48 protein-coding genes and 1 pseudogene (1 of these 49 running past the window's edge) are annotated in these 57,671 nt (G+C 61.2%); 22 read left to right on the top strand and 27 right to left on the bottom strand.

Annotated features, from left to right (window positions below):
- The 6 genes from DOM57_RS12795 to DOM57_RS12770 all read right to left on the bottom strand — a co-directional run.
- Positions 1-836, bottom strand: partial view of a sarcosine oxidase subunit alpha family protein gene (locus DOM57_RS12795; RefSeq protein WP_110649589.1) — the beginning only. It extends 2,245 nt beyond the left edge of the window; the window shows 836 of its 3,081 coding nt (coding positions 1-836); it begins with the start codon at positions 834-836; the stop codon falls past the left edge of the window.
- Positions 833-1,168 (bottom strand): sarcosine oxidase subunit delta, encoded by a 336-nt coding sequence (locus DOM57_RS12790; RefSeq protein ID WP_110649588.1) that lies wholly within the window; start codon positions 1,166-1,168, stop codon positions 833-835. Before DOM57_RS12790 ends, DOM57_RS12795 begins: the two co-directional genes overlap by 4 nt.
- A 153-nt stretch (positions 1,169-1,321) precedes the next feature.
- Entirely contained in the window at positions 1,322-2,572 is a 1,251-nt protein-coding gene (locus tag DOM57_RS12785; protein ID WP_110649587.1) for a sarcosine oxidase subunit beta family protein, read from the bottom strand.
- Between the two features lie 336 nt (positions 2,573-2,908).
- Positions 2,909-3,475, bottom strand: coding sequence for a DNA-3-methyladenine glycosylase I (locus DOM57_RS12780; RefSeq protein WP_110649586.1), 567 nt, complete (start codon positions 3,473-3,475; stop codon positions 2,909-2,911).
- A gap of 143 nt (positions 3,476-3,618) precedes the next feature.
- Positions 3,619-4,836, bottom strand: coding sequence for a formaldehyde dehydrogenase, glutathione-independent (gene fdhA / locus DOM57_RS12775; protein ID WP_110649585.1), 1,218 nt, complete (start codon positions 4,834-4,836; stop codon positions 3,619-3,621).
- 193 nt (positions 4,837-5,029) lie between these two features.
- Entirely contained in the window at positions 5,030-6,130 is a 1,101-nt protein-coding gene (locus DOM57_RS12770) for an FAD-binding oxidoreductase (RefSeq protein ID WP_110649584.1), read from the bottom strand.
- A gap of 362 nt (positions 6,131-6,492) precedes the next feature.
- Between DOM57_RS12770 and DOM57_RS12765 the strand changes: the two genes are divergently transcribed.
- The 3 genes from DOM57_RS12765 to DOM57_RS12755 all read left to right on the top strand — a co-directional run bounded on the left by DOM57_RS12765 (position 6,493) and on the right by DOM57_RS12755 (position 8,820).
- Complete coding sequence (locus DOM57_RS12765) at positions 6,493-7,782, top strand: aromatic ring-hydroxylating oxygenase subunit alpha (protein WP_110649583.1); 1,290 nt, start codon at positions 6,493-6,495, stop codon at positions 7,780-7,782.
- Between the two features lie 145 nt (positions 7,783-7,927).
- Positions 7,928-8,287 carry an XRE family transcriptional regulator gene (locus tag DOM57_RS12760; protein ID WP_110649582.1) on the top strand — a complete coding sequence of 120 codons (360 nt, stop codon included), beginning with the start codon at positions 7,928-7,930 and terminating at the stop codon, positions 8,285-8,287.
- A complete protein-coding gene (locus tag DOM57_RS12755) occupies positions 8,284-8,820 on the top strand; it encodes an RES family NAD+ phosphorylase (protein ID WP_204352963.1) in 537 nt (178 codons plus the stop codon). Before DOM57_RS12760 ends, DOM57_RS12755 begins: the two co-directional genes overlap by 4 nt.
- Positions 8,821-8,881: 61 nt before the next feature.
- On the opposite strand, the gene DOM57_RS12750 is transcribed toward DOM57_RS12755, so the two are convergent.
- Together DOM57_RS12750 and DOM57_RS12745 are read right to left on the bottom strand one after the other, a co-directional pair.
- Positions 8,882-11,068, bottom strand: a complete 2,187-nt coding sequence (locus DOM57_RS12750) for a TonB-dependent receptor (protein WP_110649581.1) — start codon at positions 11,066-11,068, stop codon at positions 8,882-8,884.
- A 242-nt stretch (positions 11,069-11,310) separates the two neighbouring features.
- Positions 11,311-13,419 (bottom strand): TonB-dependent siderophore receptor, encoded by a 2,109-nt coding sequence (locus tag DOM57_RS12745; RefSeq protein WP_110649580.1) that lies wholly within the window; start codon positions 13,417-13,419, stop codon positions 11,311-11,313.
- 257 nt (positions 13,420-13,676) lie between these two features.
- On the opposite strand from DOM57_RS12745, the gene DOM57_RS12740 reads away from it, so the two are divergent.
- Positions 13,677-14,594 (top strand): ABC transporter substrate-binding protein, encoded by a 918-nt coding sequence (locus DOM57_RS12740; protein ID WP_162619526.1) that lies wholly within the window; start codon positions 13,677-13,679, stop codon positions 14,592-14,594.
- On the top strand, positions 14,591-16,588 hold the full coding sequence (gene fhuB, locus DOM57_RS12735) for a Fe(3+)-hydroxamate ABC transporter permease FhuB (RefSeq protein ID WP_110649578.1): 1,998 nt from the start codon (positions 14,591-14,593) through the stop codon (positions 16,586-16,588). Before DOM57_RS12740 ends, fhuB begins: the two co-directional genes overlap by 4 nt.
- Before the next feature lie 189 nt (positions 16,589-16,777).
- On the opposite strand, the gene DOM57_RS12730 is transcribed toward fhuB, so the two are convergent.
- From DOM57_RS12730 to DOM57_RS12700, 7 genes are all read right to left on the bottom strand, one after another.
- On the bottom strand, positions 16,778-17,029 hold the full coding sequence (locus DOM57_RS12730) for a hypothetical protein (RefSeq protein ID WP_110649577.1): 252 nt from the start codon (positions 17,027-17,029) through the stop codon (positions 16,778-16,780).
- A gap of 135 nt (positions 17,030-17,164) precedes the next feature.
- Positions 17,165-18,025 (bottom strand): electron transfer flavoprotein subunit beta, encoded by an 861-nt coding sequence (locus tag DOM57_RS12725; protein ID WP_110649576.1) that lies wholly within the window; start codon positions 18,023-18,025, stop codon positions 17,165-17,167.
- Complete coding sequence (locus DOM57_RS12720) at positions 18,012-19,346, bottom strand: electron transfer flavoprotein subunit alpha/FixB family protein (RefSeq protein ID WP_110649575.1); 1,335 nt, start codon at positions 19,344-19,346, stop codon at positions 18,012-18,014. Before DOM57_RS12720 ends, DOM57_RS12725 begins: the two co-directional genes overlap by 14 nt.
- Entirely contained in the window at positions 19,343-21,337 is a 1,995-nt protein-coding gene (locus DOM57_RS12715; RefSeq protein WP_110649574.1) for a (Fe-S)-binding protein, read from the bottom strand. Before DOM57_RS12715 ends, DOM57_RS12720 begins: the two co-directional genes overlap by 4 nt.
- 191 nt (positions 21,338-21,528) lie before the next feature.
- A complete protein-coding gene (gene dgcA / locus DOM57_RS12710; RefSeq protein WP_110649573.1) occupies positions 21,529-23,586 on the bottom strand; it encodes a dimethylglycine demethylation protein DgcA in 2,058 nt (685 codons plus the stop codon).
- Positions 23,587-23,673: 87 nt separating this feature from the next.
- On the bottom strand, positions 23,674-24,207 hold the full coding sequence (locus DOM57_RS12705) for a DUF5943 domain-containing protein (protein WP_110649572.1): 534 nt from the start codon (positions 24,205-24,207) through the stop codon (positions 23,674-23,676).
- 161 nt (positions 24,208-24,368) lie between these two features.
- Positions 24,369-25,346 carry a dipeptidase gene (locus tag DOM57_RS12700; RefSeq protein WP_110649601.1) on the bottom strand — a complete coding sequence of 326 codons (978 nt, stop codon included), beginning with the start codon at positions 25,344-25,346 and terminating at the stop codon, positions 24,369-24,371.
- 341 nt (positions 25,347-25,687) lie between these two features.
- Here DOM57_RS12700 and DOM57_RS12695 point away from each other — a divergent pair, with 341 nt between their 5' ends.
- Genes DOM57_RS12695 through DOM57_RS12685 form a run of 3 tightly spaced genes read left to right on the top strand, consistent with a single transcriptional unit; the run spans position 25,688 to position 27,325 of the window.
- Positions 25,688-26,224 (top strand): helix-turn-helix domain-containing protein, encoded by a 537-nt coding sequence (locus tag DOM57_RS12695; RefSeq protein WP_110649571.1) that lies wholly within the window; start codon positions 25,688-25,690, stop codon positions 26,222-26,224.
- The gene (locus DOM57_RS12690) at positions 26,214-26,981 is read left to right on the top strand and encodes an AzlC family ABC transporter permease (protein WP_110649570.1); all 768 of its coding nucleotides are present in this window, start codon (positions 26,214-26,216) and stop codon (positions 26,979-26,981) included. The genes DOM57_RS12695 and DOM57_RS12690 overlap by 11 nt, the downstream gene beginning before the upstream one ends.
- Positions 26,978-27,325 (top strand): AzlD domain-containing protein, encoded by a 348-nt coding sequence (locus tag DOM57_RS12685; protein WP_110649569.1) that lies wholly within the window; start codon positions 26,978-26,980, stop codon positions 27,323-27,325. The genes DOM57_RS12690 and DOM57_RS12685 overlap by 4 nt, the downstream gene beginning before the upstream one ends.
- A 74-nt stretch (positions 27,326-27,399) precedes the next feature.
- Here DOM57_RS12685 and gbdR read toward each other — a convergent pair whose 3' ends face one another.
- Positions 27,400-28,521 carry a choline metabolism transcriptional regulator GbdR gene (gbdR, locus tag DOM57_RS12680; RefSeq protein WP_110649568.1) on the bottom strand — a complete coding sequence of 374 codons (1,122 nt, stop codon included), beginning with the start codon at positions 28,519-28,521 and terminating at the stop codon, positions 27,400-27,402.
- A gap of 421 nt (positions 28,522-28,942) precedes the next feature.
- On the opposite strand from gbdR, the gene efeU reads away from it, so the two are divergent.
- From efeU to DOM57_RS12645, 7 genes are all read left to right on the top strand, one after another.
- A complete protein-coding gene (efeU, locus tag DOM57_RS12675) occupies positions 28,943-29,782 on the top strand; it encodes an iron uptake transporter permease EfeU (protein ID WP_110649567.1) in 840 nt (279 codons plus the stop codon).
- 14 nt (positions 29,783-29,796) lie between these two features.
- Positions 29,797-31,032, top strand: a complete 1,236-nt coding sequence (locus DOM57_RS12670; protein ID WP_110649566.1) for a cupredoxin domain-containing protein — start codon at positions 29,797-29,799, stop codon at positions 31,030-31,032.
- A gap of 36 nt (positions 31,033-31,068) precedes the next feature.
- Positions 31,069-32,448 carry an iron uptake transporter deferrochelatase/peroxidase subunit gene (gene efeB / locus DOM57_RS12665; RefSeq protein WP_110649565.1) on the top strand — a complete coding sequence of 460 codons (1,380 nt, stop codon included), beginning with the start codon at positions 31,069-31,071 and terminating at the stop codon, positions 32,446-32,448.
- Positions 32,449-32,695: 247 nt separating this feature from the next.
- The gene (efeO, locus tag DOM57_RS12660; protein WP_110649564.1) at positions 32,696-33,529 is read left to right on the top strand and encodes an iron uptake system protein EfeO; all 834 of its coding nucleotides are present in this window, start codon (positions 32,696-32,698) and stop codon (positions 33,527-33,529) included.
- A gap of 159 nt (positions 33,530-33,688) precedes the next feature.
- Positions 33,689-34,699 carry a DNA topoisomerase IB gene (locus DOM57_RS12655; protein ID WP_110649563.1) on the top strand — a complete coding sequence of 337 codons (1,011 nt, stop codon included), beginning with the start codon at positions 33,689-33,691 and terminating at the stop codon, positions 34,697-34,699.
- 131 nt (positions 34,700-34,830) lie between these two features.
- Positions 34,831-35,904, top strand: a complete 1,074-nt coding sequence (locus DOM57_RS12650) for a lactonase family protein (RefSeq protein WP_110649562.1) — start codon at positions 34,831-34,833, stop codon at positions 35,902-35,904.
- Positions 35,905-36,252: 348 nt separating this feature from the next.
- Positions 36,253-38,490, top strand: a complete 2,238-nt coding sequence (locus DOM57_RS12645; RefSeq protein WP_110649561.1) for an NADP-dependent isocitrate dehydrogenase — start codon at positions 36,253-36,255, stop codon at positions 38,488-38,490.
- Positions 38,491-38,598: 108 nt separating this feature from the next.
- Here the strand turns inward: DOM57_RS12645 and DOM57_RS12640 are convergent, their stop codons facing one another.
- Positions 38,599-40,071, bottom strand: a complete 1,473-nt coding sequence (locus tag DOM57_RS12640) for a carbon starvation CstA family protein (RefSeq protein ID WP_110649560.1) — start codon at positions 40,069-40,071, stop codon at positions 38,599-38,601.
- 155 nt (positions 40,072-40,226) lie between these two features.
- Between DOM57_RS12640 and DOM57_RS12635 the strand changes: the two genes are divergently transcribed.
- From DOM57_RS12635 to DOM57_RS12625, 3 genes are all read left to right on the top strand, one after another.
- Complete coding sequence (locus tag DOM57_RS12635) at positions 40,227-41,051, top strand: murein L,D-transpeptidase catalytic domain family protein (protein ID WP_239496213.1); 825 nt, start codon at positions 40,227-40,229, stop codon at positions 41,049-41,051.
- A 90-nt stretch (positions 41,052-41,141) separates the two neighbouring features.
- Complete coding sequence (locus DOM57_RS12630) at positions 41,142-42,233, top strand: L,D-transpeptidase (RefSeq protein WP_110649559.1); 1,092 nt, start codon at positions 41,142-41,144, stop codon at positions 42,231-42,233.
- Positions 42,234-42,432: 199 nt separating this feature from the next.
- On the top strand, positions 42,433-42,936 hold the full coding sequence (locus DOM57_RS12625; RefSeq protein ID WP_110649558.1) for a universal stress protein: 504 nt from the start codon (positions 42,433-42,435) through the stop codon (positions 42,934-42,936).
- 101 nt (positions 42,937-43,037) lie between these two features.
- On the opposite strand, the gene DOM57_RS12620 is transcribed toward DOM57_RS12625, so the two are convergent.
- On the bottom strand, positions 43,038-44,072 hold the full coding sequence (locus DOM57_RS12620; RefSeq protein ID WP_162619525.1) for a hypothetical protein: 1,035 nt from the start codon (positions 44,070-44,072) through the stop codon (positions 43,038-43,040).
- 369 nt (positions 44,073-44,441) lie between these two features.
- Between DOM57_RS12620 and DOM57_RS12615 the strand changes: the two genes are divergently transcribed.
- On the top strand, positions 44,442-44,711 hold the full coding sequence (locus DOM57_RS12615; RefSeq protein ID WP_110649556.1) for a DksA/TraR family C4-type zinc finger protein: 270 nt from the start codon (positions 44,442-44,444) through the stop codon (positions 44,709-44,711).
- Between the two features lie 338 nt (positions 44,712-45,049).
- Here DOM57_RS12615 and DOM57_RS12610 read toward each other — a convergent pair whose 3' ends face one another.
- The gene (locus DOM57_RS12610) at positions 45,050-46,039 is read right to left on the bottom strand and encodes an acyltransferase family protein (RefSeq protein ID WP_110649555.1); all 990 of its coding nucleotides are present in this window, start codon (positions 46,037-46,039) and stop codon (positions 45,050-45,052) included.
- A 378-nt stretch (positions 46,040-46,417) separates the two neighbouring features.
- Between DOM57_RS12610 and DOM57_RS12605 the strand changes: the two genes are divergently transcribed.
- The 3 genes from DOM57_RS12605 (at position 46,418) to lhpI (ending at position 50,163) form a co-directional block, all read left to right on the top strand.
- A complete protein-coding gene (locus DOM57_RS12605) occupies positions 46,418-46,645 on the top strand; it encodes a hypothetical protein (protein ID WP_110649554.1) in 228 nt (75 codons plus the stop codon).
- A gap of 517 nt (positions 46,646-47,162) precedes the next feature.
- A complete protein-coding gene (locus tag DOM57_RS12600; protein ID WP_110649553.1) occupies positions 47,163-48,428 on the top strand; it encodes an NAD(P)/FAD-dependent oxidoreductase in 1,266 nt (421 codons plus the stop codon).
- Positions 48,429-48,471: 43 nt separating this feature from the next.
- Positions 48,472-50,163 carry a cis-3-hydroxy-L-proline dehydratase gene (gene lhpI / locus DOM57_RS12595; protein WP_110649552.1) on the top strand — a complete coding sequence of 564 codons (1,692 nt, stop codon included), beginning with the start codon at positions 48,472-48,474 and terminating at the stop codon, positions 50,161-50,163.
- Between the two features lie 99 nt (positions 50,164-50,262).
- Here lhpI and DOM57_RS12590 read toward each other — a convergent pair whose 3' ends face one another.
- The 8 genes and pseudogenes from DOM57_RS12590 to tnpC form a co-directional block, all read right to left on the bottom strand.
- A complete protein-coding gene (locus DOM57_RS12590) occupies positions 50,263-51,300 on the bottom strand; it encodes an Ldh family oxidoreductase (protein ID WP_110649551.1) in 1,038 nt (345 codons plus the stop codon).
- A gap of 52 nt (positions 51,301-51,352) precedes the next feature.
- On the bottom strand, positions 51,353-51,619 hold the full coding sequence (locus tag DOM57_RS12585; protein ID WP_204352962.1) for a cupin domain-containing protein: 267 nt from the start codon (positions 51,617-51,619) through the stop codon (positions 51,353-51,355).
- 306 nt (positions 51,620-51,925) lie between these two features.
- Positions 51,926-52,594, bottom strand: coding sequence for a GntR family transcriptional regulator (locus tag DOM57_RS12580; protein WP_110649549.1), 669 nt, complete (start codon positions 52,592-52,594; stop codon positions 51,926-51,928).
- 63 nt (positions 52,595-52,657) lie between these two features.
- Entirely contained in the window at positions 52,658-53,857 is a 1,200-nt protein-coding gene (locus DOM57_RS12575; protein ID WP_110649548.1) for an alpha-hydroxy acid oxidase, read from the bottom strand.
- 14 nt (positions 53,858-53,871) lie between these two features.
- Entirely contained in the window at positions 53,872-55,152 is a 1,281-nt protein-coding gene (locus DOM57_RS12570; protein ID WP_110649547.1) for a TRAP transporter large permease, read from the bottom strand.
- On the bottom strand, positions 55,149-55,667 hold the full coding sequence (locus DOM57_RS12565) for a TRAP transporter small permease (protein WP_110649546.1): 519 nt from the start codon (positions 55,665-55,667) through the stop codon (positions 55,149-55,151). Before DOM57_RS12565 ends, DOM57_RS12570 begins: the two co-directional genes overlap by 4 nt.
- Positions 55,668-55,741: 74 nt before the next feature.
- On the bottom strand, positions 55,742-56,746 hold the full coding sequence (locus DOM57_RS12560) for a TRAP transporter substrate-binding protein (RefSeq protein WP_239496212.1): 1,005 nt from the start codon (positions 56,744-56,746) through the stop codon (positions 55,742-55,744).
- 352 nt (positions 56,747-57,098) lie between these two features.
- A pseudogene (gene tnpC / locus DOM57_RS12555) lies at positions 57,099-57,671 on the bottom strand (IS66 family transposase); the annotation flags it as partial.

Below are 57,671 nucleotides of genomic sequence, written 5' to 3'. Positions count from 1 at the left end.
ACCATCGGCGCCGTATCGCCCAGGTGCTCGGTGCGCCGTTCATGCAGGGTGACGAAATTGTGATCGTGGTAACCGTTGGCCGTGGTCCGCGGCAGCAGCGTGACGTTGGCCATCGCCGCCAGCCGCTCGATGGTCTGTCTGGCCCATTCGGGCGCGGGCAGGCCATCGATGGTCTCGTCACGGTCGCGCAGCGAACCGCCGAAGGTCTCCTGCTCGTCGCACAGGATCACCCGCACGCCGCCGGCCGCCGCCGTCAACGCCGCCATCAGGCCCGCCGGCCCGGCGCCGACCACCAGTACCTCGCAATGGCGGTTCATGTGATCGTAGATGTCCGGGTCGCTCTCGCCCGGTGCGCGCCCGAGCCCGGCCGCCTTGCGAATGTACTTTTCGTAGGTCATCCACAGCGAGGCCGGCGCCTTGAAGGTCTTGTAGTAGAAGCCCACCGGCATGAACGGACCGCCGAACTTGCCGACCAGACTCATCATGTCGCGCTGGGCATCCGGCCAGCCATTGGTGCCGCGCGCGCTCAGCCCCTCGTAGAGCGCCTGCTGGGTCGCCCGCACGTTGGGCACCTGGGCCGCCTCGCTCGCCCCCAGCTGGACGATGGCGTTGGGCTCCTCGGCGCCGGCGGCCACCACGCCGCGCGGACGCGAATACTTGAAGCTGCGGTTGACCACGTCGACCCCGTTGGCCAGCAGCGCCGAGGCCAGCGTATCGCCGGCATAGCCCTGGTAGGACTTGCCGTTGAAGGTGAAGCGCAACGGCTTGTCACGATCGATCTCGCCGCCGAGCCCTGCTTTCGGAGCCAGGCGAAAGGTTTGGGACGACGCACTCATGCCAGTGCTCCTGTCAGGGTGGCGGTAGCGGAAGGCACGGCTTCGGGGCCATTGGCGGTCACTGTCGGTCGTTCACCCATGCGGTAGGTCTCGAGAATCGCGTAGCTGCGCGTATCGCGGGTAATGTTGAAGAACTTGCGACACCCCACGGCATGTACCCACAGCTCGTGATGCACGCCACGCGGATTGTCGCGGAAGAACAGATAGTCGCCCCAGGCATCGTCGGAAGTCGCTTCCGGGTCCGCCGGCCGCGCGATATGCGCCTGTCCCCTGGGGTGAAACTCCTCCTCCTCGCGATACTCGGCGCAGTAAGGGCAATAGATATGAAACATGTGGTTGTTCTCCCTCGTGGCCATGCTTGCGGCTAGTCCGGTTGTTCCATAGCCGGGCCGATGGTGTTCCATGGCAGAGATAGGTTCTTAACTCGGTCGTGCCGGCTTCCGGCATCGCTCGTAGCTCGTAGCTCGTAGCTCGTAGCTCGTAGCTCAGTGAGCCACGCCAGCGGCGCCGTGTTCATCGATCAACGCCCCCGTCCTGAAGCGATCGATCGAGAACGGTGCGGCCAGCGGATGCGCCTGGCCGTGCGCCAAGGTCCAGGCGAAGACGTTGCCCGAGCCTGGCGTCGCCTTGAAGCCGCCGGTACCCCAGCCACAGTTGAAATAGAGCCCGCGTACCGGTGTCCTGGAAATGATCGGGCAGGCGTCCGGCGTGGTATCGACGATGCCGCCCCACTGACGATTCATGCGCACGCGGGAGAATATCGGGAACATCTCGACGATCGCCTGCAGGGTATGCTCGATGGTCGGGTAGCTGCCGCGCTGGCCGTAACCCAGGTAGCCGTCGATGCCGGCGCCGATGACCAGATCGCCCTTGTCGGACTGGCTGATGTAACCATGCACCTGGTTGGACATGGTGACGGTATTGAGAATGGGCTTGAGCGGCTCCGAGACCAGCGCCTGCAATGGGTGCGACTCGAGCGGCAACTTGAAACCGGCCATCCCGGCGAGCACGCCGGAGTTGCCGGCGGCCACGCAGCCTACCGTCTTGGCGCCGATGTCGCCGCGATTGGTGTGCACGCCGACGACCTTGCCATCGAGAATCTTGAAGCCGGTCACTTCGGTCTGCTGCAGCAGATCGACGCCCAGCGCATCGGCGCCGCGCGCAAAACCCCACGCCACGGCATCGTGACGGGCCACGCCGCCGCGCGGCTGCCAGGAAGCGCCGAGAATCGGATAACGCGCCCGCTCGGAAGTATCCAGCGCCGGTTCGATCTCCTTGATCTGCTGCGGCGTGACGACCTCGCCATCGATGCCATTGAGGCGGTTGGCGTTCACCCGTCGCTGAATGTCGCGCATGTCCTGCAGCGTATGGCCGAGATTGAGCACGCCACGCTGGGAGAACATCACGTTGTAGTTGAGATCCTGGGACAGCCCTTCCCACAACTTCATCGCGTGTTCGTAAAGCGCCGCCGCCTCGTCCCACAGATAGTTGGAACGTACGATGGTGGTGTTGCGCGCCGTATTGCCGCCCCCCAGCCAGCCTTTTTCGATCACCGCGACGTTGGTGATGTCATGCTCCTTGGCCAGATAATAGGCCGTCGCCAGACCATGGCCGCCGCCACCGACGATGATTACGTCATACTCTTTCTTGGGCGTCGGATTGCGCCAATGGCGCTGCCAGTTCTCATGATGGCTGAGCGCGTGTTTGACCAGACTGAAACCGGAATAACGTTGCATGTGCCCCTCTCTTGCGTCTCTCGCTGCAGCCAACCGCGAACGACGGCCACCAGCCGGCGAAACGGTGATTTTCCGCGATGGTATCGCCCACCCTGGGGAACATGATGTTCGGCGGCGTCACGCTCAGGCGCGTTTGCGACATGACTGTGTGATTTGCGACAACGGGAACGTCTCGTGCACGGAACATGGGACATCCCCGGAGCGCCTCAATTCGGGTTTCGTGCAGACAAGCGAAGAGGATGATAATCGAGGACGGCCCCCGCGAAGGCACTGCGGGGCACTCCTCATAGCTCGTAGCTCGTAGCTCGTAGCTCGTAGCTCGTAGCTCGTAGACGATTATCTCATCGCCGCTACCGGCAACCGCCGATGACAATCCTCGGCGTGGTCGTTGACCATGCCCACGGCCTGCATCCAGGCGTAGACGATCACCGGGCCGACGAACTTGAAGCCGCGCTGCTTGAGCGCCTTGGAGATTTCCACGGAGAGCGGCGTCTGGGTGGGAACGGGGCCGGCGTTCTGGATCGGCCTGCCGCCGACCATGCCCCACAGGAACTCGGAGAAATCCTCGCCGTTGTCGCGCATGGCAAGGTAGGCACGGGCGTTGCCGATGGCCGCCTCGATCTTGGCGCGGGAGCGGATGATACCGGCATTGCCCATCAGGCGTTCGACATCGCTTTCATCGAATTGGGCGACGCGCTCCGGATCGAAGCCCTCGAAGGCCTCGCGGAAGGCGTCGCGCTTCTTGAGGATGGTCAGCCATGAAAGCCCGGCCTGGAAGCCATCCAGGATCAGTTTCTCCCACAGTGCCCGGCTGTCGTACTCGGGAACGCCCCACTCCTCGTCGTGATATTCGGCGTTCAGCGGATGGCTTTGGGCCCAAAGGCAGCGGATCGGTTCGCTCATGGTCGGCTCGCGAGAACGGGAAAGCCCGATTGTGCCGACATTCGTTTGCGCTGCCAAACATGAAGAGGCTGGGAGTACCTGCAAGCACTCCCGGCCCACCATTGGCTTTTATCGCTGGTGGTTCTTCTTACAGCTTAAAGCTCCTAACTTACAGCTCTCGGCGAAGCCGAGCCCAGCGTCCCGTGCGGGTCGATAACGAATTTCTTCGCCGCGCCGCCATCGAAATCGGCGTAGCCCTGCGGGGCGTCGTCCAGCGAGATGGTCTGGACGTTAACCGCTTTGCCGATCTGCACCCTGTCATGCAGGATCGCCTGCATCAGTTGGCGCTGATAGCGCATCGCCGGAGTCTGCCCGGTGTGGAACGACATCGCCTTGGCCCAGCCGAGGCCGAATTTCATCGACAGATTGCCGTGCTTCGCCTCGTCGCTCGCCGCGCCCGGATCCTCGGTCACGTAGAGCCCGGGGATACCCACACGACCGCCGGCCTGGGTGATCTCCATGGCGGCGTTGAGTACGGTCGCCGGCTGCTCGTGGGTGTGGTTGTGGCCGTGGCAATTGGCCTCGAAGCCCACCGCATCCACCGCGCAATCGACTTCCGGCACGCCGAGTACCGATTCGATCAGCTCCGGCATGCTGGCGTCCTGCTTGAGATCGAGCCCCTCGCAGCCGAAGCTGCGCGCCTGTTCGAGGCGCTTGTCGTTCATGTCGCCGACGATCACGCAGGCCGCCCCCAATAGCTGAGCCGAAACGGCAGCCGCCAGCCCCACCGGCCCCGCGCCGGCGATGTAGACCGTCGACCCCGGCTGAACGCCGGCAGTGACGCAGCCGTGAAATCCCGTCGGAAAGATGTCGGAAAGCATCGTCAGGTCGAGGATTTTCTCCAGCGCCTGCGCTTTGTCCGGAAATACCAGCAATTGGAAATCGGCATATGGCACCATGACGTACTCGGCCTGCCCGCCAACCCAGCCGCCCATGTCGACGTAGCCGTAGGCGCCGCCGGGACGGCTCTCATTGACATGCAAGCAAATGTGGGTATCGCCACGACGGCAGTTGCGGCAACGCCCGCAGGCGACGTTGAACGGCACCGAAACGATATCGCCGACCTTGATGAACTCGACATCGCGGCCGCACTCGATCACTTCGCCGGTAATCTCGTGGCCCAGCACCAGCCCTTCCGGCGCGGTGGTCCGGCCACGCACCATGTGCTGGTCGCTGCCGCAGATGTTGGTAGTGAGGATCTTGAGGATGACCCCGTGCTGGCACTGGCGATTGCCGAGTGCCAGTTCGGGGAACGGAATGCTTTCGACGGCGACCTTGCCGGCGCCGCGAAAGACGACGCCGCGATTGGCGGGAGATGACATGGCGTGAGCTCCTGTAGCTGGACGAAATGCCCTCCCAGTGCCCGTTCGAGTCGCGGAATTCGTCCGGGAAGGCATGCCGCAGTCAGCGTAAGAGCGCAGGCCGCCTGGAGACTTTCTCGTTGCGCCATCGGGTGACGCGACGACGACAGCGCCGGCATCCAATAGTCGAAGCCACTGCTCCGGCGCAGCCGGGTCAAAAATCGATGACGACCTTGCCCTTCGGCTTCGAGCAGCACGATAGGATGTACCCTTCGGCTTCGTCCTCTTCGGTGATACCGCCGTTGTGCTCCATTTCCACTTCGCCTTCGAGCTTCAGCACCCGGCAGGTGCCGCAAATGCCCATCCCGCAGGCCTTGGGAATGTGCAATCCAAGGCGTGCCGCAGCGACGTGAATGGTGTCGTTCTCGCTGACCCGGATGCTCTTGCCGCTGCCGGTGAACTCGACCGGTATCAAATCCGCGGTATCGACCTCTTCGGCCTTGGCCTCGGCCTGCTCGGCCAGTTCCAGTACGTCTTCCTGCACGTCCAGCGGCGTGGCGCCAAAGGATTCCTGATGGTAACGAGACATGTCGAAGCCATCTTCCACCAACACCTGGCGCACCGCCTTCATGAACGGCGCCGGGCCACAGCAGAACACCTCGCGGTCGAGGTAGTCCGGCGCCATCAGGCTCAGCATCTGGCGTGTCAGGTAGCCCCGAAAACCGGCCCAGGCCTGGCTCAACTCGTCGCTGCGCTCGCACACGATATGCAGGCGAAACTCCGGCAGGCGCGAGAACATGTGCACCAGTTCACGGTGGTAGATGATGTCGTTGGGCGCCTGGGCACAGTGCACGAACTCCAGATCGACGGCCGCGTTGGTGTCGAAGAACCAGCGCGTCATCGACATCAGCGGCGTGATACCGACGCCGCCGGAGAGCATCAGCAACTTCTCCGCCGGATGGTCGATGGCGTTGAAATCCCCCACCGGCCCGTGCACGACCATCTCGTCGCCGACCTTGAGGTTGTCGTGCAGCCAGTTGGAAACCTGGCCACCGGGCAAGCGCTTGACGGTGATCGAGAAACTGTAGGGAATCGAGGGCGAACTCGAGATGGTGTAGGAGCGCATCACCGGCTGACCGGCGATTTCCAGTTCCAGCGTGACGAACTGCCCCGGCTTGAAGAAGAACATCACCGGTTGATCGGCCATGAAACAGAACGTCCGCACGTTCCAAGTTTCCTGGATCGTCTTGACGCAACGCACCTGATGGCGACCGTTGGTCCAGGTTTGCGTATTGACCGGATTGAAGAATTGCATCGTCGTCGCGCTCGATCAGGGGAAACATCGACTTGGCGTCGCCACTCGTCGCCTGCTTCCGGTGGATTACCCGTATCAGCGGATTCTGATCACGCCGGCCCCGGGCGACTTTCCCCTCAGCGACACGGGCATGCCAGCCACCCCCAGCAATGGCAAGGACAGCCTTGCATGCGTGCCATGAAACGCCGGTGCGGGTCGTCCTGATATCGACAAATGTCGCGGCTGGACAATTTCATATCCATCGCCTGGGCGACACTCCGCCGAAAGGATGAAATCGTTGCTGCCGCCACTCCTTCACCCGGTCGATCCCGCGGATGTGCTCGGGAAAGACCCACAACCCTGACATCGATGAGGATGCGACCATGTCACCACTTCCACGCGATAGCCTGGAGGATTCGCTAGCCGATACCCGCGTAGCCGTGGCCGAAATGCTGGATCGACGCGACCCGACCTTCTCCCTGCCGCAGCCGTTCTACAACGACCCGCGCCTGTTCACGCTCGACATGCAGGAAATCTTCGAGAAGCAGTGGCTGTTCGCCGGGATGAGCTGCGAGATTCCCGCCAAGGGCAACTTCTTCAAGGTCGAAATCGGCAGTAACTCGGTCATCGTGGTACGCGGCGCCGAGAATCGCATCCACGCCTTCCACAACGTCTGCCGCCATCGCGGCTCGCGACTCTGCCTCAAGGACAAGGGCAAGGTCGCCAAGCTGGTCTGTCCCTACCATCAATGGACCTACGAGCTCGACGGCCGCCTGCTGTTCGCCGGCAGCGACATGGGCGACGACTTCGACATGAGTGCCTACGGACTCAAGCCGGTCGCGGTCAAGAGCGCCGGTGGCTTCGTGTTCGTCAACCTGAGCGAGAATCCCGAGCCGATCGACGACTTCCTGGTGTCGCTCGAACACTATCTTTCGCCCTACGAGATGGACAACGTCAAGGTCGCGGTCGAGTCCAATATCGTCGAGCGCGCCAACTGGAAGCTGGTGATCGAGAACAATCGCGAATGCTACCACTGCAACGGCGCGCATCCGGAGCTGCTCAACTCGCTGATCGAGTTCGACGACACCGACGACCCGCGCTCCACCGACGAATACCGTGAACTGGTGGCACGCAAGCAGGCCGACTGGACCGCCTGCGAGGTGCCATGGCAGTTGGCCCGCTTCGGCAAGCGCAACCGCCTCACCCGCACGCCGCTGCTGGACGGCGTGGTCTCCATGACCATCGATGGCAAGCCCGGCTGCAACAAGCTGATGGGACGCCTGACCAGCCCGGACATGGGCTCGCTGCGCATCCTGCATCTGCCCAATTCCTGGAATCACTTCATGGGCGATCACGCCGTGGTCTTCCGCGTGCTTCCGCTGGGCCCGCAGGAAACGCTGGTCACCACCAAGTGGCTAATACACAAGGATGCCGTCGAGGGTGTCGACTACGACCCCGAGCGCCTGCGCTACGTGTGGGACGCCACCAACGACCAGGATCGCCGTCTGGCCGAGGAAAACCAGCTCGGCATCAACTCGCTGGCTTACCAGCCCGGGCCCTACTCCAAGACCTATGAGTTCGGCGTGATCGACTTCATCGACTGGTACAGTGAAACCCTGCGCGCCAATCTCGGTGTCGACTCGCCCGCAACCCTGCAAGTCGCCGCGCAATAACGCCAGGCGACCCGCAACGAAGCAAAGACTCCTGAACCGCCCCCTCGCAAGCAGGGGGCGAGCTTGCTGTCTCTATCTTTGACTTTGACGAATATCGAGACGACACCTATATTGACGCATATAAACGTCAAATAAGGTGACAGGCATGAATACCGAAATCCGTGAGATGGTGGATCACGAAGGCTATATCGCGACTGACACCCTGCTGGACGATCTGCACATCACAAAGCGCGAATTCGCAAACGCGATCGGCCTGAGCCACACCGCCATCATCCGCAAAGACCGTTTGCATTCCGTCTCGACGCAACAACGACTCCGCCAGGCGATGGAGATTCTCAAGCGCATCGAGCCTTGGGCAGGATCAATCAGTGGCGCCTGGTCCTGGTACCGCACCTATCCAATCGCCCCCCTCGGCGACCTCACCGCGGAAGAGCTCGTTAGCCGTGGCCGGGCCGATGACGTTCGGGCTTATCTCTCTCACATTGCCGAGGGAGGCTATGCGTGAGCCTGCTGGCGCTTGGGTTTCGTTACCACGGACTCGTTTATCGGGGCCACAACCCTCGCTGGCAGCATGAACCGGAATCCGGAACAGGAGCCGCCCTCAACGGAGGGCGCTGGAACCCGGTTGGCCTACCGGCCCTGTACACGAGCGAGCGGTTCGAAACCGCCTGGCTTGAAGCTCAGCAAGGCTTCCCGTTCAAGACACAGCCGTTGACGCTATGCACCTATGAGGTCGACTGTGGCCCGCTACTTGACCTATGTGACCCCGCAATCCGCGAGCGCGTTCGTCCCAATCCCGAGGAATGGATGCACGAGGCCTGGTTGGAAAAGAAAATTCACCGCCAACCCGTCATTGCGTGGGAGATCGCCGAGCAATTGATCCATGAGGGCTTTGCCGGTATTCGAGTGCCATCTCAAGCGAAGGGCGCCACTGATCGTGACATCAATATCGTGTTCTGGAAGTGGACTCGCGGAAGGCCCACCAAGGTTCGTGTGATAGACGACCAGGATCGGCTTTCCGGGCCAGACTCCGGATGAATCAAAAAAGGCGCTTCCCGGCCGGGAAGCGCCTCAATCGCTATCGCGAATCGAACGCGGGTCAGAACTCGACGGTGGCCGAGAGCTTGAAGGTACGCGGCTCGCCTTGGACTAGATACGAGTTAGGCCACACGGTCGAGGCCGATGCCCAGTAATCCTCGTCGGTGACGTTGTCGATACCCGCGCGCCAGATCCAGTCGGCGTCGCCCACCGGCATGGTGTAGCGCAGGCCGAGGTCCAAACGAGTCCAAGGATCCAATTCCAGATCATTGGCCTTATCCGCATACTGCGAACCGGTACGAATCACACGGCCGGTAGCGGTCAGACGATCGACATGGGGAATATCCCACTCGCCATACAGCACGTAGCGGTAACTAGCCACGCCAGGAATATCGTTACCTTCGATGGCACCATCCTTTGTCTTGGTCAACTCTGCATCCAGCCAAGTCGCGCTACCCAGCAGGCGCACACCCGACATAGGCGCGCCATAAAGGCTCAGTTCAAGGCCACGAGTACGTTGATCGTCCTGCACAACTGTGTTGGAAGACTCCTGGTCGCCTGGTTTTTTGATTTCGAACAGGCTAATGCCACCACCAAGGGTGTCATAGTCAAACTTGGCGCCGACTTCGTTCTGCTTGGCGTGAATGATGCCCAACGGCTGTGGCGGTTCTGGTAGAGCACTTGCACCCGCGGTTTGCAGGCCTTCGACATGGTTGGCATAGAGCGAAATATGCTGTGTCGGCTTGACCACGATGCCGTAGGCAGGTGTCACACGGTGCCCTCTTTCTTGAGAACCCGCATGGTCATCGATATCCAGTTCCTGGTAACGCGCTCCCAGGGTCAGCAATACACGCTCATCGAGAAAGCCCAGCGTATCGGACAAGGTCACGCCATCAACCCGGGTCGTTCTCAACGTATCCCCTGAAAAGGCAATGGATGACCAATCAGGAGCGGCAATGTCCCTGGGGTGGTAAATATTGGTTTCCCCATTCAGGTTGGCCATCTTCCACTCGCCATCGTATTTATCCTGGTAAATGCTGGAATAGCCCAGGTTGAGCTGATGGCTGACCGGGCCGGTGTCGAAATCGCCTCGTACGCCCGCCTGGCTGGCAAAGCTTTTCGATTTCCAAACGGCATCCATGGGCAACGATACCGAAGCATCACCATTGGCATCGTTGACAGTGGGAGACGCATAGACACCGGATTCCAGGGTCTTGTTGCCTCCAACGGCAGCATAGGCCGTCCAGGCATCGTTAATGTCGTACTCGCCGCGCAACATGGCGAAATTGGTTTCCAGGCGCGTACCTGCCCATGAAGGGGTATAGTTGGTGGTGGAATCCGGTGCATCCGGCACATCGGCCAACGCCCCCAGGCTCACCATGGAGCGCCCGCCATTGACTATCGACTTCTGATGGCCGATATCGAACAGCACACGCCCACGCTCGCCGCGATAATCCAACCCCACCACCACCGAGGTATTGCGACGTTCTTCATCGTCGATCGCCATGTCGCCGCGGCCTCGGCTGGCGCTGATACGCGCGCCGAACTGCTTCTGGTCGCCGAAGCGGCGCCCGGCATCGATGCCGACCTCACCATAGCTGTCCGAGGTGTAGCCGGTGGAAAGCTTGAGGATCGGCTCGTCGGTGGCGTGCTTGGGTTCGATGTTGATCGTTCCCCCCACGCCACCGGTCCCCCCGACAGGAATTCCGGAAGCAAAGGCGCTGGCCCCCTTGAGTACCTCGATCCGTTCGGCGACATCGCTCAGCACGATCTGGCGCGGCAGCACGCCATACAGTCCGCCGTAGGCGACATCGTCACCGTTGATATCGAGGCCGCGTATCTTGAACGATTCCGAGTAGTTGCCAAAACCTTTGCCCACCATCACCGAGGCATCGTTCTGCAACGTATCGCCCAACGTCTGGGACTGCTGGTTCTCGATCAGATCGCTGGTATAACTGATGACGTTGAACGGCACGTCCATTGCATCCTTCTCACCAAGGATGCCGATGCGCCCGCCGGCGGCCACCTGACCACCGGCGTAGGCGGGTGGCGGCGTATCGCCATAAGTGGGCACCGTGCCTACCACCGTCACGGTATCGAGCGACTGGTTGTCATCCGTCGCCGTCTGCGCCCAGGCCGGCAGGGCCCAAGACTGCAGAGCCAGCGACGGCGCACTCACCGCCGCCGCGAGCCACAGGATTCGACGCTGCCGGGTGCTATGCCTGGACGATTTGTTGATCTGCTTCATGTTCCCCTGGTGCCTTGTTGTCCCATTGCGAGCGGAGAAAGCGCTGATTCTATCGGCACCGAAGCATAAAGCAAACAATAATCATTATCAAAAAATAACGATTCATATTTAAGGCGCATTGCCGGGGTCAGAACATGGATTAGTTCACACCCTAGATCGGCGCCCCTTTCACGCTGTTGCATTGCGGTGGATTACGAAAAGCCCGGCGCTAGGCCGGGCTTGTATTCAGTACAGCAAGTGATTTACCAACGGTACTTCAAACTACCAATCACACTGCGTGAGGCACCGTAGTAACAATAGAAGTCACAGCCGCTGAGATACTCCTTGTCAGTAAGGTTCTTCGCATTAACCTGAACGGTCCAGTTCGAGTCGATATCGTACCGCACCATCGCGTCCACCAAGGTATAGGACGGCACCGTATAATTCGCCGATGCGTCGGCGCTGTTCGCGGATTCACCCATGTAACGCAAGCCGCCCCCCACGGACAGGCCATCAACGAACCGATGCATATCGTAATCAAGCCAGGCCGACGCCATATGATACGGGATCAGTGGTGCGCGTTGGTCCTTGAGGGTCGTGTCATTGATATCGACGCGGGTATCGGTGTAGGTGTAGGAGGCCGTGAAGCGCAAAGCATCGGTCAAATAGCCCACACCCTCCAGTTCAATCCCTCTCGATTGCCGCTCCCCGACCTGGCGCTGTACGCCGAGTTCGTTGGGAATTAGTGTGTTGTCTTCTTTTAGGTCGAACGCAGCCAGAGTGAAATAGCCATCGAAGCCGGGCGGTGCATACTTGAGCCCGACCTCATATTGCTTCCCTTCCAGAGGCTTGTAGCTATTACCACTGTTATCCAGACTGGCCAAAGGTGTGAAGGATTCGCTGTAACTGATATAGGGTGATAGGCCGTTGTCGGCCAGATACATAATGCCCCCGGTCAGAGAAACCTGGCTGTCGTTGTAGCCCTCCGATGAACTCCCCGTCATATCGCTGAACCTGTCGGTTCCATTCACGCTATCGTAACGGGCACCAGCCAGAAAAATCCAACGATCGAAAAGTCTTAACTGATTCTGGACGTAAGCACCGATCTGCTCGTTATCAACGTTGTGGTCAGTCGGGTCACCGGTGTCCGGTGGCGTGAAATTGTCGTGGTCGGGATCGAAGATATCCACCGAGTCGATGGCCTGATAGAACGTGGAACCGTCTCCCAGCGTTCTGAAGCTATCTGCATTCGTATAATCGAGTGAGAGCTTTTGATAGCCCGCGCCGACGAGGAACGTGTTCTCGGTGTTCTTCGTGAAGGTCTTGGCAATCAGGCGATTATCCACGGAGATGGCGTCGTACTCACCATCGCGATCGATGACACCACGATCCACCACCCGGCTACCCGGTGCTACGTAGGAATTGGGATAGACCTGTTTCAGATCCATATCGAGATTGCTGTAGCGGAAATACTGCTGGAACTCCCAGGTATCGTTGATACGGTGTTCTAGTTCATAGCCCAGAGAGGCCTGGCGTTGATCGAGATCATCGTAGTCGGGCTGGCCTAGGTTGGTTTTCGGGTCGATCTTTCCGAATGGCGTATCCTCGACTGTCCCATAGGCGGGAAAGAAGTTGATGGTCGGTGTACCGGTATCTTTCTGGATGCTTGCTAGGAAGGTGACCGTAGTATCGTTCGATAGGTCGACGGCGAGGCTCGGTGCAAAGTAGTATCGCTGCGAATCCGTGCCATCAAGTTCACCATTGCCCTCCCGATAGAGGCCAACGATGCGGTATCGCATATCATCGGTACCCGCTACCGGACCCGAGGAGTCGACGCCCACCTGACGATGCTCGTCCGTACCACCTTGAATTTCGAATAATCCCTGACTTTCATCCGTGGGCCGTTTGCTTACCGCGTTGATGATGCCGCCGGGAGGCGCCTCACCATAAAGAATGGAAGCGGGTCCCTTGAGATATTCGGTACGCTCCAAGCCAAAAGGTTCGGTCAACCACCAGAAATACCCCCCGGTGCGAAAAACCTTGAGGCCATCTTGAAAGGTGGACCCTTCAGCACTGAAGCCGCGCAGGAAAAACCAATCAGTGTTGGTATCGGATCCGTACGGTTGCGAAACGACGCCGGCTCGGTATTGGAGCGATTCATCATATTTGACAACCGCCCGCTCATCCAGATCCTGGCCTGTCACAACAGAAGCGGAACGTGGTGTCTCCATCAGCAGAGTTGCCACCTTGAGTGCAGTACTCGTGACAATAACAGTATCGGAGGCTGGCGCCGCGTCGTTCTGCGCCCACGCCCCGCCACTTAGACTCAGCAGAACACCGCCCAGAACGGCGGAACCTTGTCGGATCGTCATTGAATGAAGCCCCTTGAAATTATGTGGTTATTGGTTGTGATTGGATGTTTGGGCGAAGTTTAAAGGAAGCCCATCGAAATGGAAATGAGAATGTTTCTTAGTAGCTTACAAGCCACCAGGATTAACCGCCGCTTCGATTGATAACGATTGTCATTCGATCTACCATCACGGGCCGTTGCTCGCTTGGGGCCCGCTCGGGTGCCTGCGTTCAGGAACTGGCGGGCGTCTCCGCCATCATCCGTCAGGAATCAGCCGCCTTGCCGCGAGTTCGCTCCTCCAGTCCAGCCCTCGTTACCAGAATCACGCTGTTACTGGGCGTCTGGCTGCTGCTGGGCAGTACCAATGTGCCGGCTGCCTCCACGCCGCGAATCGCCGCCGCCAACTGGACCGTCGCCGAAACACTGGTGGCACTCGGTGTGACGCCTTATGCGGTTTCCGACATCCCTAACTACCGCAAATGGGTGATGGAACCGCCGATTCCCGACGAGACGATCGATATCGGGCTGCGCAATCAGCCCAACCTGGAACTGTTGGCGCAGGATCCTCCTGACCTGCTGCTGACCAGCGGTCTGTTCTCTCGCGATAATCGGCGTCTCGAGCGGATGATGCCGGTACGCATCCTGGACAATTTCTTTTCCGGCCAGCCCTTCTATCCGGCGACCCTCGAGATGACTCGGGAGATCGGCCGAATGACCGGCCACCAAGCGCAGGCCGAAGCGTTGATTGCCCAGACCGAGAAGGTGCTGGATAGTGCGGCCAAGCGGCTGCAAGGCATCACCGAACCGGTTTACGTCGTCCAGTTCAGCGATGCCCAGCACGTCAGGGTCTTTGGCAAGGGCAACATGGTCGGCACGCTGTTCTCGCGCACCGCGTTGAAGAACGCCTGGACGGGCCCGCTCAACGCCTGGGGCTACGCCGCCATCTCCATCGAGCGACTGGCCGAACGCCCGGATGCCCGGATCATCGTGATCAAGCCTTTCCCGCGAGAGGTCGATTCCGAGCTCGCCGACAACCGGATCTGGCAACATCTGCCGGCGGTACGCGAGGGACGCGTCAGCCAGACCGATCCCATCTGGCCCTATGGCGGACTGGTCTCGCTGCAGCGTCTGGCGAAATCCATGATCGAAGTGATAGCGCACGAGCGGGCTGGAGTGAATAGCGGAGCGGATCAATGACGCGACTGGCACGCTCGCCGCTGTGGCTCGTTGTCGGCATGGTGCTGGTGGCGCTGATTCTCGGTTACGCCACGCTACAGACGCACTTCGGCGACCTGGCCGGTCACTGGTGGCAGGCGATCGTCGCCCCGGACGAAAGCCGCATCCGCCAGATCGTGCTGCATTACACCTTCGCGCCACGCCTGATCGTCGCGCTGCTCAGCGGCGCCGCACTGGCGCTGGCCGGCTGCCTGATGCAGCAGGTGCTGCGCAACCCACTGGCCTCCCCGGCGACACTGGGCGTGACCAGCGGTGCGCAACTGGCACTGGTGATCGCCACGTTATGGGCGCCAGGCTGGATGCTGGCCGGGCGGGAGTGGATCGCGCTAACCGGCGGCATCGCCGCGACGCTGCTGGTCTTCGCGCTGTCCTGGAAGCGCCGGCTGGCGCCGATGGTGGTCGTGCTCTCCGGCATGGTGGTCAGCCTCTACGTCAGTGCGATCAACAGCGCCCTACTGCTTTTCCACCAGGAAAGTCTCTCCGGCCTGTTCATCTGGGGTTCCGGCTCACTGGCCCAGGATAATTGGAACGACAGCCGCTTCCTGCTGCTGCGCCTGGCGATCGTGATGGTGTTGGCGCTGGCGCTGCTGCGCCCGCTGTCGCTGCTCGATCTCGAGGAGGAAGGCGCCAAGAGCCTGGGTATTTCGCTGCGCAAGCTGCGCTTCGCCGGACTGGGGCTCGGCATTTTCATGACCGCCTGCGTGGTCAGCGCCGTCGGCCTGATCGGCTTCATCGGGCTGGCCGCGCCGGCCATCGCGCGCCTGGCCGGCGCCCGCACGCTGGGGCAGCGGCTGGGCTGGTCGATGATGATCGGCGCGCTGCTGCTGACGTTGACCGATCTGGTGGTTCAACAGATGACCCCGCTGACGGCCTCGCTGCTGCCGACCGGCGCGATGACGGCAGCGCTGGGCGCGCCATTGCTGCTATGGCTGTTGCCACGATTGAAACTCGGCGGTTCGCGTCCGACACCGAGCAGCGGTCTGACCCTGCCGCGCCGCGCCGAACCCCGGCGGCGTCTCTGGCTGCTGGGAGCGATCGCCATCGTCGCGGTACTGCTGGCGCTGGGCCTGGGGTTCGCCGTCGACGGCCGGCAAGCGCAGCTGGCATGGGCGGGCTGGCACGATCTGTCACTGGTCATCGACTGGCGCCTCCCCCGGGTGGGGACGGCCGCCGCCGCCGGCCTGATGCTGGCGGTCGCCGGTACCCTGCTGCAACGCATGACCGGCAATCCCATGGCCAGCCCGGAAGTGCTCGGCATCAGCGCCGGCGTGGCGATCGGCGTGATCACGCTAATGCTGTTGCCGCTGGGAGTGGCCCCGCTGAGCAGTTCGGTGACCGGATTTTGCGGCGCGGTGGTGGCGCTGCTGGTGCTGGTCATCTGTAATCGTCGCAGCGGTTTCGCTCCCGAGCGGCTGCTGCTGACCGGTATCGCGATCTCCTCGCTGCTGGAAGCACTACGCGCCATCGTACTCGCGAGCGACGATCCCCGTGCCGAGGAACTGCTCGCCTGGCTCTCCGGCTCGACCTACTACGCCAGCCTGGCTTCCATGGCCTGGGTCCTGGCGATCGCCGCCCTGCTCTTCGTTCTGGTGCTACCGCTGCAGCGTTGGCTGACGTTGCTACCGCTGGGAGCGCCCACTGCCAAGGCGCTGGGTGTCGACGTGGATCGCAGCCGGCTGATGCTGCTCGGCCTGGTGGCGTTGCTGACCGTCGCCGCCACCCTGGTGGTGGGCCCGCTCTCCTTCATCGGCCTGCTGGCACCGCACATGGCACGCCTGATGGGCTTTCATGGCGCCCGGCATCAATTGATCGGCGCCGGGCTGCTGGGAATCATCGTGATGGTCGCGGCGGACTGGCTGGGGCGGAACCTGTTTTTCCCCTACCAGTTGCCGGCCGGCCTGGTCGCCGCGCTGATCGGCGGGCTCTATTTCATGTGGGGACTGCGGCGGTTGTGAAGAAACACTACATAAATGTCTGCGCAGGCGAATCGCTGCGTTGCGCGGTGCGCGCAATCCTCACCTATACCCCATAGGCTCCGGTTGCTGTGCTCCGTGCGCCTTGCGCTTCATCCTGCTCGCCGATTTATTTAGCGTTTCCTGAACCACCGCTGGAAACGCTTCAGGTCTGCTAGGGAGCCCCTATAGTTAATCAGAGGTTTCCTGAAAAATAGGCAACAGGTAACGTTCGATGGCCTGTCTCACCGAAGGCAGCATGACATCGCTCTTCTGCATCAGCTCGCGCACGGCATCCTCCAACCCCGGAATGCCCTTGGCGCGATGGCAGCCGGCCGCCAGCCGCGCGCAGGTCTCGGGGCATGCCTCTTCGGGTATGTGTACCCCCAGCGATACCAGTCGCTGGCGGAAGTCTTCGCCATCGATGAGTTCGACGATCATCATTGCCCACCTCCAGTTCGATTCTCGTTGCGGTATTGCACCCGTATTGCTTCGCTCGCTCTATCTGCTATGTAGCGTACCGCCCTCTCGGCGTCGATACCCGGAAAATCCCCCTCGCGACGCCGAGAGGGCGGCCAGTCAGTCGGATGCCGGCTCGTCGTCATCGACCAGAATCTTCTCGGCGCGCAGATAGGCGATCAGCTTGTCGGCGGCCTGCTCGGGCGTGAGATCGCTCAATACCTGACCGTTGGCGGCCGACGACTTGGCCGCCGCCGCACGAAAGCGCTCCCGCGCATTGGTGGCCTTGACCACCTTGAGCCGCTTGGGCCGGGGACGTGCCGGCTGCCATTGCCATTCGGCCCGGGCCGCGTCACGCTCGGGCGTCACATCTTCGACGATCTCGATCTTCCCCCGTCGCGCCGGGCCAAAAGCGCTCTGGCGCGGCGCCGGCGCGCAGGCATCGACGGCGATCAGGCATGGCAGCCGGACGTCCAGGCGCCGGCGCTGTCCCTGGGGCAGCGCCTGCAACACGGTGACATGCGTCGCTGCGACCGCTTCGATGGCGGCGACGCCGGTCGTCAGCGACCAGCCGAGCCGTTCGGCCAGCAGATACGGCAACATGCCGGAACCTTCGCCGCATTCGGCGCGCTGCCCGGTGAGCACCATGCGTGCGCCCTGCGTTTCCAGCCAATGGGCCAGCGGCGGCACCGCATCGTCTTCGGCCGCCATCGGCAGCAGCGACAGCTCTCCCCGAGCGGCGGAATCGTCCAGCCCATGATACATACCCAGATAGTCGCGCAGCGCCGGCTCCTCGGCGTTGCCGGCATGCACCAGATGCAATCCGGCTCCCGCCAGCGTCAGCCCCATCTCCACCGCGCGGGCGTCTTCCCGCGCCCGACCGGGGCGGCCGGAAACCGGATGGCGGCCGCTGGATATCAGCGCATGGACCGTTCCGATGGCATCGACGGTTTCGGCGGTAGCGTTTTCAGGCTGCGACATGCTGGCGCTCCTCTTTCGACAAGGCCCCGGACCCGGCCTCTGGCACAGCTTCGGACGGCTCGGCAGCACGCGGCTGGCCCAGCCGCTCGCACACCGCCGCCAGCACGGCGTCGCCATCGGCGATGATCGCCAGATCGGCGCGTTTGACCATGTCGCAGCCGGGGTCGCTGTTGATCGCGACGACCCGCTGGCATTTGGTGATGCCCTGCAGATGCTGAACGGCGCCGGAAATCCCCACGGCGACATAACAACCGGCGGAAACGAAAGTCCCCGTGGCACCGACCTGTCGCGCACGCGGCATATGGCCGTCGTCCACCGCGACACGCGAAGCGCCCTCGCTGGCGCCAAGCACGCGGGCGGCATGGTGATACCCTTCCCAATCGCCGATGCCGCGCCCGGCGGAGAGAATGAACGGGGCTTGCGCAAGCGGAATCCGCTGCGGATCGACCGCCACCCGGCCGCGATCGACGATACCGGCCTCGCCGGGCTCGGCCATTGAAGATTGAAACGAGGATTGAAACCGGGCTTCGAGCGTCAGCGGCCGCGCTTCATGGCGCGTCTCGCTGAGCGGCTCGGCGCACTCCGCCAGCGCCAGCAGTATGCGCGGTAGCCGGCGTTGGATATCCTGGCGATCCGCGGCCCGCGACAGGCACTGGCCGTCGGCCACTTGCCATACGCCCGCCGCGACGCGTTCGTCTTCCCGTTCTCCACTCAATGCCAGCTTCGCCGCCAATCGCCGGCCGAGATCGCCGCCACCGGGGAAGGTGTCGGCGAACAGCCAATGGCGCGGCGAGAATGCCGTTTCCACCGCCAGCAGCGCCGCCAGCCGGGCCTCCGGCGCATAGCCGTCGGCCACCAACGCGGAGAGATCGAGCCAGCGGTCGGCGCCAGCCTCTTCGAGCCCTTCCAGCGCCGGCTGGAACGTCACGGCGACTACCGCCACCTGCCGATCCTCGGCGAGCTGATGCGCCAGGCCGAACAGATCGCGGTCATGATCGCTCAGTCGCCCTTCCAGGCACTCCGGCACGACCATGACGTACCCCGCTGGTTCGTCGATCGTCACTGGGCGACGTGATGGTACGGCCTCGTCCTGTCTTGCCGCCTCTCTTGCCACAGCGGGGCCGGCATCGACGGCGCCGCCGCTGCGGTCGATCCGCTTGATGCCGTTGGGGCCGATGGCGCCCAGGGCGTGCGGATCGATTCGCGTCACGCCCTCGGCGCTGGTCCAGCGCCAGGCCGGCCGGACCAGCTCATGATGGCGCGGATGCAACCGGTTGCGACGAATTCGCTCGGCGTGGGGGTCGATGCGCCTGATACTCATGCCGGCACCTCTTCCAGCGTCTCGTTGGGATTCGAAACAGGCATCGCTTCATGCGACTCGATCAATGCCTCGGCGACCAGTTCCGCCAGGTCGCGAACCTGGGGCCGTGGTTCGACGACGCCCTCCAGCATCGCGGTGCATTGTGGACAGGCCACCGCCACCGTGGCGGCGCCGGTGGCGCGCACGTCGTCCATGCGCATGTCGGGAATGCGCGCGCGACCTGGTAAATCGGCGGGCACGTCGGAGAGCGCCGCGCCACCGCCGCCGCCACAACAGCGCGAGCGAAAGCCGGAACGCGCCATCTCCGCGACCTCGATGCCCAGCGCCGCCAGCACCCGGCGTGGCGCGTCGAACTCGCCGTTGTAGCGACCGAGATAGCAGGGGTCGTGATAGGTGATCGTTTCGCGCTGCTCGGAAGGCTTGACGCTCAGCCGGCCGGCGTCGAACAGCTCGGCGATGAAGGTGGAATGGTGCAGAACGGTGTAGTCGCCACCGAAGGCGGGATATTCACGTCCCAGCACATGGAAACTGTGCGGATCCAAGGTGACGATGCGCTGGAAGCGATACCGGGCGAGCGTCTCGATATTACGCTTGGCCAAGCGCTGGAAGGTGGCTTCGTCGCCGAGCCGCCGGGCGACGTCGCCGCTGTCGCGCTCCTCTTCCCCCAGCACGGCGAAATCGACATCGGCAGCACGCAGAATCTTGATCAGCGCACGCAGCGTGCGCTGGTTGCGCATGTCGAAGGCACCGTCGCCCAGCCACAGCAATACGTCGACCCCTTCCGGCCGCTGCTGGATTCGCGGCAGATCGAGATCCGCCGCCCAGTCGAGACGCGAAGCGTTGTCGAGTCCGCCCGGGTTGTCGGTAGCGATCAGGTTCTCGAGCGCTACCGCGCCACTCGGAGGCGTTTCCCCCTGCTCCAGCGTGATGAAACGGCGCATGTCGACGATCGCATCGACGTGCTCGATCATCATCGGGCACTCCTCGACGCAGGCGCGACACGTGGTGCAGGCCCACAGCGTCTCGGCTTCGACCAGTTGCGGCACGATGGCTTGATCCGGTGCGCCCTGGTGTTTGCCCATCTCGATCCCCGGATATGGAGATCCGGCATAGTGCGCGTCAGAACCGCCGGCCATGCCGACGACCATGTCCTGAATCAGCTTCTTGGGATTGAGCGGCTGCCCCGCCGCGAACGCCGGGCAGACCGCCTGGCAACGGCCGCACTGCACGCAGGCATCGAAGCCCAGCAGTTGATTCCATTGGAAATCCGTCGGCTTTTCGACCCCCAGCTTCTCGGCAGTCAGGTCCAGCGAGAACAGTGCCGTCGAACGGCTGCCGCGATGGTCATCGTGTTGCGCATTCGAATGCTGATCGTCGAAGCGCTCGGGACGGCGATGAAAAGCCAGGTGCATCGCGCCGGCGAAGGCGTGCTTCATCGGCCCGCCCCAACCCATGCCGACGACGAGTTCGAGCACGCCCCAGGCGACCAGCGCGGTCAACGCGACGGCCAGCACGCCGCCGCCCAGCAACGTCGGAGCCACGCCGACCAGCGGCAGGCTGACCAGCAACATCCCCACCGAGTAGGCGAGCAGGCTCTTGGAAAGCCGCTGCCATGGACCTTTCGACAGCTTCTCGGGCGGATGAAGACGCCGGCGATTGACCGCCAGGGCACCCACGAACATCACCAGACTCGACGCCAACAGCAAGCCGCCGAGGAGCGGGTTGCGCCAGCCGAAGCCATGCACGATGAGCGCCAACGCCATCGCCGCGACGAAACCGCCTGCCGTCGCCACGTGGGTATGCGCCATCGCTTTGTCGCGGGCGACGATATGGTGCAGATCGACCAGATAGCGTTTCGGCATCAACAAAAGGTTTCGCCACACGACCGGCGTGCGCCGCCCCTGGCGCCATAAGCGAACGCGGCGCAGCGCACCGATCGCGCCCATGATCAGCGAAGCGAAGATCAGTATCGGCAGTAGCGTCTGCAACATGTTGTGCTCCCGGAAGACGACAAGAACGAAGAAGGAAGAGAGAAGAAGGAAGAGAGAAGAAGGAAGAGAGAAGAAGTTTTCTTATATCTTCAAGGTGCGAAGCACCGTACTTCTCTCTTCTAGCCGCGCAGCGGCGCTTCACTCCGTACTTCCTTCTTCTAGCCGCGCGGCGGCGCTTATGCCTTCCTTCTTCAAAGATCCTTACAAAGCCGCAGCGCATCATAGATCGCCGCATGCGTATTCCTCGGCGCCACGCAATCCCCCAGCCGGAACAGCGCAAATTCTCCATTTTCCGCCAATGTGGGCTGCGGCTTGATTGCATACAGCGCTTCGAGGTCGATCTGCCCGCGATTGCGCGAGCGCTCCTTGAGTGCGTAGTAGAGCGCCTCGTCCGGCCGCACGCCGTTTTCGACGATCACCTGGTCGACCACGCGTTCCTCGTGCTCGCCGGTGTATTCGTTCTCCAAAAGTGCCACCAGCTTGTCGCCTTCGCGGTAGACCTTCTGTAGTGCCAGATCGCCGGTCATCACCACCGCGTTCTGATAGAGGCTGCGGTAGTAGGTCGGAAACGTCGTGCCGCCGATCGCCACGCCGGGCTTGGTATCGTCGGTGACGATCTCCACCGTGGCGCCCTTGCTGGCGCAAAAGTCCGCTGTCGACATGCCACTGAATTCGCACATGGAATCAAAAATCAGCACGTTGCCACCCGGTGCGACCTTGCCGGAGAGAATGTCCCAACTGCTGACAACCAGCCCCTCCTCCGCACCCCATTCGGGAACCTGCTCCAGGAACGGATGGCCGCCATTGGCGAGGATCACCACGTCCGGTTGCAGATCGCGGATCATCGAGTCGTCGGCCCGCGTTTCGAGCTTGAGATCGACGCCGAGGCGCGAAAGCTCCATCTCGTACCAGCGGGTGATGCCGGCGATCTGGTCGCGCTGTGGCGCCTTCGCGGCGAGCGTGATCTGGCCGCCCAGTTGGGCCTCGGCCTCGAACAGGGTGACGTCGTGACCACGCTCGGCGGCGACTCGCGCCGCTTCCATGCCACCGGGACCGCCGCCGACCACGACGACCCTGCGCCTGGGACCGCTGGATTTCTCGATGATGTGCGGCAGGCCCATGTACTCCCGCGAGGTGGCGGCGTTCTGGATGCACAGCACGTCGAGCCCCTGATACTGACGGTCGATGCAGTAGTTGGCGCCCACACACTGGCGAATGCGGTCGGTCTCGCCGGCCTTGATCTTGGCGATCAGATGCGGTTCGGCGATATGCGCGCGGGTCATGCCGACCAGATCGACGTATCCGCCTTCCAGCACGCGCTCGGCCTGAGTCGGGTCCTTGATGTTCTGGGCATGAATCACCGGCACCGAAACCACTTCCTTGATGCCCGCCGCCAGGTGCAGGAACGGTTCCGGCGGGTAGGACATGTTGGGGATGACGTTGGCGAGCGTATCGTGGGTATCGCAGCCGGAACCGACCACGCCGAAGAAGTCGACCATGCCGGTGGCGTCGTAGTAAGCGGCGATCCGCTTCATGTCATCGTGGGAGAGGCCGTCGGGATGGAACTCGTCGCCGCAGATACGCATGCCGACGCAGAAGTCATCGCCGACCTCGGCGCGCACCGCCTTCAACACCTCCATGCCGAAGCGCATGCGATTCTCGAAGCTGCCGCCCCACTGGTCGGTGCGCTTGTTGACCCGTGGACTCCAGAACTGGTCGATCAGATGCTGATGCACGGCGGAGAGCTCGCAACCATCCAGCCCGCCCTCCTTGACCCGGCGCGCGCCCTGGGCGAAATCGCCGATGATGCGCCAGATTTCCTCTTCCTCGATGGTCTTGCACGTCGCACGATGGACCGGCTCGCGAATGCCGGAAGGCGACAGCAACGTCGACCAGTGGTAGCCATCCCAGCGCGAGCGCCGCCCCATGTGGGTGATTTGGATCATGATCTTGCCGCCGTGCTTGTGCACCGCATCGGCAAGATTCTGGAAATGCGGAATGATGCGGTCGGTCGAGACATTGACCGAACTCCACCATTGTTGAGGGCTGTCGATGGAAACCGGCGACGACCCGCCGCAGATGCACAGACCACAGCCGCCCTTCGACTTCTCCTCGTAGTACTTGACGTAACGCTCGGTGGTCATGCCGCCATCGGTGGCGTAGACCTCGGCGTGGGCGGTACTGACGACCCGGTTACGAATGGTCAGCTTGCCGATCCGGATCGGCTTGAATAAAGCTTCGTGGGCCATGGCCGGTCATCTCCTCTCCACCCTCTGGCGGGGCTGCTTGAATTCATCACACGCCGAGTCATTGGCGATGCCGATTGACGAAAACGGTCAGTTTTTGGGTTTCACGACGAAGTAACCGACATCACATCCCTCCTCGGCGCCACTTTGCGTCTGCTCCGCACGAGTACGAACGCTGCTGCCTCGCGCTTCGAGGATCTGATCCATGGCGCCGGCGAACCAACCGGTGAACATGTAGTCGACCTTGGTGCCGGTCTTGCCGAGCTGGTAGACGAAGCAGGAGTGCTCCAGCCGCACCCGGGCGGTCCCTTCGGCGAGATCGATCTCCTCGGTGATGAACTTGCCCCAGCCGCGCTGCGACAGGCGATTCATGTAGTGCTCGAATACCGCCACGCCTTCGAGGCCGTGCAGCTCGGCCTCCTTCTCGCACCAGTACCAGGCCGACTTGTAACCGGCGTCGTAGAGAATTTTCGCGTAGGCCTCGACACCCAACGCCTCCTCCACCGCGATATGGTTGTTGATGAAGAAATGGCGCGGCACGTAGAGCATCGGCAACGCATCGGTGGTCCACACGCCGGTGTCGCTATCGACGTCGATCGGCAGTTCGGGAGCCATTAGGGTCATGGCAGTCTTCCTCGTTTTTTGAAACTTGCAGTGTCGCGGCGAAACGGGGGTAGAGGTGAGCGCGGCTACGCCGCTATAGGAAGGAAGTACGGCTCGTCGCACCTTGAAGATTTAAGAAGACTCCTTCCCTCTTCCTTCCTTCCCTCTTATCTCTCCGCTCTTTACTCGCCCCAGACGTCCTTCAACACACGCACCCAATTCTCCCCCATGATCTTGCGTACCACCGGCTCGGAAAGGCCGTGGTCCAGCAGCGCCTGGGTGAGGTTGGGAAACTCGCCGATGGTGCGGATACCCTTGGGGTTGATGATCTCGCCGAAGCGGGTCAGGCGGCGGGCATAGCCCTTGTCGTGAGTCAGCCACTCGAAGAAGGCTTCGTCCTGGTCCTGGGTGAAGTCGGTGCCGATGCCGATGGCGTCCTCGCCGACGATATTCATGATGTAGACGATCGCCTCGACGTAATCCTCGATGGTGGCGTTGACTCCGGCCTTGAGGAAGGGCGTGAACATGGTGACGCCGACGAAGCCGCCGTGGTCGGCGATGAACTTGAGCTCCTCGTCGCTCTTGTTGCGGGGGTGTTCCTTGAGCCCGGTCGGCAGGCAGTGGGAGTAACAGACCGGTTTCGACGATTCGAGAATGACCTCCTCGGAGGTCTTGGAGCCGACGTGGGAGAGATCGCACATCATGCCGACCCGGTTCATCTCGGCGATCACTTCGCGGCCGTAGCCGGAAAGCCCGCCGTCGCGCTCGTAGCAGCCGGTGCCGACCAGGTTCTGGGTGTTGTAGCACATCTGGGCGATGCCCACGCCGAGCTTCTTGAACACCTCGACGTAGCCCAGCTTGTCCTCGAAGGCGTAGGTGTTCTGGAAGCCGAGGATGATGCCGGTCTTGCCCTCCTCCTTGGCGCGGGTGATGTCGCGGGTCGTCAGCACCGGGCGCACCAGTTCGGCGCTGTCGCGCATCAGCTGGTTGACGGCGACGATGTTGTCGACGGTGGACTCGAAATCCTCCCATACCGATACCGTGCAGTTGGCGGCGGTCACTCCCCCCTTGCGCATATCCTCGAACAGGGCGCGGTCCCATTTGGCGATGATCAGACCATCGATGATGATGGCATCGTCGTGCACAGATGACGTCGACATGCGGAACTCCTCCTCGGTTGTGCCGCCCTCGCGGAAACACTGCGCCGATGTCCGTGCGGGCGAGTGCAGCGCTTCCCTGTTGGAATTGGAAACATCGAAGGCGGCCGTTTCGCGCAGCATATCCCCGAGCCTTCACGGCCCGCCGACCGAAAACGAATCCTAGTGTTCCGATTGCGCCATCGCGAAATGTCTCTGCACGACAAGCGCCACGCTTCGCTGACCCACAGGTCGTGTTGACAAGGCGCGATCCCGCCGCTAAAACGTTCGATATAACGAACGTTCTTTTTATCGAACGCTTCTCGCCAAACGTTCTTGCCGGACCAACCACGGGCTATGCTCTCATGGACGTACTATCGCTGGAGACGCTGGGACGCCACTTGCAGACGCTGCGGCAAGCGCAAGGCGTGTCGCTGTCGCAGTTGGCCAGCCGGGCCGGTATCGCCAAGTCGAACCTGTCGCGACTCGAACAGGGCAACGGCAATCCCACCATCGATACGCTGTGGCGCCTGGCGCGAGAGTTGAAGGTGCCTTTCGGCACCCTGGTGGCCCCCGTCGCCACGCCGGTCAAGGAGAGTGGCGTCAGCGTCGAGCTGATCGAACAGAGCGCGGGAACGCCCGCCGTCGATGTCTACCTGATGCGACTCGTCCCCAACACGCTGCGCCAGGCCGAGGCCCATGCCGAGGGAACCCGCGAAACGCTGCAGGTCATCGGAGGGAGCCTGGAGGCGGGCCCGGCGCACGACATTCGCCATCTCGGCGCCGGGGAGATCCATCTCTTCGCCGCCGACCGTCCGCACCACTATCGCAGCCACGACAGCGGCGCCACGCTGCTGGTGACCATCGTCTATGCCGCAGGGACCCGAAACCATGAAGCGTGAATCGATACATGCCGCCACACCGGGCTGGCTGATGGGATTGCGCGAAGCGATTCCGCTGCTGGGTGGCTACATTCCGGTGTCGATCTCGTTCGGGCTGGTCGCGACCCAGGCCGGCTTCAGCAGCGTGGAGACCCTGGTCATCTCGATCTTGATCTACGCCGGTGCCTCGCAGTTCCTGTTCGTCGGGATGGCCGCCAGCGGCGCGCCGCTGTGGCTGACGGTGGCGATGACATTGCTGATCAACGTGCGCCATGTCGTCTACGCCCCCAACCTGGCACCGTGGTTGCCCCCCAGCCGCTGGTGGCCATGGCTGATGCATGGGCTGACCGACCAGGTCTTTGCCCTGGCCCACAGCCGGCTACCGCAGTTGCCGGAATCCCGGCGCGTCGGCTGGTTCTTCGGCGCCGCGATGCTGGCCTGGCTCAGTTGGATTGCCGGTTCCCTGCTGGGCGCGGTCGCCGGCGAGTGGCTGACCAGCCGCTGGCCGTTGCTCGGCGAGGTAATGCCTTTCGCGCTGCCGGCACTGTTTCTGGTACTGATCGTGCCGCGATTCACCTCGCGGCGCTGGGCTGCCGCGCTCAGTGTCAGCGTTGCCGCCGCGCTCGTCTGCACACTGGTCGGCTTGACCAATGTCGGCATCCCGCTGGCCGCGGCCTGCGGTGCGCTCTGCTTCTACATGATCCGCCTGCCGGAAACGGCCGGCACGAACAAGGGAACGGCTGACAAGGGAACGACCCAAGAGGGGCGTTCATCATGAGCCTCGAACTCTGGATCGGCATGCTGGTGGCGGCAGTGGGTACCTATCTGATCCGGCTGCTGCCGCTGCTCTGGATGCAGAAACGCCTGGCACGCAGCGAGGCGGATGGCCCCGTCGATGCATTGCCGAAGTGGCTGGTGATCCTGGGGCCGATGATGATCGCCGCGGTACTTGGCGTATCCCTGGTGCCGCGCACGCCCGATGCCGCCGGTTGGCTGGCGACCGTCATCGGGTTGGGGGTGACGCTGGCGATCTGGCGGCGGACCCGCTCGCTCGGCTGGCCGGTGGTGGGCGGCGTACTCACTTTCGGCGTCGTGGTGATCGTGGCGAGAATGGTCGGGTAAGACATGTCGAACGTGGAGGTAAGCAGCAACGACACCGGGCGACCACATGGGCCGCCCGATTCGAGAGATCACCACTAACCCAGCGCGACGCTGGCGTAAGTCGGTTCGCCACGGGCGTGATTGAGCGCGACGCTGGCACTGCTGTACTGCATCAGCGAATCGTCTTCCGCCGGCTGGCTGGGGATCGGTTCCAGGCGCCGGATCTTCATCGACTCGCCGCGATCCTCGCGCGGTGGGGTGCCGAAGTACTCGCGGTAGCACTTGGAAAAGTGCGGCGTGGAGACGAAGCCGCAGGCCGAGGCGATCTCGATGATCGGCAACGGCGTCTGCTTGAGCAACTGCCGGGCCCGGGTCAGGCGTAGCTTGAGATAGTAGCGCGACGGTGAACAGTGCAGGTGGCGCTGGAACAGCCGCTCGAGCTGGCGCCGCGAGACGTCGACGTAGCTGGCCAATTCGTCGAGCTCGATCGGCTCCTCGATATTGGCCTCCATCAACGCCACGATTTCGAGCAGTTTCGGCTGTGTGGTGCCCAGCACGTGCTTGAGCGGCACACGCTGCTGGTCTTCCTCGCCACGCACGCGCTCGTAGATGAACATCTCGGAAATTGCCGCGGACAGCTCGCGGCCATGGTCGCGGCCGATCAGATTGAGCATCATGTCGAGCGGCGCGGTGCCGCCGGAGGCGGTAAAGCGATCGCGGTCGATGGAGAACAAACGGGTACTCCAGGCGGCACGCGGATAGGCTTCCTGCATCGCCGCCAGACACTCCCAGTGAATGCTGGTTTCGTAGCCATCCAGCAGCCCTGCCTGCGCCAACGCCCAACTGCCCGTGCAGACGGAACCGATGCGGCGCAGCAGTCGCGCCCGGCTCTGCAGCCAGGCCAGCAACGCCGGCGTGACGCTGCGCTGAGGGGCGACGCCACCGCAGACCACCAGCCAGTCGAGTCGCAGCGGCGACTGGGCGCTGGCGTCCGGAGTTACCTGCATGCCATCGCTGGCACGCACGGGGGCGCCATCCAGGGTGATGATGTACCAGCGGTAGAGCTCGCGACCGGCCAGCTGATTAGCCATGCGCAACGGCTCGATCGCCGAAGCCAGAGAGATCAGCGTGAAGTTGTCGAGCAGCAGGAATCCAAGCGTCTGCGGTTCGGGAACGGCGCCGCTTTTGCCATGGCCCGTGGGCGAGAGGTTTGCCATTTCACGTCTCCTCCAAGGATGGTTGGTGATTATTGTTGTTGCGTTTTCCCTGGCGTCAGTCTGTCTCGGTCCCTAGTCGGCCTCTTCGAAGGCAGCGCCATCGATCGCGGACGACGATGACCGTAATCTCCGACTTCCTTAAGCCTTTTCTGGTCTTGCTTCGACTTTAATACCTGCGACAGTGGGGCGCATGTTTTTTTATCCCTGAGCGACATCATCAACGTCTTCGGATAGTTCGATGTCGCTTTTGGAACATTGCCGCCACGCGCTGCCATCAGCGATGTCGTTTTTGGCCCACCCGCCGCCCGTAAAAAAAGAATTACCGATTACAGATGAAAACAAGTATCATTCGTGAACGGTCTCGATAATCCCGTAACACCATCGTTCTTCATCGTCACCCCCATTGTTCAGGTCTCCTTGCATGCTCATTCCTTTCCTCATCATGTTGCGCGAGGGTCTGGAAGCCGCACTCATGATCGGCATCATCGCCAGCTACCTTCACCAGACCGGACGCCAGGCGTGGATGCCCGCCGTCTGGATCGGCATCTTTCTCGCCGCCGCCCTGGCACTGTTCGTCGGCGCCGGGCTGCAATTCGCCAGTGCCGAATTCCCCCAGCGCCAGCAAGAACTGTTCGAGGCCATTGTCGGATTTCTCGCCGTCGGGATGCTGACCTGGATGGTGCTATGGATGCGTCGCGCCGCCGGCAGCATGAAGCGGGAACTCACCGCGGCGCTGGACCGCACCTTCGGCAGCGACCGCCGCCATACCTGGGCACTGATTGGCATGGTGTTCCTAGCCGTGGCCCGCGAGGGGCTGGAATCGATCTTCTTTCTGCTGGCGATCTTTCAACAGAGCGTCAACGCGCAGGCACCATTGGGCGCGTTACTCGGGCTGGGCGTCGCCGTCGGCGCTGGCTTGGCGCTCTATCGCAGCAGCCTGCGATTGCCGCTGGGCCACTTCTTCCGTGTGACCGGCCTACTCGTCCTGCTGGTGGCAGCAGGACTGTTCGCCGGTTCGGTGCGGGCATTGCACGAAGCCGGCCTGTGGAACCACGCCCAGCAGGTGGTTTTCGATCTTAATGACGTACTGCCGCTGGATACCGTACTCGGTTCCCTGTTCGCCGGTATCTTCGGTTACCAGCCGGCACCAACACTGAGCGAAGTGGCGGCCTATGCCGGTTACCTGGCCGTCGTGGCCTGGTTGCTGCGCCCGCGCGGGGCTTCGGCGGTCGAGTCGGCGTCGGCCAGATACCACGGTTAGGAGATGCATTGTCCATGACCCATTCCGCGCCTTCTTCCACACCGATCTCGCGCACCACGCCTTCCCCTCGCCTTTTGCGCGCGGGGCTGGCGTCGTCGTTTTTGCTCATGCTCATCGCTCTGGGCGTGTTCGCGCTGTCGCTGCAAGCCGTACAACCACCTCGCGCCGAGGGTTTCATCGTCAACGTCACCGCCGGCGGCTGCCAGCCGGAGCAGCTCGAGGTTCCCGCCGGGCAGCGGACCTTCACCATCGTCAACCGGTCGGATCGCGCCATCGAGTGGGAGATCATCGATGGCGTCATGGTGCTGGCGGAACGCGAGAACATCGCGCCGGGGCTACGCCAGCCGCTGACCGCAAGCCTGACGCCGGGAGATTACATCATGACCTGCGGTCTGCTGAGCAATCCGCGCGGCACGCTGCATGTCGCCCCGAATGGCGATACCAGCCAACCGAAAGCGCTGGTCGCCCGGGATTTCATCGGTCCACTGGCGGAGTATCGCGTTTATACCTTGCTGCAACTGCGCCAGTTGACAAGCCAGGTGCGGGCACTGCATGACGCCATTTATGCCGACGATCTGCATACGGCTCGCGCCGCCTATCTCGAAGCGCGCCGGATCGATCAACGTCTGGCGACGCCGATCGGCCTGTTCAGCGACCTCGATCAGCGCATGAACGCCCACGCCGACTATTTCGCTCAGCGTGAATCCGATCCCGACTTCGGCGGTTTCCCGCGCGTTGCGCTATCGCTGTTCGAGCGCGGCACCACGACAGACCTAAAGCCGACCATCGATCGCCTGGTCGAGGATGTCGAGACGCTGAAAACGCGCCTTGAGGACGCAGCTATCCCACCGGCGCAACTGGCCAATGGCAGTGCCCGCGTGCTGCAGGCCTGGCACGACCGCCAGGTCTCGCAAGCGACGCTTTCGCCACGCGACCTGTTCGATCTGGCCGGGCTCACCGAGGGCGCCGGTAAGATCGTCTCCCTGTTGGCTCCACTGCTCGAACGCCAGGCGCCCGGGACGCTGCCCCCTCTTAACGATGACCTGGCCACGCTGCAGCAGGATCTCGCCAACGCCAACGCGGACAATACATCCGGCAGTGACGACTCCCGCGGCAACGATGCCAGTGGCGGGCCCTTGGCGCGAGTCGAAAGTGACGACGGCATCGATGCCAAACGGCTGTTGCAGGACAGCGAGGCCCTGGCCAAATCACTGTCGGCAATCAACCGTGCACTCGCCCTGAGCGGATAACGTACCGACGGATTCCAAGCGAATGTCGAAGCGACCATGACTCATTTCAACCGCCCCTCACATCGCGCTCCGCGCTGCCCTTTTTCCGCCGTCGACGAGACGACGCGCTCCACCGACGAGACCTCAATGGATCGCCGCCACTTCCTGCGCCACGCGGGGCTGAGCGGACTCGGTCTTGGCTTGGCCGGCCTTTGTCCCGGTCAAGTTCATGCACAGCTTCAGACTCGTACCCAGGCGCCGACGCATCGCGGCCAGGAAGTCACCAGCGCGCCCTTGACCCAGGATGCCCAGCTCGCCTATCCGTTTCATGGCCGTCATCAGCAAGGCATCGTCACCCCACGCCAGGCAACCGGCATGGTCGTCGCGTTCGACGTACTGGCCCGCGATCGCGACGATCTCGAAAAGCTGCTGAAAATCCTGACGGCGCGCATTACCTTCCTGACTCGGGGCGGCGAATATCCCCAGCGGGACCCACGCTATCCGCCGCCCGATTCCGGCATTCTCGGCCCCAGCGTGCCGCCGGATGGCCTGACCGTTACGCTGGCGCTGGGCGACTCGCTGTTCGATGAGCGCTACGGCCTGGCCGATGCGCGCCCCCGGCATCTGCAACGCATGACCGGCTTTCCCAACGACGCCCTCGATGCCGCGCGCTGTCACGGCGACCTGGCGCTGCAATTCTGCGCCAACACCGCCGATACCCACTATCACGCCCTGCGCGACATCATCAAGCACACGCCGGGGCTGCTGATGGTGCGCTGGAAGCAGGAAGGCACGGTGCCGTTGCTGCCGCCGGCGCCCGGCGACGTCGAAGGTAGCGCGCGCAACTTCCTCGGCTTCCGCGACGGCTCGGCCAATCCCAGCATCGAGGACGAGGCACTGATGGACGCGTTGGTGTGGATCGGCGAGGCGCACGACGAGCCCGCGTGGGCGCGAGGCGGCAGCTACATGGCGGTGCGCATCATCCGCAACTTCGTCGAACGCTGGGACCGAACGCCACTGCACGAACAGGAGTCGATCTTCGGTCGTCGCAAGATGAGCGGCGCACCACTTTCCGGCAGTCGCGAACAGGACATACCCGATTACGCCAGCGACCCGGAAGGCAGGATCACGCCGCTCGACGCGCATATTCGCCTGGCCAACCCACGTACACCGGAAACCGAGAACAATCGCATCCTGCGCCGTCCCTTCAACTACTCCAACGGCGTCGAACGCAACGGCCAACTCGACATGGGCCTGTTGTTCATCTGTTTTCAGGCCGATCTCGACGCCGGATTCATCAGCGTGCAGAAACGGCTCAATGGCGAACCGCTGGAGGAGTACATCAAACCGGTAGGCGGCGGCTATTTCTTCGTGCTGCCCGGCGCCATCGACGACCGGGACTTTCTCGGACGCCGCCTGCTCGAGGCCACCGCCTGAGCTGGCACATGTCTCTCGGCAACTTGCTTAGGGAAATGCTGAATAAATCGGCGAGCAGGATGAAGTGGGCGGCACTCCGTCGCAAGGCGCACGGAGCNNGTATAGGTGAGGATTGCGAGCACCGCGTAACGCAGCGATTCGCCTGTGCAGACATTTATGCAGTGTTTCCTTAGCGACAGCTCGCGAAGACGAGTGATACATCAACGACCAACGACTGGCCCCAGGATCATTGAACGGAGTCTTACCCATGAAACCTCATCAGCACCTCATCGCCGCCGCCACCCTGGGCTTGCTGCCGCTCGCCGCCCAGGCAGCGGTCTCGCCCGACGCATTGGTCGGCCCGATCGCCGAGTACAAGCTCTACGTTCTCGACAACCTCGAACAGTTCGTCGACCACACCGAAAAATTCACCGCCGCCGTCGAAGCCGGCGACCTGCATAACGCCCAGGCGCTCTATGCCCCGACCCGCGTCTACTACGAACGCATCGAGCCGATCGCCGAGTTGTTCGCCGATCTCGATGCCAGCATCGACGCCCGCGAGGACGACTATGAGCAAGGCGTGAAGGATCCCGACTTCACCGGTTTCCACCGCATCGAATATGGCCTGTTCCACGAGCACAGCACCGAGGACCTGAACGCTTACGCCGAGCGTCTGATGAGCGACGTCAACGAACTCGACCATCGCGTGCAGGACCTCACCTTCCCGCCCGAAACCGTCGTCGGCGGCGCTGCCGCCTTGATGGAAGAGGTCGCCGCAACCAAGGTTTCCGGCGAGGAGGATCGCTACAGCCGCACCGATCTATGGGACTTCCAGGCCAATATCGATGGCGCCCGCGAGATCTTCACGCTATTCAAGCCGCTGGCTGCCCAGGAAGACGCCGATTTCGTCAAGCGCGTCGATGACAACTTCGACGATGTCGAAACGACGCTGGCGACTTATCGCGTGGATGCCGACGACCCGGACGCCGGCTTCGAATCCTATGACGAAGTAAACAAAAACGATCGCCGCGCCCTGGCCGGCCCGGTCACCGTGCTCGCCGAAGATCTCTCGACCCTGCGCGGACTGCTGGGATTGAACTGATCGTCACGCGGCGCTCTGGGCGGGAGAGCGCCGCACACCCCGGCATGGCTTCGCCTCTTTCTGGCTGCTCCGGCTACACATTCCTGCTTTCCGCCGGTCGTCTCTCCACGGCTTGTCTATCCTGTGATCGAACATGGATTGGGCAAAAGGAGCTTGCCAATGACCACGAGAGCCGTCCGCCGGGTGACGCGCCATCGCTGCGGCAAGGGCTTCACCTATCGTATGCCGAGTGGCGACACGCTGCGCGACAGGGCATGGCGTGCATGGATCGATTCGCTGGCGATTCCGCCGGCCTGGCGCGAAGTCGAGATCGTGCTCGACCGCCACCATCACCTTCACGCCACCGGGCGCGACACGGCCGGCCGCAAGCAATACATCTACAACGCCCAGTGGCGCCAGCAGCGCGAGGTACTCAAGTTCGATCGGATGATCGAGTTCGCGCAGCGCCTCACGCCCATGCGCCGCACGACCGGCCAGCACCTCGCGCTCGACGGCATGCCGCGCGAGAAGGTGCTCGCCTGCATGGTACGGCTGATCGACAGCGCCTACTTTCGCCCCGGCAGCGAACGCTATCGCGAAGAGAACCACTCTTACGGCCTGACCACCATGCGCTCGAAGCACCTGACCATCGAAGGCGACGAATTGATCTTCGATTACCAGGGCAAGAGCGGACAGCAGCAGCACCGCGTGGTGGCAGACGAGCGTCTGGCGAAGATCGTCGCCGAACTCGACGACATTCCCGGCTACGAGATCTTCAAGTACTTCGATGATGACGGCCACAAAGTCCAGGTCGACAGTCACGACCTCAACGACTACATCCATGAAGTCATGGGCGAACGCTTCAGCGCCAAGGACTTCCGCACCTGGGCCGGGACTTCGATCGCCGCGTTGGCGCTGGAGGAGGTCGGCCCGGGCGAGAACGACAAGATCAGCCAGAAGAACGTTCGCCAGGCCGTCGAACGGGTCGCCAAGACACTGGGCAATACGCCCAGCATCGCCAGGGCAAGCTACATCGATCCGCGTATCGTCGAGAGCTATCTCGATGGGCGTACGCTGGAACACTTCCGCAAACTGGTCGAAACCGAACTCGAACAGGATGACGAGCTGACGAGTCCCGACGAGCGCGCAATTTTGCACCTGCTGCAGAGCCGACTCGAGCAGGCCAGTTGAGCACTCCGAGCATGCGACCGACCTACCGCCAATCGACGCCGTGGTGGCCGGATGCTACAACAAGGATTCATCAGCGTCCCGACCTCGAGCGCCGGGACCGGCCCTCTTTCGCTACAGCCAAGGAATGCACCATGAGCTCCGCCGAGCCCGCCACCGATCCCATCGTCTACGTTGCCAATGCCGGCGACGGCACCATCGGCAGCTATCGTCTGGACCGCCAGGCCGAACGCCTGGTCGCGCTCGCCACCACCGAGGCCGCCGATGCGGTGATGCCGCTGGCGATCAGTCCCGACAAGCGCTATCTCTACGCCGCCGTGCGCAGCGAGCCACTACGCGTACTGAGCTATCGCATCGAGCCGGACAGCGGCGAGCTGACGCCGATCGGCAGCGGGCGCCTGTTCGGCAGCATGGCCTATATCGCCACCGACCGTTCCGGCCGCTACTTGCTGGCCGCCTCCTATGGCGGCAACGTCGTCAGCGTCAGCCCGATCGATAGCAATGGCGTGGTCGGCGATGCCACCCAGACGCTGGAGACCGGCAGCCGTGCCCACGCCATCCTGGCCACGCCGGACAATCGCCACGTGTTCGCCACCAACCTGGGCGACGACCGCCTGGTCCAGTTTCGCTTCCACGACGGCACGCTCACTCCCAACGAGCCGCCGGCCGCCGCCACCGCCGACGGCGTCGGCCCGCGACACTTCGTATTCTCTCCCTGCGGTCGCTTCGTCTATGTGCTGGGGGAGCTCAGCGCCACGGTGACCACGTTCGCGCTCGACGCCGACAACGGCACCCTGACGCCGGTCGCCGTCTGCGACGGGCTGCCCGACGACATGGATCTGGCGCCCGGCATGCCGCAGGAGAACATTCCCGAGGGCGACGACACGCCGCGCATCTGGGCCGCCGACCTGCACATCACCCCGGATGGCCGCCATCTCTATCTGTCCGAGCGCACCACCAGCACCTTGAGCACGCTGCGTGCCGACCCGGAAACCGGCAAGCTGCGATTTCTGCACAACCAGCCGACGGTGAAGCAGCCTCGCGGTTTCGAGATCGATCCCAGCGGGCGCTATCTCGTCGCCGCCGGCGAGTTGAGCGACCACCTGGCGCTTTATCGTATCGACAAGGAGAGCGGCGAACTCAGCCATCTGAGCGATGCGCCGGTGGGCAACAAGGCGAACTGGATCGAGATCGTTGCGTTCGCGTGATCGCGACAGGCCCGCGTGCGATTCGCGCCGACGATGACGAATCACTATCCTGTCCGCGAGCCCGCGCACGAATGCGCCGACCCGGTGGCGCTGGTATACTCTGGCGCGACCGCAAGTTGTCGACAACTCGGTCAGCGACCGTTGTCACCGTATCGAGCGGAAACGACGCCATCCTGGCCGAGAGCCGGTTTTCATGCCGACTGGCGTCGTGCCGCCATGCGATCGAATCTGAGTCGACAGACATCCCGAGATTTTCCAGGGAAATGCTGCGCGGACATCTCCGCGGTGTTTCCTAAGCGCTCGAGATTTCGTGCCATCGCTGTGATTAAGAGAGGTTAACGAACCGACATGCCCAATACGCCGAAGATCATCTATACACTCACCGACGAAGCGCCTGCGCTGGCCACCTACTCTCTGCTGCCGATCATCGAAGCCTTCACCGGCACTGCCGGGATCACGGTCGAGACCCGCGATATCTCTCTGGCCGCTCGCGTGCTGGCCCAGTTCCCGGACCTGTTGAACGACGAGCAGCGCGTCAGCGACGACCTCGCCGAACTCGGCCAGCTGGCGACCACGCCGGAAGCCAACATCATCAAGCTGCCCAACATCAGCGCCTCCGGCCCGCAGCTCAAGGCCACCATCAAGGAGCTGCAGAGCCAGGGCTATCCGCTGCCGGACTACCCCGACGAGCCCGCCAACGACGAAGAGAAGTCGATCAAGGCACGCTACGACAAGGCCAAGGGCAGCGCGGTCAATCCGGTACTGCGCGAAGGCAACTCCGACCGCCGCGCGCCGAAGTCGGTCAAGAACTATGCCCGCAAGTATCCGCACCGCATGGGTGAGTGGAGCGCCGACTCCCAGTCCCACGTCGCCCACATGAGCGAAGGCGACTTCTACGGTAGCGAGCGGTCCGCGGTGATCGAGAAGGCCGGCAAGCTCAAGATCGAGCTGCAGCAGAAAGACGGCACCCGTAGCGTACTCAAGGAGAACCTGGCGGTACTGGACGGCGAAGTGGTCGATGCGGCAACCATGAGCAGCCGCCGCCTGCGCGACTTCATCGACAGCGAAATCCAGGACGCCAAGCAGCGCAACGTGCTGTTCTCGCTGCACCTGAAGGCGACCATGATGAAGGTCTCCGACCCGATCATGTTCGGCATCGTGGTCCAGGAGTTCTACAAGGACGTGCTGGAAAAGCATGCCGATGCACTCGCCCAGGCCGGCTTCAGCCCGAATAGCGGTATCGGCGATCTCTACAGCGCGATCGAATCGCTGCCGAGCGATCGGCAGGAAGCGATCAAGCGCGACATCGATGCACTCTACAAAGAGCGTCCGCCGCTGGCGATGGTCAACTCACACAAGGGCATCACCAACCTGCACGTGCCCTCTGATGTGATCATCGATGCCTCCATGCCGGCGATGATTCGCGATTCCGGCAAGATGTGGGGCGCCGACGACCAGCTCCACGATACCAAGGCGGTGATTCCGGATCGCTGCTACGCCACCATCTACCAGACGGTGATCGAGGACTGCAAGAAGAACGGCGCCTTCGATCCGACCACTATGGGCAGCGTGCCCAACGTCGGCCTGATGGCGCAGAAGGCCGAGGAGTACGGCTCCCACGACAAGACCTTCCAGATCCCCGCCGACGGCACCGTCGTCGTCACCGACGACAGTGGCCGGACGCTGTTCAGCCATGACGTCGAAGCCGGCGATATCTGGCGCATGTGCCAGACCAAGGACGCGCCGATCCAGGATTGGGTCAAGCTGGCCGTGTCCCGCGCCCGCGAGAGCGGCGCCCCGGCGATCTTCTGGCTCGATCCCGAGCGCGCCCACGACGCCAGCCTGATCGCCAAGGTCGAGACCTACCTCAAGGACCACGACACCAGCGGCCTGGACATTCGCATCCTGCCGCCGGTGGAGGCGATGAAGGTCTCGCTCGAGCGCATCCGCAAGGGCGAGGACACCATCTCCGTCACCGGCAACGTGCTACGTGACTACCTGACCGACCTGTTCCCGATCATGGAGCTCGGCACCAGCGCCAAGATGCTCTCGATCGTTCCGCTGATGAACGGCGGCGGCCTGTTCGAGACCGGCGCCGGCGGCTCCGCGCCCAAGCACGTGCAGCAGTTCCTGGAAGAGAACCACCTGCGCTGGGACTCCCTGGGTGAATTCCTGGCCCTGGCGGCATCGCTGGAGCATCTCGGCAACACCTTCGACAACGCCCGCGCCAAGATCCTGTCGGCGACGCTGGACCGCGCCAACGGCGAACTGCTCGACAATGACAAGTCGCCCAAGCGCAAGGTCGGCGAGCTCGACAACCGCGGCAGCCACTTCTACCTGGCGCTCTACTGGGCCAAGGAGCTGGCTTCCCAGACCGAGGATGGCGAACTCAAGTCGCTGTTCGAGGAGATCGCCAAGACCCTCGGCGACAACGAGAAGGTCATCGTCGATGAGCTCAATGCCGTCCAGGGTCAGCCGGTCGACATCAAGGGCTATTATCACCCGAGCCAAGAACTGGCCAGCAATGCCATGCGTCCGAGCAAGACGCTCAACGCCGCGCTGGACAAGCTCTACAAGGCATCCTGAACGCGTACCGGCCCGGATTCCCGGGCCAGCTTCGCTTTCACCCACTAACAGAAACGGGCCCGTGCCAAATGGCACGGGCCCGTTCGCGTTGGGCGTTCTTCGCGGCGATCAGTTGGCCGCCAGCACCTCGGCGGACTTGCCGTCCTTGAAGCTCGGGACTTCCGGCTCGTCGACGGCGAAGATGCCACCGCTGAGACGACGTACCCGCTTCATGAACAGCGCGATGCAGATCAGCGTACCGATGGCCGCGACCACGTAGCTCAACTGCAGCGACAGACCGAAACCGATCGGCGCGTAGGCCAGATAGGTGAAGGTCGCCATGGTCATGAACACCGCCGGGATCGAGGTGATCAGGTGCGGCTTGCGCGCCAGGACCAGATACATGGTGGCGACCCACAGTGCGATCACCGCGGTAGTCTGGTTGGCCCAGGAGAAGTAGCGCCACAGCAGCGTGAAGTCGATATGGGTCAGCGCGTAGGACGCCACGAACAGCGGCGCGGCAATGACCAGGCGTTTGACCAGCGGACGCTGATCGACCTTCAGGTAGTCGGCGATGATCATGCGCGCGCTGCGGAAGGCGGTGTCGCCGGAAGTGATCGGCAGCACGATGACGCCCAGCACGGCCAGGGTGCCACCGATGGCGCCGAGCATGGTGGTGGAGACTTCGCTGACCACAGCTGCCGGACCGCCGGCGGCGAGCACGTCGGACAGCGTATGATCGCCATGGAACAGGCTCATCGCCGCCGCGGCCCAGATCATGGCAATGACGCCCTCGGTGATCATCATGCCGTAGAAGATCTTGCGCCCATTGCCCTCGTTTTCGGTGGTACGCGAGATGATCGGTGTCTGTGTGGCATGGAAGCCGGAGAGCGCACCGCAGGAGATAGTCAAAAACAGCAGCGGGAAGATCGGAGCACCTTGCGGATGCATGTTCTGGAACGACAGCTCTGGGATCGGCGCGCCGGTGAAAACCATGCCCAGACCGATACCCAGCGCACTGAACAGCAGCAAGGCGCCGAAATAGGGGTAGATACGGCCGATGATCTTGTCGATCGGCAGCAACGTCGCCAGCAGGTAGTAGGCGAAGATCGCGAGCGTGATCAGGGTCAGCGACAGCGGCGTCATGTTGGCCAGCAGCGCTGCCGGCGAGGTCACGAATACGGTGCCGACCAACAGCAGCAGCAGGATCGCGAAACCGTTGACCACGTGCTTCATGGTCTTGCCGAGGAACTTACCGGCCAGCTGCGGCAGATGCGCGCCGTGATTGCGAATCGAGATCATGCCGGTGAGATAGTCATGTACCGCGCCGGCGAAGATACAGCCGATCACGATCCAGACGAACGCCACCGGGCCATAAAGCGCGCCGAGGATGGGGCCGAAAATCGGGCCGACACCGGCGATGTTGAGCAACTGGATCAGCGAGTTGCGCGTGGTGTTCATGGGTAGGTAGTCGATATCGTCACGCATCGTGAACGCGGGGGTACGCCGCTTGCGATCGGTGACGAAGACTTTCTCCACGAACTTGCCATAAGTGAAGTAGCCCGCTATCAGCAGCAGGATAGACACTAGGAATGTAATCATTTGAGGTCCCTGAAACAGAGAAGACGCCTTGTGAGCGTCCGGCGGGTACGTTGCTGGACCGATAATGGTCACAGCCTAACTAGTCGGCCCTTAATTTACGGAGGTTACCAACCGAAAACAGCTAGACTTTAGTTGGAGCACGAGGCCGGCGATGCTTGTTTCAGCGGCGCTTCTCACGCATCCTGTCGCTTTCCGCCACGGCGCAGGCCGACTCCCGAACGATGAAGAATCCGATTGCCTTTCTGCTGCTGGCGCTGATCTCGATCACGTCGCCAGTCGTTGCCGCACCTTCCGAGTCGTCATTCCCCGATCTTCTCGCCCAGGCCGAGGTGGTGACGCGCCCTTCCGTTGACGAGCTTGCACGTCTGGCCCCGGACGCCGATCCGGACGTGCTGGCCCTGGGGCTCGCCACCATGCAGTGCGCACAACTCAATGGTGTCGGTGAAGACGCCGAGCGCCTGGCGGTGATCGACTACAGTCGCTCTTCGCTGACCCCGCGCCTGTGGGTGTTCGATCTGGCACGGGACAAGTTGCTCTATCACGAGGTCGTGGCCCACGGCCAGGGCTCCGGCGGCGACATACCGGATCATTTTTCCAACCAGGATGGCTCGCATGCCTCCAGCCTGGGGCTCTTCTATACCCGCCAGACCTATGAGGGCAAGAACGGCTACTCGCTGCGCATGAAGGGGCTGGAGCCGGGCTTCAACGATGCCGCCATGAGCCGCGCGATCGTGATCCACGGCGCCGACTACGTGAACCCCGCGCTAGGCCAGCGCCAGGGCCGCCTGGGCCGCAGTTGGGGCTGCCCCGCCCTGCGCCCGGGTATCGCCGGCGATATCATCGATGTGCTCAAGGATGGCCAGTTCGTCTTCTCTTACTACCCCGAGCGCGACTGGCTGATGCGCTCGGCGCTGTCGCAGTGCGCCCAAGCGCGCATCGACAAGGAACACACGGACACCCGCTTTATCAGTGTTCGCTGAGGCAACTGAGCGCGGGTTGTCAGATGCCACTGGGCGTACGACATTGAGAGTCAGGTCGATGTCATCGGTTGGCAAAAGGAATCTCTGGCCATGCCCCGTACCGGAATCATGCTCACGTTGCTTGCGGCCCTGGTCTTCTCGCCAGTCGGCTTCGCCGTTCCGTTCTGGGGCGACAAACAGTCGAGTCCGGTCGATACCCCGCTCGACCAACTCGAGCCGGGCGCCTGGATCTGGGGCGGCGACGATGAACGCGCCGGCCCGATGGCCGTGGTAGTCAGCCTCACCGAGCAGCGCGCCTACGTCTATCGCAACGGCATCCTGATCGGCGTCGCCACCATCAGCAGCGGGCGGCCGGGCTACGAGACGCCGACGGGCGTTTTTACCGTGCTGCAGAAAGACGAGGACCATCGTTCCAACCTCTACGGCAACGCCCCGATGCCCTACCAGCAACGCCTGACCTGGGATGGCGTGGCCCTGCATGCCGGCGGCCTGCCCGGCTATCCCGAGTCCCATGGCTGCGTGCATCTTCCCAGCGAATTCGCCCGCTTGCTGTTCGACGCCTCGAACCTTGGCATGACCGTGGTCGTCGCCAAAGAGGGACAAGCGCCGGTTTCCGTCGTTCATCCAGGGCCGCTGAGCCCGATCGACGCGCATACCGGCGCCGATGTCGAGATACCGCTACTGGCCAGCGGCAACAGTTGGCATTGGTCGGACGATGCCCCCGCCGAGGGGCCGATATCGATGGTGCTGAGCCGTAGCGACCGCCTGCTGGTGGTCTATCGTAACGGCATGGAGGTCGGCCGCTCACGGGTCGAGCTGAAACGCCCGGGTCTCGTCACCGGCACCCGTGCCTATATCGTCGAAGACAGCTCTCGATCCGCCACTGCGATGGATACGGATGGCGCTGCCGGGATGCCTTCCTGGATCGCCATCGGCGTGCCCGGCTACGAAAGCACCGCCGGCCGGCCCATACCCGCCGATAGGGTCAGCCAGGTGACCGTACCCGACGGCTTCAAGGCCAAGATATTGCCGCTGCTGTCGCCCGGGACGGTGCTGGTCGCGACCGATGCGCGCCTGAGTGCGCAGAATAGCGGCGAGCATCTGCGCCTCATCGACAGCGTCGGGCCGGACGATTGGCTGGAAGAGATCGACACCGAGCGCCATGTCGATACGGCACGGTGATGTTCGCGCATCGCCGCGACACGACAGTACGACGCCATGCATGGCGACTGCGACAAATACGCACTAGGCCGTTCCGGGAACCTGGCTTAAGGTGATCTCAGCGACGGCGTTGCGGCAGGGATTGCGTGGCTGAAAACCCGCTCGACGTCAGCGTTCCACTCTCCGCCAACGGAAGCCGTGTCACGGCAGCGAGGTTCCCATGTTCAAGTCCCTGTTGATTCCGATCGATGGTTCCCGAGATTCCCACACGGCGCTCAAGGTCGCTTGTCAATTGGCGGCACCGGTACAGGGCAAACTGTATCTGATCAATGTACGCGACCCTTATCCGCAGCTGCATCGTGGCGAGTTGATCAGCGTCGAGGCCGCGATCAAGGCTGCGTCCGTGGATACTGCCGAGAAGGAAGGGCGCGCCCTTCTCGACCAGGCACTCGACACCCTGCCCTCCTTTCCCGGCTACAACGGCGAATTCGATACCATCGTCAAACAGGGGTCGCCCGCGCGGGTCATCGTCGCGGAAGCCGAGCGGCTGGGCGTCGACGCTATCGTCATGGGCAGCCGCGGCCTCGGTCAGTTCAAGGGACTGATGATCGGCAGCGTCTCGCACAAGGTGACCCATGTCGCCAATTGCCGAGTGATCTGTGTCCACGAGACGCCCTTGCAGCATGCCAAGAAAGCCGTGAACGAGTTCCGCGGCTTCGATTGACGCTCGCGCATTTGCCGGCCGGGGCGCGTCTGTCCGGCGCGGCAACGGTTGCCGCTGTATTCGACCAGCAGGCCGGTGAAACCGATCGGCACGGCGAATGACTAGGCCGTCATGTGCGGCTCTCGCTTTTCCGATTGCAACAATCCGATGAGTTCCCGGATGGCGCGCTTCTGGATGATCTTTTCCCGTTGACGAGAGAGCCGCCGGCGGTCGGCATCGGCCAGATCGTCATCCCGGCGCGGCCCAAAGACCGTATCGAAGTCCAGGTGCGGAAAGAACTGCCGATGAAGTTGGCGGTTCTCTTCGAGGTAATGGTCCATGATGCTGCGGACTGCTTCTGGCGACATGAACGCCTTCTCCTTGCGGAACAGCTCGCTTTCCGGCCCCAGGGTCTGAAGCAACCGCTGCTTGAGTTCGTCGTCGTGAACGTTCTTGAACAGTCCACGTTGTTCCGCGAGGATTTCACAGAAGAAAGGATTCAAGCTGATGTTGCTGCGCGACTGGTCGAAATCGAAATCCGACAAATCATCGGCCAACCGGCTGAAGAAGTCCGTCAAGAGATCGCCGTCCTTCAGAGCAGCCGACGTGAGTGGCCTGACTGTCACGCTGTCACGACCATAGAGCTGGCTGAACATCTGGGCTATCGCCCAGTAATGAGGATTACGGCGACGTTGAGCCTCTTTATAGTACTCCTCGAACTTCTTGCCCTCCTTGAAGCCCCACTGCTGCCAGGCCGACAGGACGTAATCGTCTTGACGTCGAACGTAATAGATCACCTCGGCGGATTCGAAAGATTCCGTCAGTAGTCCATGAATCTGTCGGCCGATAGGCTGCATCAGGTGGTTGACGAGATTTTCCGCGGAAATCAGGAATGTAGCATCCCGCCATTGCGGGGCGTCCTGCCAAGCATGCAGGCGCGCGGCCAATCGGTCGGTGTCGCCGCTCTCCATTACTTGGCGGAAGAATTTTCGCGGGGTTTCTGCATGCGGATTGAACCCGCTCTCGCCAGGCAAGCGCAGTTGAGAATCGGGGATAACGACATGATGCCCCGCCAGGATGGCACGATTGCGGATGGTCGCTCTCTGAATACTTGTCGAACCGCATTTCGCATGTCCGGGATGGAGAAACAACTTCATGGTTATCCTCAATCGTTGCGTTATGTAACGCTTCAGATTTAAGTCATCCTTCAGACAGTGGCAACCATGCCGCCGAGAAACGGCAGAAGAACCCTACCTCAAACTGATATCGCTTAAACTTTTTCGTGCTTCAATATCATCCTCGATACCCTTTGCCAGTCTGATCTTGTTCATGCGCCCGATTACGACTGAAACATCGCCATCACCAGCACCCAAGTCGTTCGGCGACCGGGTGTCGATGGCCTCTCTCGTCAAGGCTGACGACAAAAGTAGCCTGAAAGGCGGCTTTGGTGACTGCACCCGACATCCAGGGCTTGCTTGCGCGCCGACGTGCCACCATCTTGGTATATCCCACGACAGGAGAACGACATGGCTAGCGGTTGGGCAAAAGACGGCGCTGTGCAGGATCAGATCGACAGCACGGTCGAAGATGGCATCAACGAGGCTCGCCAAAGGCTTCAGCGGCGCGGGCCGAGCTTGCATTCATGCGAAGAGTGCGACGAGCCCATTCCCGAAGCCCGGCGTCAAGCAGTGCCCGGGGTGAGGCTATGCATCGAATGCCAGGCTGAAGCCGACCGACGCCAGAGCCATCATGCCGGCTATAACCGCCGTGGCAGCAAAGATAGTCAATTACGTTAACTTTTTCTTTCGTTTTTATTTTTGTATATCAAGTGCTTAATCTCGCCATCCATTATATTTTCAGAAACTAATTTAACCAAAACTAAAGTTGCAGCAAATTTCCTTTTCTCTTCCTCTGAAATACTGCTAATCTAGTAGCCAGAACGCTCTTTTGAGCCAATTTTATACTATATGTTGATTTTCAAGCGGCAAATAAAACAGCTAGCGCTAATTTTGCCAGCGAACTATCGCCTACATCAGGCAGCCTAGGTTCATGGTCGCGATCCCGCGATCTTTCGGCCCGGGGCAGGTAAATCCTGTACCGGGCGTTTTTTTATACTGCAGTGCGGTTCAGCACTTCAGGCCATTTCTTTATAGATGGCTTTCTCGGGTACCAAACGCCGAGCCTTGAATCGTCGCGTTATCGGCTGTTCGATGCAGCGATAGAATACACAGCCTCCTGCCACCGCCACAACAAAACAGAGCAGACCAAGCAGATCGGTCTGAATCGACGGCAGAAAACGGATCGCCAACTTGTAGATCAGCGGCAACGCAAACATATGGGTAAGATAGATACTATAGGAGGCCTCTCCCAAAAACAGTACCATCGCGTTATTGATCTGCGGTACGTAGCATGCGCCCATGACGATCAGTGCGGCCGGAACACCCCATACGAACAGACGGTGCCATCCTAGCTCTACAATCAGGCTCATTCCCAAAAGCAACCCTCCCGCCAACAAGAGTGGATAACCGAGAGCGGCACCGATTCTGGCACGAAAGGCGTAAGCGACTCCCATTCCCAGCATGAATTCGAAAATAATGGCGTCCGAATAACCAAGCAGGTAGACGAACCCCAGTAACGCCGAAGTCATCAACACCGTCCCGAACAGGCCTCGCAACACGAGACTGCACGCAAACAGTACGTAGAACAGCATTTCGTATTCCAAGGTCCATCCCACGTTGATGATGGGGTGGCTGCCCGTGAAGAACTGAGAGGTCATCGTCATTGAAGTCACGAACCAGACCAGGTCGAACGTTTTCTCTCGGAACAACGCGGGCATCAATAGCAGCAGGCTGACCATGACGAGTGTCAATAGCCAGTAGATAGGCACGATGCGCTCGATGCGATTCTTCAGGAACCCCATGGGTGTGCGCTTGACACGCATCTGGGTATATACCATGACGAAGCCGGAAATCACGAAGAAGATATCGACGCCGCTGGCGCCCCACCCCGAAAGAAAGTTCATATAAATCAAGCTGACGCCGTAACTGTCAGCATGAAGGATGACATGATGGAAGACGACCATCAGTGCCGCAAGTGCCCTAAGCGCCTGGATATTGAAGACCATCCGAGTTCCCCTGACATGTGTTTATGGTAGTGATTCGTCACTCTTAATCTCCCGCCCGCCCATGCTGAATCGCCGTATTAGGCCGATGCGGCTTCTCAAAAGAATAGGGAACCTGTAATAGCGGCACTGTTATTAAGCGTCACCTAATGTAGCTAATGGGGCGCCGAACGTGACTTTAAACCCTTGTCAGCGACAGTGGACCTGTGCCAGTCAAACGTTTTCGCTGCGACGCAACTAATGCTCAGAGGTGGTTATTGCGATATAACCTATTGCCGAGAAATTTATCTGCCATCTAGGTGACGGCGGGTTAGCGAGTTCTGCTACTGTATACAATTCAACTTGGCTAGGGACCACTCCGGCTCGTGACAGGAGTCATGGATGAAATTATCAGAACTGGAAAAACAGATTCCGTTGACCAAAAAGAAGCGGCAGCAGCGAGAGGACAGCTTGGCATCGCTAGCCAAGCAAGCTGGCATGCCGGTTGGTACGCTGAAGACACGGATCAAGAAGTTCATGGACGAGGGAAACGATCGCCAGTTAGCGATCCAGAAGGCGCTGAGCCGCCCGATCGGGCCACAGGGGCGACCTCGCCAGTCCGGGCGTTGACGACATGACGAGTCCATCGCCATGGAGGTTACAAAACACTTCAATTTAGGACTTACTAATATTATGAGTGTTATGCATGCTAAATAGGTGACTTGGTCAAAAAGTCACGTGTCTCCAATGCCTTTTCATTCGTGATGGGTAGGCCCCTCTCTTCCCGGCCGGGACGCGGATATCATTCTCGCGCAGGCCGGGTTTCTTATTAGCTCGCTGACTCGAGTGCCATCCAGTAGGCACCGAAACTGGGCTTTCCCGTTGTAGAATGTGCCTAATGCTGCTGCTATCGCTCATGCATGATGACCATCGAGAGCGGTCGGCGGGATGCGTAAGGGGGGAAGTTTTATATAATTCAGCAGGCAAGCGCATGCTGGTTACTTCCCGTTGTAGTGTCATCCAACACGGCTAGATCCATTCACGTGTAATATCCGGGACAGCGGCTTCCAGCGACATGCCCCCGAGCATGGAAAATTACGGCACGGGGTTGATGTCGATTCTGCCAACAACGAGAAGTAAGTCTTTTATGAAAGCTGAAGTACCGCCTTCCCCTGACGTGATCATCGCCGGCGCCGGCCTCATCGGCATGACAAGTGCGCTCAAGTTGCAGCAGTTGGGCTACCGGGTCAGAGTCATGGATCGAAGTGAGCCGGGCCGCGGCGCATCCTTCGGTAATGCGGGCTACCTGGCCACCGAACTGATCGATCCGTTGTCGACCCCGGAAACATTGTGCAAAGCGCCACGGCTGCTGATCGACCCGCACGGTCCGCTATCCCTGCCTCCACGTTATCTGCCGACCATCGCCCCCTGGCTGGTCCGTTTCGCGCTCGCCGCTCGCCGTCATTCCGTCGATAGCGGACGCACAGCCCTGGCGGCACTCAACGCCAGTTCGGTCGCTGCTTGGCAGCGTTGTCTCGGCTCGATTGGCGCCGCCGATGAACTGATCGCATCCGGCTATCTGACCGTTTGGGAAAAGCCCGGTGGTTTGGGCCAAGCGCGGGAAAAACAACGGAAACTTCGCCAGTACGGCATCGAATCGGAAATTCTCGGCCATGAGGAAGTACATCGGCGCGATCCCGGTCTGAGTCAAGCGATCCAGCACGCCCTGCTGTTCCCCAACGCCTACCAGGTCAGCGATCCCTATCGGGTCGTCCAACGTCTCGTGGCGGCATTTCGTGAAGCCGGCGGAGAGATCGTCGAAGCCTCGGTCGAGGATATTCGCGTCGTCGATGACGGCGTGGTAGTCACCAGTGACCGAGGCGAGGTGAACGCCAAACATGTCATCGTCGCGCTTGGCGCCTGGAGTCGTCAGCTGGCATCGAAGCTGGAGCTGGACATTCCCCTGGAAACCGAACGTGGACATCACCTGACATTGAGCGGACGGCTGGGGGCCTTGCGCCAACCGATCGGTTCCGCCGATCGGAACGTGGTCATGACACCGATGCAATGCGGTCTACGGATTGTCGGTTTCTCGGAACTTGGCGGCCTCTTCTTGCCGCCAAGTGCCAAACGCTACCGTACGTTGAAGCATCACGCCGCCGCTCTCCTGGCAGACAGCAGCGGGCTGGAAAATGTCGATGAATGGATGGGGTTCCGACCTACCCTGCCGGATTCGCTACCGGTTATCGGCAAACATCCCAAACATTCCCAAGTTCAGTTCGCCTTCGGCCATCAGCATCTTGGCCTGACCCAGGCGGCGATCACGGCAGAGCTGAATGCCGATATCCTGATGAATAAAACGCCACAGATCGATATCCACCCGTTCCGTCCCGACCGCTTCAATAGGCATTAAGAGGCATCATTAAGTGGCCTTGGCCGCTAACAAGAGAGATAACATGACCCGCAGTATCATCCCCGGACAAGCCGAAGCTGCCATTCTGCCTTGTCAGCAAGGCCTCAGTTTCTGGGGCGGTGTGAATGCCGAGACGGGCCTCATCATCGATCGGCACCACCCTTTGGCAGGCCAAAGCGTCAGCGGCAAGGTCCTGGCCATGCCGACCAGCCGTGGTTCCTGCACTGGTAGCGGCGTCTTGCTGGAGTTGATTCGGAATGGCCAGGCGCCAGCGGCGCTGGTCTTTCAAGAGTCGGAGAGCGTTCTCACTTTGGGCGCGCTGGTCGCACGCCACGTTTTCGGCCAGACCATACCGGTCATTCAGCTCAGTGAGCGTGATCATGCGATCTTCTGCACGGCAAGGCATGCCATCATCGATAACGACCGCTTAGTGGCAGGAACGCTCGACTGCGCTTTACCGTCCATGGATGCCTCGGCGCTATCGCTGTCGGAGAGTGATCGCCGAATGTTGGAGGGGAAATTCGGCACCGCGGCCCAAACCGCCATGCGTATTCTCTACGATATGGCCGTGATCGAGAACGCGATACATCTGGTCGATGTCGCTCAAGTCCATATCGACGGCTGCATCTACGCCAGCCCGGCATTACTTCGGTTCGCGGAAATCTTCGCCGAGATGGGTGCCAAAGTCCGGGTTCCCACCACCATGAATTCGATCTCGGTCGACTATGCGCACTGGCGTAGCCAAGGCGTTCCGTCGGCGTTCGGGGAACCCGCGGCTCGGCTTGCCGACGTCTACGTGGAGATGGGTGCCAAGCCGAGCTTCACCTGCGCTCCCTACCTGCTCGACACCCAACCGACAGCGGGTGAGGTCGTCGCCTGGGCGGAGTCCAACGCGGTCATTTATGCCAATAGCGTTCTCGGTGCCCGCACGGCAAAGCATCCTGACCTACTCGACCTATGCATTGCACTGACGGGGCGCTCGCCCTACTACGGTGTCTATCTCGACGAACACCGACAGGCTCGCCGTATCATCGATGTCGCTCCGCTGGCGGAGGACAGCGATGACGCGTTCTGGCCGCTGCTCGGCTATCTGGCCGGCCAACTCTCCCCGGATCGTATTCCAGTGATCAGAGGCGTCGCCTCGATGTCGCCCAGCGATGACGGCCTAAAGGCGCTCTGCGCGGCTTTCGGCACGACATCTGCAGCGCCCATGCTACATGTCGAAGGCATCACGCCCGAGGCCGATCGAGTAGCAGAAGACGCCGACCGAGTTACAGTCTCAACCGCGGACCTGGCGCGGGTATGGCGGCAGCTCAACGCGAGCTCCAAGGCGATCGAACTGGTCGCGTTCGGTAGCCCTCACTTTTCGCTCCAGGAGTGCCGCAGACTTGCTGCTCTGATGGCCGGCCGCCACTGTGCGGACTCGGTGACGACGATCGTCACGTTGGGACGCGACACACTGGAGCGGGCTCGCAATGAAGGGCTGGCCGATCGACTCACCGCTGCAGGAGTGAGGCTGCACGCCGATCTCTGCTGGTGCTCGATCTCGGAGCCGGTATTTCCGACCTCGACGCGCGCGCTGATGACCAACTCGGGAAAGTATGCGCACTACGGCCCGGGGCTGAGTGGCCGTGCCGTGCGCTTCGGAAGTCTCGCCGAATGTGTCGAGGCCGCCTGTAGCGGGAAGGTCTCGTCGACGCTCCCTAAGTGGCTCGAGCCGGAAAGAACGGCCTGAGCCCCGAACCGATCTAGCTCTCGCCTTCGCCACCTGGCGGCGGGCAGGCCAGGGAATCCGGATGGAGCCCGATTGCAGTGGCTCCATCCGAAGCGGATATCAATCGATAGCGTCCAGCCCCATGGTTTCCAATCTGTCGAGTAGATCGATCTCCTGAGGCGAGAGCGCGATACCGTCACGCTCCGCTGCTCGCCTGGCCTCGTAGCGGCGCTGCGACGGCAGGCGGGCTCCCTGATCGACGATACTTTCGAGCAGACGCTCGCCATCCTCCACAGGATCGCGCCCGCGCCCCTTGGCAAGCACGGCAGGATCGAACGCCAGCACGAGCGCGCCGTGCCGGGGCAGCAGCGTCGAACTGCCACCCATGAATTCGAGCGCTTCCGAACTCATGAAGTCACCGATCATGGCGCCGGCCAACAGCTCTATCATGGTCGCGATCGCCGAGCCCTTGTGGCCGCCGAACGGCATCATCGCCCCTTCCAGCGCGGCGGCCGGATCGGTCGTGGGGTTGCCTTCCGCGTCCACGGCCCATCCTTCCGGTAACGAGCGGCCTTCACGACGATAGATCTCGATCTCACCACGCGCGGCGACACTCGTCGCAAAGTCGAATACGTAGGGATGCTCTCCCTTGCGCGGCCAGCCGAAGGCAAAGGGATTGGTACCGAACAGAGGGCGCTTGCCGCCGAAAGGCGCCATCACGGCATAGCTGGGGCACATGGAAATAGCCGCCAGACCATCGCGCGCCAGATCCTCCACTTCGTACCACAGGGCGGAGAAATGCAGGCAGTCATTGATCACCAGCGCGGCCAGGCCATGGGTCTTCACCCGCTCGATCAAGTATGACCGTGCGACCTCATAGGCTGGGGAGGCATACCCTCCCTTGGCATCGGCCCGCAGTACAGGCCCTTCGCCCTCGGCCACGCTCGGCACCACATCGGGCTCGACCTTGCCCGCCTTGAGAACCCGAAGGCAACCCTCGATTCGATACACTCCGTGAGACTTGCAATTGTCCCGCTCACCGGCCGTGATCACCCGGGCGACCGCGCCCGCCGCGATGGCGTTGACGCCGCACCGTTCGAAGATACGCGCCACCCGGCTCTCCAACTCGCCAATGGTCAGGGTCGTTGATGTTGTCATTGCTGCCCTCTCTCCAACTTCAGTTGTCCCACCCAGGCGCATTGGAAGCGGATCATTGGGGGGCATCGATATGAGTACAAGCCCAGAAAACTCGGGCCGGTGCATCCAGCGCGCGCAAGGCGTGCTCGACCTTGCTGTCGAAGTAGGCGCAATCTCCTGGCTCGAGAATCACCGGCTCATAATGCTCCAGACACAGTTCGACTCGCCCCTCGAGGACGAAGATCGTCTCTTCACCGTCGTGAGAGTCGAAATCCCCCCGCATGAGTTGACCCTGATTCTCGATCGTCGCCACCATCGGGATGATTCGCTTGCCAGCCAAGGCTTGTTACGGTGCTCATCGGCCGCATCCAAAACTGCCTGTTTGGACGGCGCCAGAACGCACTCCAGCCGTCGTAGCAGCGTGAAAGGCAGGATGATGCGGTCATCTAGGGCTGCTTGAAATCGCCGCGCAGCAGGTCCGCCACCGACCAGATGAAGGCGGCCAGCTGTGAATGGCTCTCGGTGTTCAAAGTGCTTTCCTAGGTCTCGAGGCTAATTGATGGCCAACATCATACACAGCCGGACATGGGAACGGGGAGGCCTATGAATCGCGCTTGCTCTTATAGGTAGGCCAAGCCAAAGCCCCTCAAGAAAGATATTCTGAGTAGCTCTCAGCCAACTTTTGGATATTCTCATCCATATACTGCAAATGCGCTTTCATTGCGTTTTCCGCTGCGTCGGGATCACGCTTGGCGATAGCATCGATAATCCGCGTATGTTCCTCGACAATCGCAGGCACACGCTCTTCATTGAGAAACAACATCCGAACTCGGTTGATATGCAACTGAACGTGATAAATGATTTGCCACACTGATGGTCGCCCAGCAATATCGGCAATCTTTTGATGAAGCTCCTCATCGAGGGTTTCTATCTTGTAGTATTGCCCTTGCCGGTAAACTAGCCGCTGGTGCTCGAGATTATCATATAAATCTCTAGCATCGCGGTCCTTGCATTGAGCAGCGGCATCACGTACCAGGGCGCATTCCAGTACCGAGCGAGTATAATGGGCCGCTTTGACGACATCGAGCCGGATAGGTGTAACAAAAGTACCTCGTTGCGCGAAGATATCGACAAAGCCGTCGTAACGTAATCGCATCAGGGCTTCGCGGATTGGCGTGCGACTAATGCCGAATTCTTCCGATAACGCTTTTTCGTGAATTCTTTCACCGGGTTTCAGTACGGTGGTAATGATCTTTTCGCGTATATCGCTATAGGCACGATCACTCGATGACCGCTCCTGTACCCCTTGCATCATGTTCTAGGTTCCCTGGCTAACGCGGACCATTACGCTCTGTTCCATGAATTCTACCCTTCCGCTCTATGTGGCGCTAACCGCTTGCCCCGCACATGACTCGCGTATCAACGAACGGTCGAGTTCCTGAAGGTTGCTACATCCAAGAAGCCCTAGGGTTCGATCCATCTCCTTGTACAACAAGCCAAGTGCATGATCGACCCCTTCCTGACCACCTGCCCCCAATCCATAGAGTGTCGTGCGGCCGAGCAGTACCGCGTCTGCCCCAAGCAGCACCGCCTTGAGAATATCGCTACCGCGCCTGAAACCACCATCCAATAGAACGGTGAACTCGTCTCCGACCGCAGCCCTGACTTCCGGAAGGATTTCCATCGGCGAGACGGAACTATCCAGTTGACGCCCCCCATGATTGGACAACACCACGCCGTCGACACCGTACTCGACCGCCGTGCGGGCTTCTTCCACCGATAGAATGCCCTTGAGCAGCAAGTTGCCGGACCAGTTATCTCGTAGCCAACGGATATCCTCCCAGTTCAGCGAAGGCATCAAATGCTTACCGATTTCGGCGGCTGCGCCCTTCACGGAAGAATCCTCGGGCGGCAAGAGATCCCCCAGATTCTTGAAGGTCGGCACACCGTTCGGATACAGCACATCCTTCATCCAGCGTGGTTTGCTCAATACATGCAGCTTGTTGCGCCAATTGAGCACGAAGGGGCGTGCGTAATTACGCGTATCCCACTCCCGGTTGCCGTAAATGGCGCTATCCGTGGTCACGACAATCGTATCGTACCCCGATGCACGACAGCGGTTGACCAGGTTCTCCACATAGTCATGGTCGCGATAGAAGTAGATCTGCATCCATGGCCATCCACCAGGAATCTTTGCTATCTCCTCCAGTGGCTGGGTCGAGACGTTGCTTAGCGTAAAAGGAACATCTCGGCCTGCCGCAGCGCGGGCCAGCTTGGAATCCCCCTCTTGGGTGATCATGCCGTTGAACCCCGTCGGTCCGATCACGACCGGCATGCTCACCTTGTGGCCCAGCAGGTTTTGGCTTAGATCCCGCTGACTAACATTGGTCAGTGTCTTGGGCGTAAATCTGTAGCGGTTGAATACAGCCCGATTGTTCATCAGACTAACTTCGTCGTCGGAGCCACCATGAATGTATTCATAGACGAAGTTCGGAAGTCGTCGACGTGCGATCTCGGCAAGTTCCGCAATGCTCAGTGCCTGATCATAGCGCCGTCTATGCGGCATGATTCTTTTCATGTCAGCTCCATCGTTCAACCGTTATGCAAAATACTTAACGGAAAGGTCACGATCTCAGGGAATAGGATTAGTGCAAACAAAATGGCCACGTACATCAGGAGCATTGGCCATATGCCACGCGAAATATCGATGATGCTGATTCTGCTAATGCTGCATCCCACATAAAGCACAGTACCCACCGGTGGTGTAATCAAGCCAATGGAGAGGTTAATGATCATCACCACTCCGAAGTAAATGGGGTCGATGCCGAGCTGCTTGACCACCGGAATAAGCACGGGTGCGAAAATCAATACGGCGGGAGTCATGTCCATTACGCAGCCGAAAAGCAGCAGTATGGCCATAATGATCAAAAGCAGCAGTGTCGGACTATCCGTAATGCTCGTGAGGCCCGCGGCGATTTGCGCCGGAATTTGCGCCACCGTGATAGCGTAAGCTGTGACAATGGCCGCCGAAGCAATCAACATCACAATGGCCGTCGTCTTGGCGGTGTTGGTGAGCACATCGAAAAGCTGCGTCAGGCGGATTTCTCGATAGCAAAGACTGATCAATAAAGCATATACCGCTGCGACAACGCCCGCTTCGGTCGGCGTGAACACACCACCACGGAGCCCGACGATAATGATGAGGGGCAGCAGCAAGGCCCAGAAGGCACGTTTGAAGCTCCGGATGCGCGCCTGCCAACTTGCACGCTCGAGCCGCTTTGTGTCGGCTTTCCGGGCAACGAGCCACCAGGTAAACGTCATCCCGATAGCCATGAGAATCCCGGGAACGATACCGCCCATGAACAACCCGGTAATCGAAACGCCGCCCACGACCCCATAAAGTATCAAGGGAATGCTTGGCGGAATCACGGTCCCCACGATGCCGACGGAGGCTACCAAGGCGGTCGAGCGCTTCTTCTCGTAGCCTTGCGCCACCATCATGGGAATGAGGATCGACCCCAGCGCCGCAGTATCGGCAACCGCGGAGCCGGATAAGCCTGCAAAGATCACGCCTGCCACGATGGCGACATAGCCCAGGCCGCCTTTCACATGGCCCACCAGTGACGAGGCAAAGTCGACGATGCGCTTGGAAACGCCCCCGGCATTCATGATCTCGCCGGTAAGGATGAAAAAGGGAATGGCCATCAAGGCAAAGCTATTCGCGCCGGTGATGAAGTGCTCGGCCAGTGTCGTGACATTGAACATGTCCTGGGTCCACATCATCACCACGGCGGAGCTGAGCATGGCGAAGGCGATCGGCATGCCGATCAACATCAACGAGAACAGCACGGCAAGGAAGACGACGACCATCATGACACCGACTCCTGGTCATGATCGTATGCCCATGTGGGGCCATTGCGGCCGGTCAGGACAAAGCTCAACGCCTGGTACGCCATCACCGCGGACATCAGAATGGCCGCGATCATGCCGGCATAGTAGTAGTTGTTGATGGGAATATCGGTGGCGGGCCCTGTAATCCCCATATTCAGTTCGATTAGGACCAGAAGCCCTTTGACCACGAGCGTCATCACCGCCACGGTCAGGGCCGTAGTCAACAGAAAAAGTAACTTCTGAAGCCAACCGGGAACATGGCGGACCAGGATGTCCACTCCCAAATGGCTATGCTCTACCACGGCGAGGATAGATCCTAGGAACACAACCCATACGAAGAGATACCGCGCTACCTCGCTGGACCATGTCAATCCGCTATCAAATGCATAGCGGAGAACGACATTGGTAAAAACGAACCCCACCATCAGAGTTATCGCAAAGGCGATGGCAAGTCTTATTGCCTTATTCAAAAAACCGAACAAGGTCGTCATCGACATGATACTACCCCTTATCCACTCGGCTTAGCCATGCGCCCCTAGAGCCCGCATGGCTGGCATATACATGACGAACTTTAGGAGTCTCCACGCACCATGTTCACCATGTCTTCAGCCCAGTCATACTGACTGTAAAAATCGTCATAGATCGGCTGCACTGCCTTTACCATTTCATCATGAAACTCTTGGCTCGGTTCCGTCACTTCCAGGCCGGCCTTCTCGAGCTCTTGCTTGATCTGGGATGCGGATTCCCGCATCAGCTGCCACTCCATCTCCATGGATTGGCGAGAGGCTTCCTGGATGACGTCTTTCTCGTCATCGCTCAGATTGTCGTAAAACTGTTGATTCATCAGGTACACGTTGGGGCTAAACATGTGCCGGCTTTCCAGCACATTGTTCTGCACCTCATACCACCCTGAGCGATAAAGCGTAGCCAGGGGATTATCCTGTCCGTCGATCACCCCCTGCTCGAGCGCCGGGTAGACTTCGGACATCCCCATGGTCTGCACGTTGGCGCCTAGCGCCTGCCCCACTTCCACGTACAGTTCCAGGTTGGGCATTCTCAGCTTGAAGCCATCGAAGTCGTCCATGCTGTCGATTTTTTCCTTGCTCGAGAAAACCCGAAACCCATTCGCCGTCCACGCCAGGGGCTCTACCCCCAGCTCACGGAAATAGGGATCGATCTTCTCGCCGACAGGGCCATTCAGCATCGACTGCGCTTGATCATAGTCTTCGAACAGGAATGGCCACTCGGGAAACCCGATTTGCGGCTTGGCAGTCTGCAGTCCCATTCCGGCAATCGCCATTTCGATGCTGCCGGTTCTGACGCCATTGGTGTATTGCCGCTCATCACCGAGCGAACTGTTGGGGTAAATCTTCACCTGCATGTCGGAATGGCTTTCGACATATGGTTTGAATTTTTCGCGAATAGCCACGTTTTGAGGATGGTCTTCCGCAAAGTAACTCGCGACCTTAATAGTTGCAGAACTTTGTGCATAGACATGTCCGGCAAACATGGCCGTCCCCAACAAAGCGGGACCAACCAGAGTGCGGCCTATGATGGCTGAAAGTGAGTGCGTCATTGTCGTGCTCCCCGTTATCTGGTACAGGCGCTGGCGTCGAAGGCTCCCGCTGGAGCCGATTGATATACTAATATTCACTCCCTATCACGCCTAGAAAGACTTTTGTCTAAATACAGACGGCTTAGCTTTTAGCTTGGCGATGAGGGGGTGAATTGGGCCTGGTGTCTGCAGAAATGATAGGAGCTCTCTGCGGTTGCGATGGTGGGCTTGAGAGAGTTTCAACCCTGGCTATCCAGCCAGTTACTGGAGCCTCTGGCACGGAGCGCATCGACTCGAATAGCACATTGGTATCGAGGATAGTCACATGTCGGTCAGTGATCCACGAACCCATCTGTGTCGGCCTGAGTCAGAGCAGCGTCTGACGCGCCTTCGGCGCCATCGCCTTGGCTTGTGTTTCCACCGCGTAGAGCTTGCGGATCTGATTGAGCGCCCAGTCGGCCTTGCCGGTCTTGCCCTTGGGTTGGACCTTCTGCGCTTCGACGAACTTGCGCCGTGCATGGGCCCAGCAGCCGGCATGGGTGATGCCGTTCTTTCGCACCACCTCGCCGTAGCCCTCGTAGCCGTCGGTGACCAGGCGACCAGCATAGTCACCCAGCAGGCGCACGGGCACCCGGCCGGCTCGGCTGGCGTCATAGTCGAACAGTACGATCTGTTGTCCCGGCGGGCCGCCGCGCTGCAACCACATATAGGACGTGGCACTCGCTGTCCGGTCGGCTTCTTGATTGACCTGTAACGTCGTTTCATCCATATGGATCAGCGGTGCCCGTAACAGATGTCGACGTAGCGTCTCGATCAGCGGCGTGAGCCGCTCACCGACCTGAACCATCCAGCGCGCCAGGGTATGGCGCGGGATCTCCGCGCCATGACGGGCAAAGATCTGGCTCTGCCGATACAACGGCAGCGCATCCTGATACTTGGCGGTGGC

The organism is Salinicola peritrichatus, from assembly GCF_003206715.1.
In the GTDB taxonomy this organism is placed as follows: Bacteria; Pseudomonadota; Gammaproteobacteria; order Pseudomonadales; family Halomonadaceae; genus Salinicola; species Salinicola peritrichatus.
This window is presented reverse-complemented; position numbering and strand designations above follow the sequence as displayed.

Excerpts from the sequence above, each read along its gene's own strand:
- DOM57_RS12790 (WP_110649588.1), bottom strand. The coding sequence starts at position 1,168 with ATGTTTCATATCTATTGCCCTTACTGCGCCGAGTATCGCGAGGAGGAG.
- DOM57_RS12785 (WP_110649587.1), bottom strand. The coding sequence starts at position 2,572 with ATGCAACGTTATTCCGGTTTCAGTCTGGTCAAACACGCGCTCAGCCAT.
- DOM57_RS12780 (WP_110649586.1), bottom strand. The coding sequence starts at position 3,475 with ATGAGCGAACCGATCCGCTGCCTTTGGGCCCAAAGCCATCCGCTGAAC.
- fdhA (WP_110649585.1), bottom strand. The coding sequence starts at position 4,836 with ATGTCATCTCCCGCCAATCGCGGCGTCGTCTTTCGCGGCGCCGGCAAG.
- DOM57_RS12770 (WP_110649584.1), bottom strand. The coding sequence starts at position 6,130 with ATGCAATTCTTCAATCCGGTCAATACGCAAACCTGGACCAACGGTCGC.
- DOM57_RS12765 (WP_110649583.1), top strand. The coding sequence starts at position 6,493 with ATGTCACCACTTCCACGCGATAGCCTGGAGGATTCGCTAGCCGATACC.
- DOM57_RS12760 (WP_110649582.1), top strand. The coding sequence starts at position 7,928 with ATGAATACCGAAATCCGTGAGATGGTGGATCACGAAGGCTATATCGCG.
- DOM57_RS12750 (WP_110649581.1), bottom strand. The coding sequence starts at position 11,068 with ATGAAGCAGATCAACAAATCGTCCAGGCATAGCACCCGGCAGCGTCGA.
- DOM57_RS12745 (WP_110649580.1), bottom strand. The coding sequence starts at position 13,419 with ATGACGATCCGACAAGGTTCCGCCGTTCTGGGCGGTGTTCTGCTGAGT.
- fhuB (WP_110649578.1), top strand. The coding sequence starts at position 14,591 with ATGACGCGACTGGCACGCTCGCCGCTGTGGCTCGTTGTCGGCATGGTG.
- DOM57_RS12730 (WP_110649577.1), bottom strand. The coding sequence starts at position 17,029 with ATGATGATCGTCGAACTCATCGATGGCGAAGACTTCCGCCAGCGACTG.
- DOM57_RS12725 (WP_110649576.1), bottom strand. The coding sequence starts at position 18,025 with ATGTCGCAGCCTGAAAACGCTACCGCCGAAACCGTCGATGCCATCGGA.
- DOM57_RS12720 (WP_110649575.1), bottom strand. The coding sequence starts at position 19,346 with ATGAGTATCAGGCGCATCGACCCCCACGCCGAGCGAATTCGTCGCAAC.
- DOM57_RS12715 (WP_110649574.1), bottom strand. The coding sequence starts at position 21,337 with ATGTTGCAGACGCTACTGCCGATACTGATCTTCGCTTCGCTGATCATG.
- dgcA (WP_110649573.1), bottom strand. The coding sequence starts at position 23,586 with ATGGCCCACGAAGCTTTATTCAAGCCGATCCGGATCGGCAAGCTGACC.
- DOM57_RS12705 (WP_110649572.1), bottom strand. The coding sequence starts at position 24,207 with ATGACCCTAATGGCTCCCGAACTGCCGATCGACGTCGATAGCGACACC.
- DOM57_RS12700 (WP_110649601.1), bottom strand. The coding sequence starts at position 25,346 with ATGTCGACGTCATCTGTGCACGACGATGCCATCATCATCGATGGTCTG.
- DOM57_RS12695 (WP_110649571.1), top strand. The coding sequence starts at position 25,688 with ATGGACGTACTATCGCTGGAGACGCTGGGACGCCACTTGCAGACGCTG.
- DOM57_RS12690 (WP_110649570.1), top strand. The coding sequence starts at position 26,214 with ATGAAGCGTGAATCGATACATGCCGCCACACCGGGCTGGCTGATGGGA.
- DOM57_RS12685 (WP_110649569.1), top strand. The coding sequence starts at position 26,978 with ATGAGCCTCGAACTCTGGATCGGCATGCTGGTGGCGGCAGTGGGTACC.
- gbdR (WP_110649568.1), bottom strand. The coding sequence starts at position 28,521 with ATGGCAAACCTCTCGCCCACGGGCCATGGCAAAAGCGGCGCCGTTCCC.
- efeU (WP_110649567.1), top strand. The coding sequence starts at position 28,943 with ATGCTCATTCCTTTCCTCATCATGTTGCGCGAGGGTCTGGAAGCCGCA.
- DOM57_RS12670 (WP_110649566.1), top strand. The coding sequence starts at position 29,797 with ATGACCCATTCCGCGCCTTCTTCCACACCGATCTCGCGCACCACGCCT.
- efeB (WP_110649565.1), top strand. The coding sequence starts at position 31,069 with ATGACTCATTTCAACCGCCCCTCACATCGCGCTCCGCGCTGCCCTTTT.
- efeO (WP_110649564.1), top strand. The coding sequence starts at position 32,696 with ATGAAACCTCATCAGCACCTCATCGCCGCCGCCACCCTGGGCTTGCTG.
- DOM57_RS12655 (WP_110649563.1), top strand. The coding sequence starts at position 33,689 with ATGACCACGAGAGCCGTCCGCCGGGTGACGCGCCATCGCTGCGGCAAG.
- DOM57_RS12650 (WP_110649562.1), top strand. The coding sequence starts at position 34,831 with ATGAGCTCCGCCGAGCCCGCCACCGATCCCATCGTCTACGTTGCCAAT.
- DOM57_RS12645 (WP_110649561.1), top strand. The coding sequence starts at position 36,253 with ATGCCCAATACGCCGAAGATCATCTATACACTCACCGACGAAGCGCCT.
- DOM57_RS12640 (WP_110649560.1), bottom strand. The coding sequence starts at position 40,071 with ATGATTACATTCCTAGTGTCTATCCTGCTGCTGATAGCGGGCTACTTC.
- DOM57_RS12630 (WP_110649559.1), top strand. The coding sequence starts at position 41,142 with ATGCCCCGTACCGGAATCATGCTCACGTTGCTTGCGGCCCTGGTCTTC.
- DOM57_RS12625 (WP_110649558.1), top strand. The coding sequence starts at position 42,433 with ATGTTCAAGTCCCTGTTGATTCCGATCGATGGTTCCCGAGATTCCCAC.
- DOM57_RS12620 (WP_162619525.1), bottom strand. The coding sequence starts at position 44,072 with ATGAAGTTGTTTCTCCATCCCGGACATGCGAAATGCGGTTCGACAAGT.
- DOM57_RS12615 (WP_110649556.1), top strand. The coding sequence starts at position 44,442 with ATGGCTAGCGGTTGGGCAAAAGACGGCGCTGTGCAGGATCAGATCGAC.
- DOM57_RS12610 (WP_110649555.1), bottom strand. The coding sequence starts at position 46,039 with ATGGTCTTCAATATCCAGGCGCTTAGGGCACTTGCGGCACTGATGGTC.
- DOM57_RS12605 (WP_110649554.1), top strand. The coding sequence starts at position 46,418 with ATGAAATTATCAGAACTGGAAAAACAGATTCCGTTGACCAAAAAGAAG.
- DOM57_RS12600 (WP_110649553.1), top strand. The coding sequence starts at position 47,163 with ATGAAAGCTGAAGTACCGCCTTCCCCTGACGTGATCATCGCCGGCGCC.
- lhpI (WP_110649552.1), top strand. The coding sequence starts at position 48,472 with ATGACCCGCAGTATCATCCCCGGACAAGCCGAAGCTGCCATTCTGCCT.
- DOM57_RS12590 (WP_110649551.1), bottom strand. The coding sequence starts at position 51,300 with ATGACAACATCAACGACCCTGACCATTGGCGAGTTGGAGAGCCGGGTG.
- DOM57_RS12580 (WP_110649549.1), bottom strand. The coding sequence starts at position 52,594 with ATGATGCAAGGGGTACAGGAGCGGTCATCGAGTGATCGTGCCTATAGC.
- DOM57_RS12575 (WP_110649548.1), bottom strand. The coding sequence starts at position 53,857 with ATGAAAAGAATCATGCCGCATAGACGGCGCTATGATCAGGCACTGAGC.
- DOM57_RS12570 (WP_110649547.1), bottom strand. The coding sequence starts at position 55,152 with ATGATGGTCGTCGTCTTCCTTGCCGTGCTGTTCTCGTTGATGTTGATC.
- DOM57_RS12565 (WP_110649546.1), bottom strand. The coding sequence starts at position 55,667 with ATGTCGATGACGACCTTGTTCGGTTTTTTGAATAAGGCAATAAGACTT.
- DOM57_RS12560 (WP_239496212.1), bottom strand. The coding sequence starts at position 56,746 with ATGACGCACTCACTTTCAGCCATCATAGGCCGCACTCTGGTTGGTCCC.